Here is a 57,671-nt window from a genome sequence, read left to right on the forward strand (position 1 = left end):
TGACCGGGCTGACCGGGCTGACCGGGCTGACCGGGCTGACCGGGCTGACCGGGCTGACCGGGCTGACCGGGCTGACCGGGCTGACCGGGCTGACCGGGCTGACCGCCCGTGAGCGTGAGGTGCTCGACTGTCTCGCCGAGGGCATGTCCAACAAGCAGATCGCGCGGGCCCTGGACATCTCGGTGCGCACGGTGACGGTGCACGTGTCGAACCTGCTGCGCAAGACGGGGTCGACGTCGCGTACGGAAGCCGCCCTGCTGGCCGTGCAGACCCGCGACGGCTCCGCCCGGCGCGCGCCCGGGGTCCTCGCCGTCGAGCACGTCGCGGCTGGTTGAGCGCCCCACCGGGTGATCATCGGGGCCCGAAACGCGGGGCGCCGCGACAAGTGTCAGACCCCTCGGGAACAATCGGGACCGTGACGACAGCCATCCATCAGCGCATTGCCCAGGAACTCGGGGTCCGCGAGGGCCAGGTGACCGCGGCGGTAGAACTGCTCGACGGTGGCGCCACCGTGCCGTTCATCGCCCGCTACCGCAAAGAGGTCACCGGCACCCTCGACGACCAGCAGCTCCGCGTCCTCGAGGAGCGCCTCGGCTACCTGCGCGAGCTCGAGGACCGCCGCGCCGCCGTGCTCGAGTCGATCCGCACCCAGGGCAAGCTCGACGACGCCCTGGAAGCCCAGATCCTCGCCGCCGATTCCAAGGCCCGCCTCGAGGACATCTACCTCCCCTTCAAGCCCAAGCGCCGCACCCGCGCCCAGATCGCCCGCGAGGCCGGTCTCGAGCCGCTCGCCGATCTGCTGCACGGCGACCCCACCCGGGACCCGCGCGCGGAAGCGGCCGCCTACGCCGACGCCGACAAGGGGGTGGCCGACGCCGCCGCGGCGCTCGAGGGAGCCCGGGCGATCCTGATCGAGCGCTTCGCCGAGGACGCCGACCTCATCGGTGAGCTTCGCGAACGCATGTGGGGCCGGGGCCGGCTGGTCGCGAAGATGCGCGACGGCAAGGAGACCGACGGCGCGAAGTTCTCCGACTACTTCGACTTCGCCGAGCCGTACACCAAACTTCCCTCGCACCGCATCCTGGCGATGTTCCGCGGTGAGAAGGAGGAGGTCCTCGACCTCACGATGGAGCCGACCGCCGACGAGGCCGACCTGCCGTCGTTCGAGGCCGCCATCGCCGGGCGCAACAACATCACCGACCAGGGCCGGCCCGGTGACCGCTGGCTGCTCGACACCGTGCGCTGGGCCTGGCGCACCCGCATCCTCATCCACCTCGGCGCCGACCTGCGGGTCCGGCTCTGGCAGGCGGCCGAGGAGGAGGCCGTGCGGGTCTTCGCGGCCAACCTGCGCGACCTGCTCCTTGCCGCGCCCGCCGGCACGCGCGCCACGATGGGCCTCGACCCCGGCTTCCGTACGGGTGTGAAGGTCGCCGTGGTCGACTCGACCGGCAAGTGCGTCGCGACCTCGACGATCTATCCGCACGTGCCGCAGAACAAGTGGGACGCGTCGATCCACACCATCGCGCAGCTCGCCAAAGAGCACAATGTGGACCTCGTCGCGATCGGCAACGGCACGGCGTCGCGCGAGACCGACAAACTCGCCGCCGACCTCATCAAACGGCACCCCGAGCTCAACCTCACCAAGGTCATGGTCTCCGAGGCGGGCGCGTCGGTCTACTCGGCTTCCGCGTACGCGTCGCAGGAGCTCCCGGGCATGGACGTCTCCCTGCGCGGCGCGGTCTCCATCGCCCGCCGCCTGCAGGACCCGCTCGCCGAGCTGGTCAAGATCGACCCCCGGTCCATCGGCGTCGGTCAGTACCAGCACGACCTGTCCGAGATCAAGCTGTCCAAGTCGCTCGACGCGGTCGTCGAGGACTGTGTGAACGCGGTCGGCGTCGACGTCAACACCGCCTCGGCCCCGCTGCTGACCCGGGTCTCCGGCATCGGCGCCGGCCTCGCGGAGAACATCGTGCTGCACCGCGACGCCAACGGCCCGTTCAAGAACCGCTCCGAGATCAAGAAGGTCGCCCGCCTCGGCCCCAAGGCGTTCGAGCAGTGCGCGGGCTTCCTGCGCATCCCCGACGGCGACGACCCGCTGGACGCCTCCAGCGTGCACCCGGAGTCGTACCCGGTGGTCCGCACGATCCTCGCCGACGCGGGCACCGACCTGCGCTCGGCGATGGGCAACAGCCCCATCCTGCGGGCCCTGCGCCCGGAGAAGTTCGTCACCGACACCGTCGGCCTGCCCACGATCACCGACATCCTCAAGGAACTCGAGAAGCCGGGCCGCGACCCCCGCCCGGCGTTCACCACGGCCACGTTCGCCGAGGGCGTCGAGAAGATCGCCGACCTCACCCCCGGCATGATCCTCGAGGGCGTCGTCACCAACGTCGCGGCGTTCGGGGCCTTCGTCGACATCGGCGTCCACCAGGACGGCCTGGTCCACGTCTCGGCGCTGTCCACCACGTTCGTCAAGGACCCCCGCGAGGTCGTGAAATCCGGCGACGTGGTCAAGGTCCGCGTGGTCGAGGTCGACCCGGTCCGCAAACGCATCTCGCTCACCATGCGCCTCACCGACGAACCCCGCCAGGGCGGCGACCGCCGAGGAGGCCCGTCGGAGGGCGGCACCCGAGGAGCGGCCGGCCGTGAAGGCCAGAACGGCAGCGGCCAGGGCGGCAGCCGCGGTGCGGGCCAGCGCGGCGGTCCCGGTCAGGGCGGCGGCGCAGGTTCCCGTGACGGCCAGCGCAGCTCCGGCCAGCCCCGCCAGGGCGGTGGCGGTGGCGGTGGCGGTCGTGACGGCGGTGGTCACCAGGGCGGTCAGCCCCGCCAGGGCGGTGGCCAGCAGCGCCGCGGCGGCGGCGGTCAGAGCTCCCAGAGCTTCAACGGAGGCGCGATGGCCGACGCTCTCCGCCGTGCCGGCCTGACCAAGGACAACTGACCCCCTCCACCCGAGCGGACGGCAACCCGGGCGCACCGCACTCCAGCGGTGCGCCCGGCGCCGTTCCCAGCATCCGCCCGCGACCCCGGATCAGGGCGCGCAGCAGGCCTGCCCGCTCAGCCCGGCGATCACGGACCGGCTTGGGGCGCCGCCCGGTGCCGGCCCGGACCGGCACCGGGAGGAACCCGCTGATCTCGTCGTAGCGGACGTCAGCGGCGGTCGCGCATCGCCGCTTCGATGCGCAGGCCGATGCCGGTGAGCACGAGGAGCCCGGCGAAGACGAGCCGGGCGGTCGAGGGCGGCTCGCTCGAGTCCGCGACCAGCGCGAATCCCGCGATCCCCAGGCCCAGGACCAGCGCCGTGCTGCCCAGGAACCACGCCGTCGTCCCGCCCTGCTGCTCTCCCATGATCGGCAGGATAGGGCGCCGGAACCGTGAGGGCGGGTCTCAGTGGCGAGGATCGCAGTTCGGCAACCACCGGGCGGCCAGCGTGTCGGCCTCGGTGCGGGTCAGGGGCCGGCCGAGGTCGCCCGCGTCCGGGGACGGGCGCAGGCCGTCGATGAGCAGCTGCAGGTAGCGGCCGTAGGCGTCCGGGCGGATCCCGCGGCTGTGGTGGGCGACCTCGCTGACCATCAGCATGACCATCAGCAGGTCCTCGATGGTGGCGTCCGGCCGCAGCTCGCCCTCGGCGTGGGCGCGGTCGAGCAGGTGCTGCACGACCGGGATGATGCGGGTGTCCTCCTTGCCGGGGCCGCGAGGGCTGAGCCCGGCGTTGAGCGCGACGTCGCGCAGGCCCCGGTCGGCGGCGTGCATCTCGGCCGAGCGGCAGAGCAGCATCGTCAGCCCGGCCCAGCCCGTCGGGGCGCGCATCGCCTCGTCGGCGAGCTCGGTGAACTCGGCCAGCCGGCTCGCGAGGGCGACCTCGACCAGGGCTTCCTTGGTCGGGAACCGGCGGTAGACCGTGCCGACGCCGACGCCGGCGTGGTGGGCGACGTCGTCGAGGGTCGCGGCGAGGCCGCGCTGGGCGAAGACCTCGCGGGCGGCGTCGATGACGCGCTGCCGGTTGCGTTCGGCGTCGCGCCGCAGCGGACGGCACGCCCCCAGATCACCGATGACGGACATGTTTCCCAGGTTAACAAACGGAGACGGATCCTCAACTTATGTGGGGAAGGCAACAAACGGAACCAGATCCTCAACTTCGCGGCTAGCGTTCCGATCCGGAGTACGAACCTCAACTTAGGGCGACTGAAGGAATCTCAATGACGACGACCATCGACCGACAATCCCCGGCAGCGGATCGGGCGTCGACGGGCAACGGCAAATGGTGGGCACTGGTCGTGCTCGCCATGGCGCAGCTGATGGTGGTGCTCGACGCCACGATCGTGAACATCGCGCTGCCCACCGCCCAGCGGGACATCGGCTTCACCGACTCCGGCCGGCAGTGGGTCGTCACCGGCTACGCCCTCGCGTTCGGCAGCCTCCTGCTGGTCGGCGGACGGCTGGCGGACTCCGTCGGCCGCAAGAAGATGTTCGTCATCGGGCTCATCGGGTTCGCCGCCGCCTCCGCCCTCGGCGGCGCCGCGAACGGCATCGAGATGCTGATCATCGCCCGGGCGCTGCAGGGTGCGTTCGGCGCCGCGCTCGCCCCGGCCGCGCTGTCGCTGCTGTCGACGACGTTCACCGACCCCATCGAGCGCGGCAAGGCGTTCGGCATCTTCGGTGCCATCTCCGGTGCCGGCGGCGCGGTCGGCCTGCTGCTCGGCGGCGTGCTCACCGAGTACGCGTCCTGGCGCTGGTGCCTGTACGTCAACCTGCTCTTCGCCGCCGCGGCCGTGATCGGCGCGTTCCTCAAGCTGCACGACGAGCCGATCCAGAACCGTGACCGCTTCGACTGGCCCGGCATCGTGACCTCCGTCGGCGGTCTCGTCGCCCTGGTCTACGGCCTCGGCAGCGCGGAGAGCGACGGCTGGAGCAACCCGAAGACGTACGGCTTCATCATCGCCGGCCTGGTGATCCTGACCGCGTTCGTCATGATCGAACGCCGGGTCGCGCACCCGCTGCTGCCGCTGCGCGTCGTGCTCGACCGCAACCGCGGTGGCGCGTACGCCGCGGTCGGCATAGCCGGCGCCGGTATGTTCGGTGTCTTCCTGTTCCTGACCTACTACATGACGACCGTGCTCGGCTTCACGCCGGTCCAGACCGGTCTCGGGTTCCTGCCGATGCTGGCCGGCATCATGCTCACCGCCACCACCGCCGGTTCCATGCTCACCCCGAGGATCGGCCCGCGCCCGCTGGTCCCGGTCGGTGCGCTCATCGCCGCCGCGGGCATGGTCTACCTGACCCGGATCGGCGTGGACTCCAGCTACGCCGCCGCCGTGCTGCCCGGCCTGATCGTCACCGGCCTCGGCATGGGCCTGATCTTCGCGCCGACCCAGAACGCCGCGACCTCCGGCGTGCAGCACCACGACGCCGGTGTCGCCTCCGCGATGATCAACACCATGCAGCAGATCGGTGGCTCGATCGGTACGGCACTGCTGAGCTCGTTCGCCGCGACCGCCGCCGCGAACTACCTCGCCGACCACGCGGCCGAGGGCCAGGCCGCCGCGGGACAGGCGATGATCCACAGCTACCACACGGTGTTCTGGTGGTCGGCCGGCTTCTTCCTGCTCTGCGCGGTCATCTCGGCGGTCACGTTCCGCAGCGGCCCGCTCGAGGTCGACCCGGACGCGGCCCCGGTCATGGCCCACTGACCGCAAGCATCGACCGGCAAGAGGCGCGCCGCTACCCAAGCGGCGCGCCTTTTGCTGTCATGACCGGATGACAATCGCATCGAGGTACGCCGATTTCGCTGCCCGGGAAGCCCGGGGCGTCTCCCCCACCTACGAAAACCTGGCCGGGTTCGTCTCCCGCGACACCGGCCTGCTCGGACTGCTCGGCACCGTCACCGAGGCCCAGCAGCAACCGAACCTGCTCTTCGCCGTGGTGCGGCTCCTCGGCGGACCGGTCGCCGACCCCGGCGCCTTCCGGACGTTCGTCCAGCAGAACTGGCCGGCGGTCAAGGCGGAACTGCGGACCCGGATCACCCAGACCAACGAGGCGGGCCGTTGCGCTCTGCTGGTGCCGCTCCTGGCCGCACTGCCGCAACCCCTCGCGCTGCTCGAGGTGGGCGCGTCCGCCGGCCTCTGCCTCTATCCCGACCGTTACACCTATCGGTACGACGACCAGGTCCGTGGCACCGGCGGTCCGGTCCTCGAGTGCGCGACCGGCCGTACGGTCCCCCTGCCCGACGCCCTGCCCGAGGTGGTGTGGCGGGCCGGCCTGGACCGCAATCCCCTCGACGTGACCGACCCCGTCGACGTCGCCTGGCTGGAGGCGCTCATCTGGCCGGAACACGCCCACCGCCGGGCCCGGCTGCACGCCGCCGCCGCGATCGCCGCCGCCGACCCTCCGCTGCTGGTCCGCGGCGACCTGGTGGACGACCTGCCCGCCCTGGCGGCCCGTGCCCCGGCGGACGCGACCCTCGTGATCTTCCATAGTTCGGTGCTGTACCAGGTGACACCGCGGCGCCGGGCCGCGTTCACCACCCTGGTGCGTACCCTGCCCGGGCACTGGATCTCGATCGAGGCGCCCGGGGTGCTCACCCACGACGGCCTTCCCGAACCGCCGGACGCGACGCACCACAACGTGGTCGCGCTGGACGGCGTACCCCGGGCGTGGGCCCGGGGCCACGGGGAGGCCATGACAGGGTTCAGCGGTCGATCGGCCAGATCTTGATGTCGGTGAACGCCACCTCGTACGGGCCGTCCGGCGGCGCGTACTGCTCGTTGAAGACACCGAGGGCGACCCGGCCGCTGTTCATGCCCTTGTTCCGGATGTCGACCGTGCCCAGGAGCTCGTGGTCGCGGAGCACCTCCAGGACCCCGTGGTCGATGCTGATGGTGATGCGGGTCGGCGGGGCACCGACACCGATCGGGGTGTCGTCGAGCGGGAACGTCCGGAGCACCTCGATGTCCGCGTTCTTGTGGGTCGCGACGTAGACATTGCGCTCGCACACGCGTACCTGAAGGCCCTGGGTGGTCCGGAAGCGCATCCAGACCGCGGCGCAGCTGTTCGGGGTCATCAGCCGGATGCCGACCTCGGTCTGCAGGTCGTCGGGTTCGGCGTCGGCCGGGCCGCGGCACTTGAAGACACCGCGGGTCTCGCGGCGCACCACCAGGCCGTCGCCCGGCCGGAAGGAACAGCTGGCCTGCTCCTCCGGGTCGTCGGACGCCTGCCACAGGCGTTCCTCGGTGAGCGCGTCCTCGAGGACCGGCTGCGGCTCGGACGGCTCCTGCAGCGTGTTGACGATCTCGTCGCGCTGGGGCCAGAACACCAGCGCCGCACCGCCGGCCGCGAGGACCGCCAGGACCAGCAACGTCATCGCCAGCGGCAGCACCCACGGCCGGCGCGGATGCGGGTCGTGGCGGAACGGCGTGGGCGGCAGCGACGGGGATGCCGGCAGCGGATGGGTGACGATCGAATCCTCGGTGTAGCCGACGAGCTCGGGGGCCACCGCGATCGCGGTCAGCTGGCGGCCGGTCTGGAACGCGGTGGCGGCCTGGGCCTCGTGGGCCGCGACCCGCAGGCCGGGCTGGTGGGCGAGCGCCGCCGCGGCCGGCGCGGACTGCTGCGGGCCGGTGATCAGCAGGTCCAGGAGCTCGCGGGCGGTGGGACGGTTGGCCGGATCCTTGTCCAGGGCATGCTCGACCAGGTCACGCAGCGCACCCGTGAGCGCACCGAGCTGCGGCGGCTGGGTCAGGATGCGGGCCGCGGTCGCCGGCGGGGAAGCCGCGCTGAACGGGGTCCGCCCGGTGCCCGCATAGGTCACGACCCCGCCCCACGCGAACACGTCGGCGGCCGGGGTGAGCAGCGCCGAGCTGTCGTCGCCGAAACGTTCCGGGGCCATGTAGGCCACGGTGCCGACCATCTGGTCCGTACCCGTGTGGCCGCTGTCGTGCTCCATGGCGCGGGCGATGCCGAAGTCGATGACCTTGGGGCTGCCGGGCGCGAGCAGCACGTTGCGGGGCTTGAGATCGCGGTGGATGATCCCGGCGCCGTGGATCGCGGTCAGCGCGGTGGCCACCCCGATCGCCACGCTGTGCAGGTTGGCCGCGGTGAGCGGGCCGCGCTCCTCGACGACCTCGGCGAGACTGGGCGCGTCGACGTACTCGACCACGAGGTAGGGCTGGTCGTGGTCGGGGTCGGCGTCGAGCACCTCGGCCGTGCAGAACGGCGGGACCTGGCGCACCCGCTCGACCTCGCTGCGGAACCGGCGCCGGAACCCGTCGTCGTGGGCCAGGTCGGCGCGCACCATCTTGACCGCGACCAGCGTCCCGCTCTCGGCACGGGCCAGATAGACCGTGCCCATGCCACCCTCGCCGAGACGCCCGAGGATCTCGTACGGACCCAGCCGACGCGGGTCACGCGGACGCAGCGACGTGGTCCGCTCGTCCGCCATGCATCTGCTCCTACGGCCCCGCAATACCCCGACAGAGTGGCACCCTATCGGGGTCTGTCATCCCCGCGAAGCCCCGAGTCCGGTCTGGCGCCGAACCGACATCCCCGATGTGACACAGAGCACGTCATTCGTGCACATCGGACGGTCCCGGTCAGAGGGAGCGGATGTCCACGTCGGCGAACGTGACCGCGTACGGCGGGTCGGTGTCGAGCGTCTCGACATTGATCCCGAGCCGCACCTGACCCTCGTCCGGGCCGCCGTCCGGCAGCTCGATGGCACCGGCGAACGTGCCGCCACGGAAGATCTGCGCCTCGCCCTCGCGCACCACGAGGTGCACCCGGACCGCCTTGCGCAGGCCGATGCGGTTCTTGAGCGCGATGCTGCCGTACACCCGCTTGTCGTCCGGCATGTCCGCGGCGAGGGAGATCTCGTCCTGGCAGACGCGCAACGCCTGCCCGCCCCTGTCGTCGCTCCAGTGGAACCAGATCGCGGCGCAGCTGCCGGCCGTCACCAGGGTGGTGGTCACCTCGACACCGAAGTCGTCCTCGATCTCCTCGTCCGGGCCGACGCACTGGTAACTGCCGCGGTCGACCCGGCCGGCGCGCATGACGTCCTTGGTGAAGCAGTTGGCGTTCTGCTCGCGGATCTCGCTGTCGAGCCATTGCCCGGGCTGCCCGAGCGGGTCCTGGATGATCGGCTCGCCGTCTTCCGGCTCCCGCGGCGTGGGGGTCTGGGCCGGCTGCGCGGGGTCCGGGTAATCAGCGGTGTCGGTGGGCGGCTCGGTCGCCGGAGTGGCTTGTGCGGGGCCGTCTGCCGGGCCGCCGGTGGGGCCACCCGCGCCGGGTTCCGGCTGACCGGCCGCCTCCCCGCCGCCGGCCTGGGACGGGGCGAACGAGAGCGGGAGGCGTCCGCCGTTGCCGCCGGCCAGGACCACCCCGACAGTGGTCACGCCGGCGAGCACGAGCAGCACCGCGAAAGCGGCGACCAGCACCGTACGCCGTGACGTGCGCCGCCGCACCGGTGCGCGCTCGTAGTCGTCGTCGGGCAGTTCCTCGTAGGGAGCGTAGGCGGGCGGGGCGGTGACCGGCGCCGCGGACACCGGGCGGGGCGTCTCCCGGTCGCCGAGGAGCATGTCGAGCAGCTCCCGCGCGGTCGGGCGGTCCCGCGGATCGCGGGACAGCGTCAGGGCCACGAGGTCGCGCAACGGTTGCGGCAGCCCGCTCAGGTGCGGCGGCTGGGTGAGGATCCGGGCGGCGGTCGCCTGCGGGGAGTCACCGTGGAACGGGGTCCGGCCGGTGCCGGCGAACGCGACCACACAACCCCACGCGAAGATGTCGGCGGCGGCGGTCAGCGGGGTGCCCGGCTCCGACGAGAACCGTTCCGGCGCCATGTACGCCACGGTCCCGACCATCTGGTCCGTCCGGGTGTGCTGGCTGGTGGCCTCGAACGCCCGCGCGATGCCGAAGTCGATGACCTTGGGGCTGCCCGGGGCGAGCAGGACGTTGTCCGGTTTCAGGTCGCGGTGGATGACCCCGGCGCCGTGGATGCCGGTCAGTGCGGTGGCCACCCCGACCGCGAGCGAGTGCAGCGCGGCGGCGCGCAACGGGCCGCGCTCCTGCACCACGTCGCCGAGGCTGGGCCCGTCGACGTACTCGACGACCAGGTACGGCGGGTTGTGGTCGAGGTCGGCGTCGAGCACCTCGGCGGTGCAGAACGACGGGACCTGCCGGGCCTTCTCGACCTCGCTGCGGAACCGGTCGCGGAACTCCGGGTCGTAGGCGAGCGTCGCGTGCACGAGCTTGATCGCCACGTAGTCGCCGCCGGGTTCGACGGCGAGGTAGACCACACCCATGCCACCGGAGCCGAGCCGGCCGGTCAGCCGGTAGGGCCCCAGCCGCTCGGGGTCGCCCCGGCGCAGGGGACTCACGCGGTACGCGGTGTCCACGCTCAACCCCTCACAGTCATCCGTCGGCGCGACAGCAGGATTGCCGCCGGCACCAGAACGGCCAGCAGGAGCAGGAGGCCCCCCGCGCCCAGCCGGCCGACAAATCCACTCAACGCGCGCTGCACGGTAGCAGCAAGATCAACGACGGGATCCTGCCCGGAAGACCTCAGATCCTTGACAAGCCGCAGCTCATACCATCCGTAGTAGGCCACGTACGCTCCGGTGGCGAGCAGCACGGCACCGCCGATCCGCGGCACGAACGCGGTCGCCCGGCGTAACCAGGCCAGCGCGGACAGCCGCATCAACGCCACCGCGAGGGCCGTCACACCGATCACCAGGCCCATCCCGGCGGCGTAACTCACGAAGAGCGCGACCCCGGAGCCGATCGACCCGGCGCGCAGACTGGACGCCACCAGTGCCAGGAACGGCCCGATCGCGCACCCCAGCGACGCGATCGCGTACGCCGTCCCGAACAGCACCATGGACGCCGTCGTGCCGGTCAGCCGCGGCGCGCGCATCGCCGCGCCGAGTCCGGGCAGCGACCGGCCGGTGAGCAGCAGCACCCCGACCACGGCCAGGAGCAGTCCGAACACGACGGTCAGCCACGGCAACCGGGGCAGCAGCACGCCCATCAACGGCGTCAGGAACAGCCCGAACGCGCCGAAGACCAGGACATACCCCAGGGTCAGGGCCAGGCTGCACCGCAGGGCCCGCCGGACACTCCCGCCCTGCTCCCCCACGACCAGGATCGACAGGTACGCGGGCAGCACCGCGAAGCCGCACGGATTGACCGCGCCGAGCATCCCGGCGGTGAGCGCGAGCAGCAGTGACGCTTGCACGGATCAGGCCACCAGGGCCTTGACCTGCTTGGTCAGTTGCTGGTCGTCGAGATAGCTGGTGATCAGGACCTTGCCGGTGGCGTCGAGGACCACGTACACGCTCTGCTCGGTGATCCCGAACTTCTTCCAGATCCGGCCGGGCTTGTCGTCGAGGTGCGTGACCGCCTCGAGCTCGCCGTCCCTGACGAACTCGTGCATCGCCGCGTTGCCGCCCAGTCCCGCGACGCCGAGGATGTTGAGCCGGCCCGCGTACTCCTTCTGCAGGTCGTGGATCGACATGGCCTCGACGTAACAGGTGGTGCACCAAGGCGCCCAGAACCACAGGATCGTGGGCTTGCCGGCGAGGGTGGCCGCGTCGAACGGCGTACCGTCCACGGTCGTGCCCGTGAAGGTCAGCGCCGCCGGCACGATCGCCGGGCCCGTCCCGGCCGACGCCGTCCCGGCCGACGCCGTCACAGTCGCCGTCGCAGCTGACGCCGGCGCTGCCCCGGCCGGCAAGGCGACCGTCGTGCCGGGAACCGCCGGCGAGCCGCAGCCGGTGAGCCCCAGCAGCAGCGCCGCCGTCCCGAGCAGGACCTTGGACCTCACTTCTTGCCCGCCTCCGTGAGCCGCAGCGCCAGCGCCGGGCAGACGTTGACGGCCTTGCGGGCACCGTTCTCCAGCCACGGCGGCAGCGGCGTCTGCGGGAACGCGGGGAACCCGTTGGCGTCGAGCCGGATGATCTCGGGTGCGACCGCCGAGCAGAGCCCGTGGCCGTCGCAGCGCGACCAGTCCAGCGCGAGCTTCCGCGCACCCTGCTGCTGGTGGTACGGCAGCGGGAGGATGCCGCGGGTCTGCTTGCCGCAGCCCTCACCGTTGGCGTGCAGCTCGACGTCGCGGGCGAAGACCTCCAGCGCCGACAGCGCGAACCGCGACGTGCCGTCCGGGTGGCTGCACGCGCCACGGCCCTTGACCACACCGGCGGCCTGGCGCACGTTCTCCAGCGCGCTGCCGCCGAGCGCGACCAGCGTGACCGCGCGGGCCAGGTCGGGCAGGCCGAGCCGGCACGGGCCGCACTGCCCGGCGGACTCGCCGGCCAGATACTGCACGACCTGGGCGACCTCGCCGAGCGGGCAGGTCTGCGAGCCGATCGGGATGAGCATGCCGGCGCCGAGCGTGCCGCCGACCTTCGCGAAACCCTTGCGGGAGATGGTGACCGTCTTGGCGGCCTCGGCGGTGATCCACTTGCCGTGGTAGCCGCCGACCAGCAGGCCCGGGCCGATGTCGGCGCCGCACATCTCCAGCACCTCCATGAGCGGGGTGCCGGTGGGTGCCTCGACGACGGCCGGCGCGGTCGCCGAGCCACCGATCGTCAGCATGACCGTGCCGGGCTCCTCGGGGATCCCGACCGAGTTGTACTCCCACGGGCCGAGCCGCGCGGCGATGGCGATCTGCGAGTACGTCTCGGCGTTGGACAGCAGCGTGGGCAGCCCCGCGACGCCGTTGTCACTCGACCGGACCTTGCGGCCGGGCGGGATGTGCGCCTCGCCGTTGATGCCGCGCACCAGGGCGCCGCCCTCGCCGGAGATGAACCGGTGCGGCACGGTGACGATCCGGGTCGGGACCGGCATCTTGCGCTCGGACAGCGCCGCCGCCAGGGAGTCCTGGCCGATGCCGTCGTCGGCGACGCCGATCACGATCTCCTCGGCGTCGAGCGCGGCCGCGGCCAGCGCGGCGCCGTCGAGGATCAGGTGCGGGGCCCGGGTCAGGACCGCCTTGTCCTTCCACGACGGCGGTTCGCCCTCGGTGGCGTTGACCACGATGATCGGCGGCAGGTCCTGCCGCTTGCAGGAGTCGACGACCGCGCGGACCTTGCGGGCGAACGGGAAACCCGCCCCGCCCCGGCCGCGCAGCTCGATCCGGTCGGCGAGCCCGATCAGCTCACCGCTGGACAGGGCCGCGAAACCGCCGTGCACTTCCTGGTGAGCGACCAGGTCGAGACGGCCGTACTCCTCCATACCCGCGGTGATCCGCGGCGTACCGATACTTGTTACCGGAGGTACTTTTCCACTCACTGAGCTTCCCCTCGCAACTGCGCCCAGTAGTTGGCGTCGTCGGTGTCGTCAGCCGCACGCCCCCGCGGGGACGGTCCACGGCGAGCCCCCCGGCCCACCCCGGCTCCGCGTACGGAATCCGGCTGTTCTGCCCTGCGGGCGCGACGCTGCGCCATGTCCACCAGTGTCGGTGTCTCGTCCGGCTCCATGAAGTCGGTGTCGTCCGCGGCGAGATCCACGAACTCGCTGCGGCTGTGCCTTCCCGAGTCGGCGCGGTCGACGTCGGCGCCCCGGTCGCGCCGGGCCCGGGGCGCATCCTCCGCCTCCTCGTAGCGGGAGGCGCGGGGTGCTCGTGGTGGCTCGTCGTCGTAGCGGGCCGTCCGGCGCCGCGGCGCCTCGTCGTAGCGCGGGTCCTCGTACCGGTCGTCGGCGTCACGGCGGCGCTGACGCGGGGCCGGCGGCTCCTCGTCGGCGTAACGGCGCGGGCGCGGGTCGTCGTCCTCGTCCGCCCGGCGGCGCGGGGCCGGCATGTCGCCGCCCTCCATCAGCGCCCGGCGGGACCGCGAGCCGGTGTCGTCGTCACCCAGCAGCGCCCGGCGGCTGCGCGAGCCCGTCATGGTGTCCTCGACGTCGTCCATCAGCGCCCGCCGGCTGCGCGAGCCCGTCATCGTGTCCTCGACCTCGCGGCGGCTGCGCGAGCCGGTCATCGTGTCCTCCAGGTCACGCCGGCTGCGCGAGCCCGTCATCGTGTCCTCGACGTCGCCCATGAACGCCCGGCGGCTGCGCGAACCGGTCATCGTGTCCTCGACGTCGTCCATGAACGCCCGGCGGCTGCGCGAGCCGGTCATCGTGTCCTCGACGTCGCGGCGGGCCCGGGGGCGCGGGGCCGGCTCGTCGTCGAACTCGGGCTCGGCGCGGCGCGACCGGGCCGGCGGCGCGTCGTCGTAGCCCTCGTCACGCCGGCGGGTGCGCGGCGCGGGCATCTCGTCCTCGTCCTCGTAGCGGCGCAGCCCCTCGTCAAGGGCCCGGCGCGACAGCGCTCCGGTCGGCTCGTCGAAACGCTCGTCGTCGACCGGCCGGCGCTGACGGGGCCGGCGCACCGGCATGTCGTCCTCGTCCTCGAACTCCCACCGCTGGGTGGAGGAGGGGTCGTCGCGGCGCGGACGGCGATCGTCACGCTCGCCGACCGGCATCGGCGCGGCCTCGGCCGGGGCGGCGGCGGGCATCGGCGCGGGGGCCGGCGCTTCCGCGACCGGCGGGGCGGCGGCGGCCGGGGCGGGGCGGGGCGCGGCGGGCTTCCAGGCCTGCACGGCGTTGCCCCGGTCGGAGACCAGCGCGTCGTCGTCGCGGCGGCCGCGGCCCCGGCCCTTGCCGAGGCCACCGGCGGCGGCGATCGAGCCGACCGGCTTCATGCCACCGGTGCCACCCCCGCCGGCGGTGCCCTGCTGGGAGGCGAAGTCCTTGCGGCGGTTCAGGCTGACGGCGATCCGCACGGCGAGGCCGATCAGCACCACGAGCACGCAGAGCACGTAACCGACGATGACGAACACGGCACCCGGGCGGCCGGTGTTCAGGCCGTGCAGGATGGCGATCGGCCACATCAGGTAGGAGATGCTGTGGATCCCGCGCCACATCCACGGCTTGCCGCGGCCGATGAAGCGGGCCCGGGCGATACCGGTCCACATGACCAGCACCATCACGTACGCGGAGATCGTGCCGAAACCGATGAACAGCGTCTTGCCGGGGTTGAGGAACGGGATGAAGATGTCGATGGCCTGCATCTTGCCCATGGCGAGCTTGGTCCACAGGTGGATGAAGAGCGCGACGACCGCGATCACGCCGGTGGTCCGGTGGGTCGACTGCAGCAGCAGCCGCTGCCGGATGGAGAGCACGAGCCGGTCGGTGGAGACCAGGCCGACCATGATCGTGATCGAGAGCGACACGAGCGTGATCACGCCCATGTAGAACTCGAAGTAGTAGAAGATGTAGACGTAGGCGACGCGCCCCGCCGGCACCATCATCATCACGGCCCAGATGACCGCGAGGATGCTGGTGCCCAGCAGCACGATGGAGAGCTTCGACGGTGGTGTCCGGCCACCGGTAGCACCCATTTCGACGTCCACACGACTGGTGGCTCGCTCTTTCGTCTTCGTCCGGGCCATAGCTCCTCGTTCTCCGCAGCGGTAAGGCGTCCGTCGTGGGCGTTGAAGGACTCCGGCATCCGTGGGGGATGCCCCGCGCTCGTTACTGTCGGGCGGTTCCGGTTGCTCCTGCCTTCCTCACGGTGCGTCGCCTCCGGTCCCTGCCCTCCCCCATCTACGTGCCGGGGCCAGGATCGGATGAACGTTCGGGAAGATCTTTGACACCAATTTTCGGCCCGTCCGGGCAACCTTTCCGGGACATGGGCGCTGACCTGCGAAGATACGATGCCGAAACTCAGGCCTAAGACAAAAATAAAGTGCTATCGCGGGTGTCACCCGGGCGCGTCTGAACCTTTCGTGCCGCAGCGCCGAACTACCTCACATGCGGGGCATAGTAACGACACTGCGTGAGGATCTGATTGCTGTGCGGCATCGCGCTGCCTTGATCGCTGTCGCGCTCGCCGTCCTGGGGTCGATCTTGGCCCTTCCCGGCCGGGCCGCCGCGGTCGAGCCGGGTTTCGACGTGACCATCACCGAACTGCCCGCCACCTTCGGCGCGGGCGCCGAGAGCAGGTCGCTGACCGTCGTCGCGAGCACGGACAAGCGGCGCTGCATAAAAGTACGGTGGTCGCTGCTCATCCGGGTGGACGGCCCGGACCTCGACGAGGTCAAGGTGACCCGGGTCGAGAACGACGGCGAGTTCGCGGCCCGCCGCCAGGACGCGGACAACACCGCCCGGATCACCGACGAACGGGTGGATCCGGGCCAGCTGTGCCGCGGCAGTACGGTCACCGCCAGTTACCGGGTGAGCTTCGACGAGGACGCCGACACCGGCCGCATCCTGTTCCAGGCGCAGGCGTTCACCGCCGGCGGCACCCTGCTGCAGGAGGCGACGGGGCAGAGCCCGGTCGTCGGGCAGGAACCGGCGGCCACCGAGTCCCCGCAGGAGTCGGCGTCACCGTCGCCCAGCCCGTCGCCGGAGGAATCCGACGGCGTGGAGGACGCCGACGACGCCGCGGAGACCCCGGACGACGACGCGCCGACGTCCTCGTCACCGGGCATCATCGACGCCGCCCCGGCCTCGGCGCAGGGCGGTGGTCCGAGCCTGCTCGGGCCCGGCCTGATCGTCGGCGCTCTACTGGTGTTCATCGGTGTCGCGCTGTTGCTGCGCCTGCGGACCCGGCAGCGCACCGCCGCCGCCGAGGCCGCCGAACTACCGACCGGCTTCTACCGCACCCGATAGCAGCCGGACCCGCCCACCCGGCCGGGCCGACGCCGGGCCGAAACGCCGGGCTGACGCCGGGCCGAAACGCCGGACCGGGCCGAAACGCCGCGGTGCGTCCCCGTGCGGGGCGCACCGCACTCACCGTCCGTTGCCGGGCATCGGCGACATGCGATCTTCCTCCACGAATTCCTGCGGCAAACCTGCGGAAACCTTCAGGCGCAGTTAAGAGACCGTCGCGCACCGTAGCCCTAGGGTGGGTCGGGCGCGACCACCACTGTGGAGGATCCATGACCACCAGGACCGTCAAGATCTCAGCCGGCGTCGGTGCGGTGGCGCTCGCGCTGGTCGCCGTCACCACGGGCGCCTCGTTCGCCGGGGAGACCCCCGCACCCCGGGCCGCGCTCGCGCCGGCCGACAGTTTCCTGGGCGGCGCCCCCACGGTGCCGGCCACCCTCGTGCCGCCCGCCGGGAACGTGCTCACCTCGGTCTTCAAGGCCAAGGGGGTGCAGGTCTACGGCTGCGGCACCGGCACGTGGACGCTCACCGAACCGGCCGCGACCCTGGCCGGGCTCAACCTCAAGCCGCTGCGGCCGGCGACCGCGCTGCACTTCCGCGGCCCGAGCTGGGAGTCGGACGAGGACGGCACGCTGGTCGAGGGCACGGCGCCGGTGTCCGCGCCGTCGGCGACCCCGAACAGCATCCCGCAGCTGCTGGTCACCGCGAAGCTCACCCGGGGCACGGGCGTCTTCGGCGGCGTCACGTTCATCCAGCGGCTCGACACGGCCGGCGGCACCGCGCCCACGACGGCGTGCGCGGCCGGCGACACCACCGCGGTCCCGTACAAGGCGGTCTACCGCTTCTTCAAGAAGTCCTGATCTTTACCGAGGGGCCGGATGCCGGTGTCTTCACCCGACGGGTGGCGGCACCGGCATCCATCACTCCAGCGTCAGCACGGTCTCTTCGATCTTCTCGCCGCGGGCGTTCGCGTAGTGCACGCCGGTGCCGGTCACCCGGAAGCCGGCCTTGCGCAGCACCGCCAGCGACCCGGCGTTGTCGCTGGCCGCCCGCGCGATGACCGGCCGCACCGGCACCTCGCGCAGGAGCATCCGCACCGCCTCGGTGGCGATGCCCCGGCCCCACCACCGCCGGGCCAGCCAGTACGTGATCTCGGTGTCACCGTCGATCGCGAAGACGGCCGCCGTGCCGGCGAGCTCCCCGTCCACCGTGATCGCCCGCCGCACCAGCCCCGGCCAGGTGTCCAACCGGTGCTGGTGGGCGTCGAACTCGGCCCGGTCGTCCGGGTCGTCGGCGGTGAACGCCGCCATCCGCACCGCGACCGGGTCGCGCATCTGATCGAAGATCGTGTCCAGGTCGTCTGCGTGGACGGCGCGTAACCCGATCTCCGGCATTCCCGCAGGTTACTGGAAGAGCTTGGCCGCGGTGATGCCCGTCTGGATCACGCCGTAGCCCAGGAGCACCGTGACCAGCGCCCAGGACAGGACCAACCGAACCGTCGTGGTCTTCACGCCACCGCCTCCTTCTGCGTCGCGGGCTGCTCGTGGTATCGCTCCGGCACCGGCTTGACCAGCAGGTTGGCGATGAAGCCGAGGGCCAGCACACCGACCATGGTGAACAGCGCGGGCTGGTACGCCGACGAGGTCAGCGTGCCCGGCTTGCCCTGCGAGTCGAGGAAGCCGTTGACGATCAGCGGCCCGACCACGCCCGCCGCCGACCAGGCGGTGAGCAGGCGGCCGTGGATCGCACCGACCTGGAAGGTGCCGAACATGTCGCGCAAGTACGCCGGGATGGTCGCGAAACCGCCGCCGTAGAAGGACAGGATCACGCCGGCGAGCAGCACGAACAGCGCCACCGCGGAGTGCCCGACGGCGGCCAGCAGCGCGTACAGGATCATGCCGACGCCCAGATAGACCATGTAGATGCGCTTGCGCCCGATGATGTCCGAGGTCGTCGACCAGGCGAACCGGCCGGCCATGTTGAACAGCGACAGCAGCCCGACGAAGCCGGCGGCGGTCGCGACCGCCACGGCGGAGGTGCCGTCGGTGCCCCGGAAGAAGTCCTGGATCATCGGGCTGGCCTGCTCGAGGATGCCGATGCCGGCCGTCACGTTACAGAACAGCACGATCCAGAGCAGCCAGAACGTACGGGTCCGGATCGCGTTCGCGGCGGAGACGCTGGCCGTGGTGATCATCGGCTTGGCCTTGATCGAGGCCGGGTCGAAGCCCTCGGGCTTCCAGTCGTCGGCCGGGACCCGCATGTTGGTCACGCCGAACATCATGATCACGAAGTACGCGATCCCGAGCGTGACGAACAGCGAGACCAGCGCGCCGCCCGAGGCGACCGAGGTGCCGACGTTCGGGTCGTAGCCGGAGTCGTACGCGGAGAGCAGCTGGCGCGACAGCGGGCTGGCGATCAGCGCGCCGCCGCCGAAGCCCATGATCGCCATGCCGGTGGCCAGGCCGGGACGGTCCGGGAACCACTTGATCAGCGTGGAGACCGGTGAGATGTAGCCGATGCCCAGGCCGATGCCGCCGAGGACGCCGTACCCGAAATAGACCAGCCAGAGCTGCTTGGTGCTGATGCCCAGCGCGGCCACCAGGAAGCCGGCCGCCCAGAAGCAGGCGGACACGAACATGGCCTTGCGCGGGCCGTTGCGCTCGACCCAGGTCCCGCCGACGGCCGCGGACAGGCCCAGCATCACGATCGCGATGCTGAAGATGACGCCGACCGCGGTCGCGCTGGAGTCGAAGTGCGAGATGAACGAGTTCTTGTAGACGCTCGTGGCGTAGACCTGGCCGATGCACAGGTGTACGGAGAGTGCGGCCGGAGGTATCAGCCAGCGACTGAACCCGGGCGGCGCCACGGAACGACTGCGATCTAGCGCGGACAGCATGAGGGCGCCTCCCGGACGAGCAACATGATCAATAGAGCCACATCATCGACCCGGCGTAAATTCCGCGCAACAAATGATTCACGTTGTGCCCCTTTTGCCCGGCACTAACCCTGACGATGGGGGTAACAGCAGACTCTCCCTCGCGGCGCCGGAGCCGGCAGATACTGGAAACTCCGCGTCACATATGGACAGGAGATGTTTTGAGCTTCCGTACCAAGGCCTACGCCGCGACGTCCGCCACCGCACCGCTGACCCCGACGACCATCGAGCGCCGCGACGTCGGCCCGCTCGACGTCCGGATCGACATCCGGTACGCCGGGATCTGCCACTCGGACATCCACACCGCGCGCAGCGAGTGGGGGGTGCCGCCGTACCCGATCGTCGTCGGTCACGAGATCGCCGGCGTCGTCGCCGAGGTCGGCCCGGACGTGACGAAGTACGCGGTCGGCGACCGGGTCGGCGTCGGCTGCATGGTCGACTCGTGCGGCGAGTGCGAGTACTGCAAGCGTGGCGACGAGCAGTTCTGCGCCAAGGGCAACATCGGCACGTACAACGGTGTCGGCAAGGACGGGCAGCAGACCCAGGGCGGCTACTCGCAGAGCATCGTGGTCACCGAGGGCTTCGTGGTCCGCATCCCCGACAGCCTGGAGCTCGACGTGGCGGCGCCGCTGCTCTGCGCCGGCATCACGACGTACTCGCCGCTGCGGCACTGGAACGCCGGCCCCGGCAAGAAGGTCGCGATCGTCGGGCTCGGTGGCCTCGGTCACGTGGCCGTCAAGATCGCGCACGCCCTGGGAGCCGACGTCACGGTGCTGTCCCAGTCCCTCAAGAAGCGGGAGGACGGCCTGCGCCTCGGTGCGGACGCCTACTTCGCCACCGGTGACCCCGACACGTTCAAGCAGCTGAACAGCACGTTCGACCTGATCATCAACACGGTCAGCGCCCCGATCGACGTGGACGCGTACCTCTCGCTGCTCGCGGTCGACGGCACGATGGTCAACGTCGGGGCGCCGGAGAAGCCGCTGTCGCTCAACGTGTTCTCGCTGCTGAACAACCGGCGGTCGTACTCGGGCTCCCCCATCGGCGGCATCCGCGAGACCCAGGAGATGCTCGACTTCTGCGCCGGGCACGGCATCGGTGCCGAGATCGAGAAGATCACCGCCGGCCAGATCAACGACGCGTACGACCGTGTCGTAGGCTCGGACGTCCGCTACCGCTTCGTCATCGACACCGCGACGCTCTGAGCCTCCGCCTCCGCGACCCGGGCGATGGTGCCGCCACGCGGGCGGCACCATCGCTTCAGGCGTCAGGACCCTGAGGCGTACAACTGCTGGATCTCGGCGGCGGACAGCGCCCGGTCGTACAGGCGGACCTGGTCGACCGTGCCGTCGAGGTAGTCGACCGGGTTGCCGCCGTACTTGCCCCGGCCGATGACCGTGGTGCCGGTCGGGGCGGCCTGCGGCTGGCAGGCACTGACCGCGCCGGCCTGGACCCCGTCGACGTACAGGCGCAGCTCCCCCTTGACCGAGTCCCGGACGCCGGCGAGGTGGTACCACCGGCCGACCTCGGGTTTGACCGGGCCGAGGGCACGGACGCCAGCGAAGCTCATCGCGAAGCGCTGGTCGGCGCCGGAGTACTGCAGGAAGAAGTCGCTGGTGTTCGCGCCGTCCTGACTGACCACCGTCTGGAACGTGCCGTCGGCCTTGTCGAGCTTCACCCAGGCCGACGCGGTGTAGTCCGACGCCGTGTTCAGGACCGGCGCACCGGTGTCCGCGTACTGGGTGGAGCCGTCGAGGACCAGACCCTCACCGTTGCGGCCCTCGCCGTACACCGGTCCACCCACCAGCGTGGCGTCGTGGTCACCGGCGGCGTCCTCGGTCGTGCCCTCGAACGGGTACGCCGCGACGCCGGTCAGGCCCGGGGTGCCCGGGGGCGGCTGCGGGGTGTTGCCGGCACTGCCGTCGGCCTTGGCGATGATCTCCTTGTTGACGGCCCGGACCTGGGCGAAGTCCATCTTGCGGACCTGCCGGTCGTACGTCCAGAAGCCGTTGAGCTCGCCCTCGACGTCGGTGATCTGGGTGTAGATCGCCGCGCTGATGCCGCACGAGCGCGCGGAGCCGATGACGGCCTTCTGGTTCTCGACGTACTTGCGGGTCAGCGTCGCCGAGTCGGGTTCCATCTCGTACGCCTGCCCGTCGCCGAACCACATGTGGTTGGAGACCTTGAGGCCGAAGCCGCCGTGCTCACCGTCGATCGAGACGCGGGTGGCGTCCGGGGCCGGGGTGGCCGGGCCGAGGTACTGGTGGTGGTCGATCACGTCGCCGCGCCCGGAGTCACCCTTGGAGTTGCAGCAGTTCACGCCGCTGTGCGCGTTGACCAGGCGGCTCGGGTCCTGGGCCTTCACCGCGTCGGCGATGCGGCCGGTGGCGGCGCGGTCCCACTCCCCCCAGCCCTCGTTGAACGGCACCCAGGCGATGATCGAGGTCCAGCTGCGGTGCTCGCGGACGATCTCGTGCAGCTCGGACTCGAACTGCTCACGCCACTCGACCGGGATCGGGCCGGTGTTGGCGGCCGGCATGTCCTGCCAGACGAGCAGGCCCAGCTTGTCGGCCCAGTAGTACCAGCGGTCGGGTTCGACCTTGATGTGCTTGCGAACCGCGTTGAAGCCCATGACCTTGTGCTGCTGCAGGTCGAACTTGAGGCCGGCGTCGGTCGGGGCGGTGTTCAGCCCGTCCGGCCAGAAGCCCTGGTCCAGCGTCGCCATGTTGAACGTGATCGTGCCGTTGAGGGCGATCCGGAGCTTGCCGTCCGCACCCTTCTTCGTGCCGATCTCGCGCATCCCGAAGTACGACGTGACGGTGTCGACGACCTTGGTGCCGTTGAGCAGCGTGACCTCGAGGTCGTACAGGAAGGGGTCGTCAGGGCTCCAGAGACGGGCCTTCGGGACGGGTACGCGGAACTCGGCCCCCGTGGCACCGGTGGCCCGGCCCACCACGCGGCCGTTCTCGCGTGCCACCGCCCGTACCGTCAGGCCCTGCTGTTGATCGGTGTTCGCGGTGAGCCGCAGCGCCTTGCCGGCCAGGTCGGGGGTGAGCCCGAGGTCGGTGATGCCGGCGGCGGCGACGGGTTCCATCCAGACGGTCTGCCAGATGCCGGAGCTGCCCTGGTAGAAGATGCCCCGGTCGCTGACCCGGCGCTGTTTGCCGATCGGCTGGCCGGTGGCGTCGGTGAGGTCCTCGGCCCAGACGATGAGTTCCTGCGGGCCCGTGGCGGCCAGCGCGTCGGTGACATCGATGTCGAAGCCGTCGTATCCGCCGCGGTGGGTGGCGACCTGGGTGCCGTTGACGAACACCTTGGCGTCGTAGTCGACCGCTCCGAAGTGCAGCTTGAGCCGCTGCTTACCGGCGCCGACCTGCCATCCGGCGGGGACGGTGAACGTCCGGCGGTACCACATCCGGTCCTCGTGGCGCTGGATGCCGGAGAGCGCGGACTCGATCGGGTACGGCACGAGCACGCGCTCGCCCAGCGACTGTCCGGTGGGGACGGCCTGGCCGACGTCGGCCTTGGCGAACTCCCACACCCCGTTGAGGTTCTGCCACTTGCCACGGACGAGTTGCGGCCGCGGGTATTCCGGGAGGGCGTTCGACGGTCCCACCTGGGCGGTCCACGGCGTGGCGATCGGCGGAACGCCTTTGTGCCACCCGGGCGCGGCGGCGGCGTCCGACGGGGCCGCCACGCCGACGGCGGCCAGGGTCACCGCGGTTATCGCGGCCAGATATCGGCGGCTGGTCCTGGGTTCTGTCATGCGCGAGGTCCCTTCGGAGCGGAAGTGACGTGGGCAGCGCTGATCGACGCTCCGGAGTGGATCCGGAGCGCTGCTTCAACAACCCGGGGAGCTCACACATTTCAACAAGGTTGCTCAGGTAACGTCAAGATTACGAGCGAAGTTTGTCGATGGCACGACACGTTCCAACATTGATCAGCACATCGACGGGCATCGAGTGGCCCCGCTCACTCAGCCCGATATGCGACGATGCCCGGGTGCCGGAATCGATCTTGGAAATCATCGCCCTGAACGCCACCGACGCGGCCGCCGCCCGGGACGGCGGAGCCGACCGGCTCGAGCTCGTCGCCGACATCCGCTCCGGCGGGACCACCCCCTCGGTCGAGACGTTCGTCGCGGTCCGGCAGGCGGTCGATCTCCCGGTCCGCGTCATGCTGCGAGCCGACGACGGGTACGCCCTGAGCGACGCGCCCGCCCTGACCACAGCGGCCCGGGCGTTGCGCGACGCCGGGGCCACCGAGTTCGTGCTGGGCTTCCTCGACGATGCCGGGGCCGTCGACCGGGCGGCGGTCGAGACGGTGCTCGCCGCGATCGACGGCTGCCGGTGGACGTTCCACCGCGCGATCGACTTCTCGGCCGACCGGTTCGCCGTGTGGGACGCGCTCGACGGCCTGCCCGGGCTCGACGGCGTGCTCACCTCGGGCAGCCCGCGCGGCGTCGAGGCCGGCCTGGGCACGCTGCTCAGCGAGGCCGGCCGCACCCCGCCCGTGCTCGTCGGGGGCGGGCTGCGGCAGCACCACGTCGCGCCGCTGCTCACCGCCGGTGTGCGGGCGTTCCACACCGGCGGCGCGGTCCGCCCCGGCTGGGACTACCCGGTCGACGCGAACCTGGTCCGGCTATGGCGCGGAGTGCTGGATCAGCGCGACCCGGTGACCGACAGGTACCGGTAGCCGAGGCGGGCCAGGCGCTCCGGGTCGAGGCAGTGGCGGCCGTCGAGGATCACCGGTGTGCGCATGGTGCCGGCGAACTTGCCCCAGTCGAGGTCGAGGTACTGCGACCACTCGGTGACCAGCACGACCGCGTCGCTGTCGTCGAACACGTCCTCGACGTCGTCGGCGAGGTACTGCGCGAGGTCGGGCTGCTCCCGGCGGAAGCGCTCGGCGGCGACCGGGTCGTGCAGGCGGATCCGGGCGCCCCGGTCGAGCAGCATCCGGGCGATGTCCAGCGCCGGCGCGTCCCGCATGTCGTCGGTGTCCGGCTTGAACGCGAGCCCGAGCAGGCCGATCCGCCGGCCCTTGAGGATGCGCAGGTCCTCGAGGAGCCGGTCCACCACGAGGCGGCGCTGCAGCTGGTTGACCGTGCGCGCGGCGGTCACGATCGGCATCTCGTGGTGGTAGTCGGCCGCGGTGGCGATCAGCGCGGCGGTGTCCTTGCCGAAGCACGAGCCACCCCAGCCGATGCCGGGCTGCAGGAAGCGCGGGCCGATCCGGGTGTCCAGCCCGATGCCCCGGGTCACCTGGGTGATGTCGGCGCCGACCCGGCCGGCCAGCTGGCCGATCTCGTTCGCGAAGCTGATCTTCAGGGCCAGGAACGCGTTGGCCGCGTACTTGATCAGCTCGGCCGACGCCAGGTCGCTGGAGACCATCGGCACCGCGCCCATCTCGGCCGGGCGCGGCAGGTACGTCGGCGGCGTGAACGTCTGGTTGAGCAGCGTGCGGTACAGCCGGTTGAGCACGTCGAGGCTGCGCGGGTTGTCCGAGCCGACCACGACCCGGTCGGGGTACAGCGTGTCGAGGATCGCCGCGCCCTGCCGCAGGAACTCCGGGTTCGAGGCGACCGAGAACTCCCCGTCGCTGCGGCGCTCGTGGGTGCGCTCGAACGACTCCCGCAGGATCGAGTCGACCCAGTTGCTGCTGCCGATCGGCACGGTCGACTTGTTCACCACGACGGTGAACCCGTCACCGATGTGACGCCCGACACTTTCCGCCGCGGACCGCAGATATGTCAGGTCCGGGTTGCCGTCCGGCAGCGACGGCGTCTGCACCGCGATGAAGACGACCTCGGCCTCCGGGACCGCACTGCCGTAGTCGGTGGTGAAGCGCAGCCGCTCGGACGCGTCACCGAGCAGGGCCTCCATGTGCGGCTCGTAGATCGGCGAACGCCCGCCGCTGAGCAGGTCGACCTTGGCCTGGTCGAGGTCGACGCAGGTGACATCGTGCCCCAGGAACGCCAGGCAGACCCCGGTGGTGAGACCCACGTAACCGGTTCCGACGACACACACCTTCATGGCCGAACTTCCTCTCGTCCTGACCGGGCTGGCGGTTGCCCGTCCGAGGAACGGTAATGCGTCGGGTCACGCGGACCCGCACCGCCCGGATGCTCAAGCCCGCCGTCGCGCTGCCGATGCTTGATCTCGTGACTTTGCGCAGCCATATGCATACGGACGGCGGTACCGCCGTGGCTGCGCCATGGCCCGGGCCGGACAGCCAGCTCCGATTGTTGAACGACCTCGTCGAGGTCACCACCCGGGACATCCCGTCGCTGGAGAACGTCCTCGAACTCATCGAGAGCCGCATCAGCGAACCCTGCGGCCTGCTCGCCATCGCGGTCTTCACGCTCGACCCCGACGACGGCAGCCTGCGACTCGCCGCCGCCCGCGGAGCCGTCGCGGCCAACGACCCCATGTTCGCCGGCCGCGTCTTCCGGGTCGCGGCGGGCGCTCCCCCGGTCCGCGGCGGCGAGCGCACGGCGATCCGGCTGCGGATGGGCGGCCAGACCCACGGCGTCCTCGTGCTCACCGGCACCGGTCTCGACAACCTGCTCCCCCAGGTCAGCTCCGGCATCGCGCTCCAGCTCGCCGCCACCCTGCAGGTCCTCGCCGCCGAGCGCCAGCACCAGGACGCCGCGCACGCCACCAGCACCATCCGCGCCCTGTTCGAGAAGGGCACCACCGCGAAGTCGGTGGAGGACGCGGGGCAGCTGCTGGCCCGCGCCACCGGCGACGCGTTCCGCACCACCCGGGCGGCCGTGCACCTGGTCGGCCCGGACGGGCGGATCAGCTACGTGGGCGGGGTCGGCCTCAGCCCCGAGATGAACGACGAACTGCACCGCCGCATGATCGGCCGGCTCGCCGACGAGTCCCCGGTCTGGCGGACCGCCCGGGAGACCGGCGAACCGCTGCTCATGGACGACACCACCCGCGCCGAGGTCCGTACCGGCGGCTTCGCGCACACCATGGGCCTGCGCTCACTGATCGCGATGCCGCTGATGTCCGGCGGCGAGACCGTCGGCATGGCGATCTGCGGCGACGCCGACGGCCCCCGGCACTGGACCGGCCGAGACCGCACCCTGGCCCGGCAGATGGCCCTGGAAGGCGCGCTGATCATCGACGGTGCCCGGATGCGCCAGGCCGAGGAGCTGCACGTCGCGGAACTGACCCGGCAGGCCTACCACGACGCGCTGACCGGTCTCGCCAACCGCAGCCACCTGCTGGACCGCGCCGAGCACGAGCTCGCCGTCGCCACCGCGGGCGGCCTGCGGATGGCGCTGCTGCTGCTCGACCTCGACGGCTTCAAACGGGTCAACGACACCGTCGGTCACCATGCCGGGGATGCCCTGCTGCAGGCCGTCGGTCACCGCATGCAGGCATCGGTACGCGACCACGACATCGTCGCGCGCCTGGGCGGTGACGAGTTCGCGATCCTGCTGACCCGCAACCCGGACGCGAGCTCCGCGGTCACCATCGCCGAGCGCCTGCACGCCCGGGTCTGCGAGTCCTTCGCCGTCGACGACGTCGAGATCGCCGTCGGCGCCAGCATCGGCATCGCCCTGTTCCCGGACGACGCGGCCGGCATCGCGGCCCTCATCCGTGGCGCGGACAGTGCCATGTACCAGGCAAAACGTGCCGGCGGCGGGATCAAGCTCGCCTAGGGGCCGTTTTGGAGGTGGGGCCGGGGCGAGGCGCGGTCCAGGTGTCGTCTGGGTGTGCGCCGGAATTGCTCGGATACCGGTGTTGTATCTGGGCAATTTGGGCGTGCGGCCAGACGGCGGCTGGGCCTCGCCGCAGCCCGGCTCCACCTCCAAAACAGCCCCTCAAGCCAGGTTGACCGGCACCGGGCGCGCGGGCTCGGGCCGGCCCGCGACCCGGCCGAGGTCGTCGCGCAGCCCGTCGAGCCACGCCCGCAGGTCGGCGAGGTGATACAGGTCCCGGCCCAGATCGGTCGGCCACAGCAGCTCGGGAACCCGGTCCGGCGGCTGCCGCAGCGCCGCACGGTCGTGCTCACGGACCGCGGTGGCGGTGGCCTCGAAGCGCCCGGCGACGTCCCCGGCGGCCCGGTCCAGCACCTCGGCGCACGTCAGCAGCCGGCCCGCCGGGCACACCCGCAGCAACGCCTCCGCCCCGCGCACCGCGTGTTTGCCCGCGATCAGCGTGGCCTGCCAGTCGACGGCGGCCGGGGCGTGCCGCTCGCTCTGGTACAACGCGTACGACGCCTCGGCGAGCTGCTCGTCGTCCCGCGCCCGGGTCAGCGCGGCGCCCGGGGCGGCCGCGTCCGACAGCACCGCGACCGTCTCCCGCACCACGTCCGCGGACCCGGCCAGGAAGTTGGCGGTCGCCCGGTGCAGCTCGCCGGCACCACCACGGGGCCAGGCGAACAACCCGATGAGCACGCCGACCAGGGCCCCCACCCCCACGTCCAGCACCCGGGCCTCGGCCAGGTGCCAGTCGACCGGCGCCACCTGCGCGAAGACCAGCGCGATCACGACGGTCAGCAGGCCCTGCGCCCACCCGAGCCCGAGCAGCGGCCCGGCGGCGAACCCGGCCAGCATCACGAACGGCAGCGCCACCGCGTAGACGGCCGGGTCGGCGCCCACCACGAGCAGGCCGGCCGCGACCACCGACCCGAGCACCGTGCCGGTCAGCGCCGGCCGCAACGCCGACCGGGTCTCGGCCGCCGACGTCCGCAACACGGTCAGGATGGTCAGCAGCACCCAGAAGCCGTGCGACAGGTCCAGCTCCCCGGCGAGCACCCGGGCCACCGCCAGCGCGACAGCCAGCCGCAGGGCACCCTGGAAGTACACGGAACGCGGCGTCAGGTTCTCGCGCAGGCGGTGCCACCACAGCCAGGGGGCCGCGCGGTACGCGTACCAGAAGGGTCCGGTCCGCGCCGGGGGTTCCGGCGGCACCCCGGCCACGATGCGCAGCTCGGTCACGAGCGACGTCGTCCACTCCCCCAGGCCCACCGCGAGCGCGCCCAGCCGCAGCCGGTCCGGGTCGATCCCGTCCGGGTCGACGGCGTCGCGCTCGGCCCGGAACCGGACCAGGGCCGCGGCGATCCGGTCGGTGTCCGGCAGCTCACCACGACCGCGCAACCACTCGGCGGCCGCGGCGGCACAGGACGCGGTCTCCCGCAGCAGCGCCGACGCGGCCGGCCGGCCCACCGCGTCCCGGTCGTCGAGGAAGAACAGGTCCACGGCCCGGCCCAGCACCAGACGCGCGGTCCCGGCGGCGGCACTCAACGCCCGGTCGCGGCGCCCCGCCGACGCCGGCCGGTCGACCGCCGGCAGCCGCGACGGGCGCAACGCGTCACTGGCCTCGGTCGCGCCGGGCAGCAGCGCGGCCAGCCGGTCCCGGCCCTGCGGGTCCCCGGCCCACCGATCGGCGATCGCGTCGAGACACCGGGCGAGGGCGTCGACCGCGTCCCCCAGCCGGCGCCGGTACGACATCGGCTCGGGAACCGGCCAGAGCACGAGCTCCGCCCCGGCCAGCAGCACCGCGGCCAGGGTCACCCCGGCGAGCCGCCAGCCGAGCGACCCCGGATCGTACGGCGGGAAGCAGGGCAGGATGTAGAGCAGTTGCATCCCGGCGGCGAGCCCGGTCAACCGCGGCCCGCCGACCCCGGCGAACGTGACGGCGAACCCGAGCACGAACATCCCCGCGACGGCCGCCCAGGTCGACACCGACAGCAGCGTGCCGAGCGTGACCAGCACCCACGCGACGGGCAGCACGGCCAGCAACGTCCGGGCCCGCTGCCGGGACCCGCCGGGGACCTGCGAGAGCACACCCAGGGCGATGACCGTGAACAACGCGTACGGAGCCATGGCCGCGCTGCCCACTACATAGCGGCAGAAGTAGAAGCACACGCAGGCGACCAGCGTGACCCGCGCCGCCCGCCGGACCGCCGCCAGTCCCGGGTCGCGCCCACGCAGCCACGTCGATGCGGTGCTCATGCCCGGCCCGCTCTCGCCAGCAGGTAGGCGCGGCGGCTCGGGTATTCCTCCGGGTCCAGGGCCTCCCGGTACATCTCGGCGACGACATCGAAACCCGCCGCGCCGAGATCCGCCCGCACCGCGACCGGGTCGAGGAAGTGCACGTCCACCGTGACGTCGGCGCCGAACCACGAGGTCAGGTGCAGCGTCCCGCCGGTCGCCACCTCGCTCGACGCGGTGTGGAACGCGATCAGCAGCGGAGCCTCCGGCCGCAGCACCCGGGCGAGCTCCCGGAAAGCGGCCCGGCGCCGCACCGGGTCCAGGTGGATGATCGAGTACAGCGCGACGGCACCGGACCACGCGTCGTCACCGACCGGCAGCTCCAGCATCGACGCGACCAGGTACGGGATGTCCGGCGAACGGTCCCGGGCCAGCGCGACCATCGCCGGCGAGAGATCCACCCCGACGACGTCCGGATGCAGCGCCGCCAGGAACCGGGTCACCTGCCCCGGCCCGCACCCCACGTCGGCGACCGTGCCCCTGCCGGCCGGCCCTCCGCCGGCCGGTCCCGTGCCGGCCAGTTCCACCGTCGCGGTCAGCAGTGCCCGGTCCAGCGGTTTGTGGTCCAGCTCGTCGCGGAGTCGCTCGTCGTACGCGACCGCCACGGTGTCGTAGACCCGGCGCAGCTCGTCCATGTCAGGATCGTCCCGTCAGCTCAGCGGGTGGGCAACACCGTTGGCATGATCGGTGACGGCGGCCCCGACCACATGGGCCCGCAACGGCAGGATCTCCAGGCACCGCCGGAGCGCCGCGGCCATCATCGGGTTCGGCACCCGCAACGACACCGTGCAGTGCGGCACCCACCGGCCCGGACGATACTGCTCCCACACCGGTACCCCGGCCGCGGCCAGCCGCTCGTGCACGGCTCGATGATGCTCCAGCAGCTCGATCGTGGGCACCACCCCCAGCCACAGCACCCGGCCGACGAACTGCCCGGCGAAGTCGAGATCGAGCGTCAGCCCCCGCCCGGCCACCATGCCGTCGAGAGCCCCGGCGACGTCCTCGGGCGACAGCTTGCGCGAGGCGGCCAGCGAGACGTGCGGCCGGTGCCGCCGGTCCAGGGAACCCATCGTGGGGATCCCGTCGGCCTCCAGCGCACGCCACAGCGTCCGCAGCCGGCGGTTGGCATCCACATCCAGATGAAGTTCGATCGCGGCGACCACGGCTCAATTCTTCAGGCACAGAAAAGGCGCCCGCACACCGGCACTGAACCGCTCGGCCGCGCAGAGCGCCCGCAGCACCCGGATCTTGGGCTTCAGCCCGAGACCGGCGGTGGCGTACAGCGCACCCAGCGCGATCTGGTCCCCACACCCGACCGCGGCGTACGAGTCAGCGGCCTGAGCCACCTGGTAGTCGTCGTACAGGGTGAAAAGCTTTCCCTTGACCCCCACCAGGAACGTGCCGCCCTCCTCACGCTCGTTGTCCTTCGTGGCCCACCCACCGGCCTTCAGACACTCCCGCAGCGCGTCGACGAACGTGGTCGACATGAAAGCATCCAGGTCACCCGCGGGCGCGGGCAGCGCCAGCGAATAGCGCAGCAGCTGCCCCATCCGGAACGACGAGGTGAACCCGAAGAGGTACCTGTCCTTGCGGAAGACCTTGGCATCGGCCCGCACGGTGAGACTCAGCCCGGAAACCCCGGCACTGTCCCCACCGATGTAGACCCGCCCACCATCGACCAGCCCCACGACCGCCGTCATGCCCTAAAGGATCTCAGCACCCGGCCCCGGCCGCCCCCGGATGTCCCATAACCGACACCCGCCCAACCACGCCGGCCGAGCCAGACCGGGCAGGTCGGCGGGGGCGGCGGCGCGCGCCCGCGGGAACGCGCCGCCGCCCCCGGCCGCTACGCCGTCTCCTGCAGTGCGACGACCGGGATGATCCGGGCGGTGCCGGCCTGGTACTCGGCCCATCCCGGGTTGGCGGCCGCCGCCTCGGCGAAGACCTTGTCCCGTTCGTCGCCGGTCAGGACGGTGGCCGTCGCTGCATAGGTACGGGTGCCGTCCTCGACGGTGACCCGGGGGTCGGCGACGAGATTGTGGTACCAGGCGGGATGGGTGTCCGCGCCCGCCGCCGAGGCGATGACGAACGTGCGGCCGTCGCCGGTACGTACCCGGCCGAGCGGGCTGGTGCGCTGCTCGCCGCTGCGGCGACCGGTGGTGGTGAGCAGGATCAACCGGGCGCCTTCGAACGGGCCACCCACCCGGCCCTCGTTCGACCGGAACTCGTCGATGATCTTCTGGTTGTAGTCGTTCGCCATGGGTTCGCTCCCTGCTGGATCCGGATGGGACTCGGGGGACGGGAGCGCCGGGTGGTCCCCGGCTCGAGCAAGGACGGTGCCGGTGCAAGGCTCTGCGGCGCGGGCGTGAGAACCTGCGGCACACGCTCAGATCCCGGCCACTCAGGCTCGAAACCGGGCCACTCAGGCTCAAAGCCGGGCCACTCAGGCTCAAAGCCGGGCCACAGCGGCTCAAAGCCGGGCCGGGCGTCCTGTTCGGTGATGGCCTGAGGCCGACCCGGCAGTCATGCCCCACAGCCTAACCAACAACCCGGCCGCCGGGGACCCCCTCTTATGGAGCGCCGCGGCGAGGAAGTGTCTGCGGGCCGGCGAACGCGGCAGCTCGGTGCCGGAGGCCTACCGCCCGGGACCAGGTCCTAGGTGGAGCGTTCCAGCACCGGGCTCCGCACCGCCGATGAAGCATCACATCGGCGGTGCGGCACAAGATGAGTGGTGACTCAGCTTGCGAGGTAGCTGCGGACCTGGGTCAGGACGGACGTGTCGGTCAGGTAGCCGATGTGGGTCTCACAGGCCACGTACGTGTTGGTCGCCCCGCTCAGGGCGGTGCTGGTGTAGGGGATGATGATTCCGTCGCACGGCGAGTACCAGGTTCGGTACACGGTCGGGCCGGGAGTCTCGTCGCCCACCCCGAGCGTGGTGATGAACGACGAGCCGGGGTACATCTGCTGGCAGGTGACGTAGACGAGGCAGGCACTCGCGTACGTGGTGCCGTGGTTGGCGCCGGCCAGCGACGCCACGTGGTTGACGTACTGCGCGCCGCCGAGCTGCTTGACGTACCAGAGCGTGACCAGGCCGCCCATCGAGTGGTTGACGATGTCGACCTTGGCCGCTCCGGTGCGGCTGCGGACCTGGTTCACGTACGTTGCCAGGCCCTGGGCGTTCTGGATGTTGTTGCCGTAGGAGTTGTACTCGTACGCGAACAGCTCGCTGCTGCTGTAGCCGCCGGCCCGGAACACCGACAGGGCGGTCGTCCAGTTCGAGGCGCTCCCGGTGTAGCCGTGCACGAACACGACGGGGGTGCCGGGGGCCGCGAGGGCGGGCGCGGCGGGGATGGCGACCAGAGCGGTCACGACGGCGATCAGGACTGCGAACATCCGGCGCATGGAACCTCCAGGGATTCGGGGTTGCCGCGGATGACGGGGACCGCCCCGGATGACGGGGGGCCACCGGCGAAGGGGCTGCCTGCAGCTTCACCGCGTAACAGAAATGACACATCGGTGAAATCACCGGCCTTCCGTCCCGCGCCGCTTGCATCGACACTTGTCGACATGGCTAATGCACCCATTGTGCAAAAACGTTCGGTCATCCAGGCCGCCGCACCGGCCGCGCGACGCCGGGCGGCACGGGCCGGCCGCACCACCGGGGACGACCCCCGGGCCCTGCTCCACCGGGCCCGCGCCACCACCGGCCCGGACGAGGACCTCGCCGCTGCCCTGCGCCGGATCGCGGTGCGCACCGCCCCACCGGCCGCCGCGTCGGCCCTGCACCATGCCGCGCGCCTGACCGGCGACCCCGGGCTGCGGGCGGACACGCTGCTCGCCGCGGCCCGGCAGGCCTGGCTCGCCGGGCATCCGGCCGAGGCCGGCGGGCTGCTCGGCGAGATCGCCCACGAGCCCCGGCTCCAGGTCCGGGTGCGCGGCCTCGCCGCCGAGATGGCGGTGCACGCGGACAGTTCCGCGGTGGACGACCTGCTCACCGCCGCCGGCCAGCTCGCGTCGGAGGACCGCGGTGCCGCCCTCGACGCGCTGCTGCTCGCCACCGAGGTCGTGCACCGGGCCGGGGACCACGAGCGTTACATCGAGACGGCTCGCCATGTGCTCGCCGGGCGCCCGCCCGGCTCGGTCACCGCGGACGAGCATCTCGTGGCGGGCTTGACCGCGCTCTACGCCGACGACCCGTGGACCGGCATCGCCCGGCTCCGCGCCGCGATCGCCCGCCCCACACCGACCGGCCCCACACCCTCCGGCCCCGCACCGTCCGACCCCGCACCGTCCAGCCCCACACCCTCCGGCCCCACACCGTCCAGCCCCACACCGTCCAACCCCACACCCTCCGGCCCCGCACCGTCCAACCCCACACCGTCCAGCCCCGCACCGTCCAGCCCCGCACCGTCCAGCCCCGCACCGTCCAGCCCCGCAACCGGCCCAACCACCGGCCGGGCAACAGACCGAGCCGCGGACCGAGCCGCAGACCGAGCCGCAGACCGGGCGGGCGGAGGAGCCACCGAGGCGGGCCGAGGCCCTGGCCACGCCGCCTACCCCGCCACAGAGCAGGCCGTCGGCCGATCCGCCGGGCGGGACCATGACCGGCCCGTCGACCTCATCCGCGCGGCGACCGCCGGCATCCTCGCCGGCGCGGGAGCCGAGGCCCGGCGCCTGGCCGACCGGGCGGTGCGGACGGCCCGGCTACGGGGTGAGGCCGCCGTCCTGCCCCGCGCCCTGGAGGCCGCCGCGTTCGCCGGGCTCGCCACCGGTCAACACGGCGCGGCGGAGCAGGCCGCGACCGAGGGTGTCGCGGCCGCGGCGCGGGCCGGCCAGCCGACGCTGGCCGAGGTCCACTTCGGCATCCTCGCGGTGGTCGCGGCCCTGCACGGGGACCGGCCGACCACCCTGCACCGGGTACGCCGGTCCGGTGCGACCGACAGCGGCACCGGCCCCGGTCAGGCCCGGGCGCTGTGCGAATGGGCACTGTCGCTGCTGGACCTGATCGAGGGCCGCCCCCAGGCCACCGCCGCCCGCCTGACCCGCATGGTGGTCACACCGTCCGGCCGGGGCAACGCGGTTCTCCAGGTCGCCGCGACGCCGCATCTCGTCGAGGCGATCGCGCACCTCCCGCGGGGCGACGACGCGATGCGCGCCATGGACCAGTTCGACCGGTGGGCGTCCGCCACCGGCCAGGCACCGTGGCTGGCTCTGCGGGCCCGGTGCCGGGCGCTGCTCGCGGACGATCCGGGCGACGCCGACGACCTGTTCCGCGAGGCCCTGACCGCCCACGACGACGGCGACGCCGGCTTCGCACGGGCCCGCACCCAGCTGCTGTACGGCCGCCACCTGCGCCACCACCGCCGCCCGGGAGCCGCCCGCGACCACCTGCGCGAGGCCGCCGACACGTTCACCACCCTGGGCGCCGGCCCGTGGGCGGCGCAGGCGCGGGAGGAGTTGCGGGCCGCCGGTGGCCCCGGCCGGGCCGACAGCACCGGCCTGACCGCGCAACAGGAGCGCATCGCCCGGCTCGCCGCCGCCGGGGCCACCAACCGCGAGATCGCCCAGCAGATGTTCCTCAGTCCGAGGACGGTGGACCACCATCTTCGCAACACGTACGCGCGCCTCGGCGTCCGCTCCCGCACCGAACTCGCCCACCGGCTCGGATCGGGGTGACGCCGGGACCGCGTACCGGGAAGTTGTCAGACGTGGGCGAAAGCGACGCTCCGGGCCAGGACCCCGATGTCGGGCTGATCGGTGAACAGGCCGTCCAGGCCGGTCCTGAGGAACGTGACCTGCTCGTCGATCGCCCGGCCGTAGGCCGTCGGGTCGGTGCCGACGCGGTATTCCACCGGGAGGAACTGGTTCTCCGCACGGAACGTGTACGGCATGACCGCGATGCCTGCCGCGTGCGCGTCGGCGACCAGCGTCGTCGGCGTGCCCAGCGTGTTCTCGGCGGTGCGGGGGATGATCTGGTTCTTCTCCGGGCCGATGCCGTCGATGAAGCGGGCGAGCCGGCGCAGACCCGCCGGGGTCAGGTACTCGGCGTACGTCCTCGGGTCGTCGAACGGTGCGCCGGTCCCGCTCGTGAGGAAAATGAGTGGGACTCTCACTTTGTGGTCCTCGCGGAGGCGTTCCAGGTTCGCGGCCTCGAACGACTGCACGAACACCTTGGCCTCGTGCCGGTCCAGGCCGTTGCGGCGCAGCGCCTGCACCAGCGGCGTCTCGAGGTCCAGGCCGAGGCGGCGGAAGTAGGTCGGGTGCTTCGTCTCCGGGAACACGCCGATCTCGCGGTCGAGCTCCTTGGACAGCCGCTTGCGCAGGTCGAGGATCTCCTGGAACGTCGGCACCTGGAACAGCCCGTCGTAGAGCGTGTTGTGCTGGCGGACCTGCGGGATGCGCTCGGTCGCGCGCAGCGTCTTGAGCTCCGCGAGGGTGAAGTCGTGGGTGAACCACCCCGTCACCGAGACGCCGTCCAGCAGCACGGTGCGCCGGCGCGACGCGAACTCCGGCCGCGACGCGACGTCGGTGGTGCCGCCGATCTCCGGCTCGTGCCGGGCGACGAGCACGTGGTCCTTCGTGGAGACGAGGTCGGGCTCCATGAAGTCGGCGCCCATCCGGGCGGCCAGCTCGTACGAGGCCAGGGTGTGCTCGGGCCGGTAGCCCGACGCCCCACGGTGACCGACGACCAGCGAGCCGCCGGGCCGGTGGCGGCCCGGGTCCCCGGCGAGCGCGGGTGCCGCCGTGACCCCGAGGACGGCCGGTGCTCCGGCGGCGAGGGCGCCCAGCCGCAGCACCTGTCGGCGATCTGCCACGATCTTCCTCCACGGGGAACGACCGGCGACCATCGCCGGACCCCCGGCCTGAAGTTCAGGTGATCAGCGCGACACGACGGCGAAGACGCCATGTCCGGAAGGCAAACGACGCCGGAAGGTCAACCGGCGCACACCCGGGCCGGCGGTACGGGATCACCGCGTCCCTTGAGGTGTGCCGTGCGGGCGGCCTACCGTTGAGGCGTGGGAATTCTTGAGGACCGCTCGGACGAGATCCTCGCCGCCCCGGGCCGGGCCCGGCGCCCCAACGCCGGACCGGTGCCGCACCAGCCCCGCCGGGTCGGCCGCACCGAGTTGACCTGGCTGCTCGGCCGGTCCGTACTGGAGGCCCGGGTGCAGCTCGTCTGCCAGGAATACCGCCTGGTCCCCGCGTCGGGCCCGGTCGGCTCGGGCCTCTCGCGCGCCTACCGCTCCCCGGCGGCCGGCGTCGAGCTCGCCGCCGACGCGCACGGCACGGTCACCACGATCGTGCTGCACTTCCACGGCGAGGACGACTTCATCCCGTACGAGGGGACGATCCCCGGCGGTGCGGGCAGCGTCCCCCGGCGCTCGCGGATCTGGGCCATGCTCGGGCGCCCGGACGAGACCGGAGCCCCCTGGCGGGACCGTTTCCTCGACACCTACGGCCCATGGGACAGGTGGCTGCTGGGCGACTTCGCCCTGCACGCCCGCTACGCCCCGGACGCCGAGCGCCTCGACCGGGTGACCCTGACCCTGCCCACCCACCTGCCCCGAGCCGCCTGACCCCAGCCGCCAGAGAAAGGGCCGCCAGAGAAGGGGCCGCCAGAGAAGGGTCGGCCGGAGAAGAGGCCGCGCTCAGCGTGCGAGGCGGAATCCGAGGTCGTCGTTGCGGACGAAGCAGTGCCCCCGGCCGCGGTAGGCGCTCCGGGCCCGGATCCCGTGGTGCCGCCAGGACCCGCCCCGGCAGATACGCAGCGCCCCGGGCAGGTCGGAGGCAGGTCGGTCCGGGGCATTCGGGTACGGGTACGGCTGGTATTCGGTCGCCGTCCACTCGAACACGTTGCCGGCCATGTCGTGACAGCCATGAGCGCTGACCCCGCCGGGGAAGACGCCCACCGGTGTCGTGGTCCTGATGTGCAGCTCGAAGGTGTTCGCCGACCGGGGCTCGGACGGGAGGGCCGGGCCGGCCGCCGCTTCCCACTCGTGTTCGGTGGGCAGCCGGACGGCGGTGCCCGTCGTGGCGGCCAGCCAGGAACAGTAGGCCTCGGCCTCGTACACGCTGACGCCGACGACCGGGCACGACGGGTGGTTGAGCCGGTCGTCGTGCCAGTAGCCGGGCCGGCGCGGGGCACCGCGGCCGTAGACGTCGGCGAGCGCCTGGTGGAGCTGCTCATCCGTCATGCTGGTCAGCTTGACCATGCCGACCGCTTGCGCGAGCGTCGCCGCGCCCCGGGCGAGCATGTCCACCGGCAGGCGGGGCCGGCGCCGGAGGTTGTCCCGCTTCTTGATCCACTCCTCGGCGATCCGGTCGAGGAGACCGTCGCCCGCGAGCCAGCTCCGGGCGGACGCGGTGCGCCACCAGCGGTCGTCCTGGTATCCGCCGGCGGCGACGAACAGTGCGTACTCGGCGTTGGTCACCGGCGTGACGGCGATCTCGAAGGCCGGCAGCTCGACCTCGTGGGCGGGTCGCTCCAGCTGGTACGGCGTGTCGTCGGCGCCGATGCGGTGCCGTCCCGCCGCGACCGTGACGAAACGTGGCAGCGCGGCCGCGCCGTACCGTCCCTCGGCCCGGTCGAAGCGGGCATCGGGAAGCCCGCCCAGCACCCGGCCGTACGCGATCCGGGCCCGGAGGTCCTCGCCCCGATCGTCGAGCCCGGCCAGCAGCCGCCCGGCGACCGCCCGGCGCACCTCGTCGGAGCACCGCACGTCACCGGCGGCGGCGCAGCGACCGGCGAGCGCCGGGTTGACCTCGAGGATCTGCAGCACGAAGGCGTCCGGATCCGCGGCCACGGCGGCGGCCATGACGGCGGTCTCCTCCCACCCGGTCGTCGCCAGCGGCGGGAGCGGTTCACCGGCGGCGAGGTGGCCCAGCTGGGTCTCGAGCGGGGGTACGACGTTCCCGGCTCGGGTGTCGACCGCGAGGTGCCGCAGGTCGGGGTCGGCGCTGAGCTGACGGGCGGCGAAGAACTCCTGCAGGAGCTGGTGGAAGAAGCGGATCGTCTCCTCGTGCTCGTCGAGGATGCCGGTGTCGAAACCGACGAGCAGGGTGGCCTCCGCGAGCCGGGCCAGACCGTTGAGCAGGGCGACCGCGGTGCGGTAGTCCACCGCGACCGTGCCCTTGTCCTGCCCGGGCCTGGTCGTCTGCATCTGATACGCGAGCCGGGTGAGGGCGGGGATGAACTGGCCCCCGTCGGGCAGCCACAGGGGGTCCTTCACCCCGTCGCGCAACCGCCGCTGTTCACGTTCGGTCAGCAGTTCGGGGTCGGCCAGGCGCTGGTTCCCGGCGAGGATCTCCCGGCGCAGCAGCTCGCGGATCATGGTGGTGAACGCGTCGGCCCGGCCGACCGGGACGGTACCGATCGCCCGCACCTGGCTCACCAGCAGGCGCATCATGTACGGGGTCCGGTAGAGAGACATCGTGTGCGCGTCGCGGAGCAGCGTGCTCCGGGCGAGTTCACCGTGCTCGGGAAGATGCAGATCGAGGTACGAGATCACCTGCTCCCGGGACATGGGCGCGAGGCGGATGTGCGGGACGCCGACGTCCTTAGTGCTCAGCATCGCGCCGTAGTCCAGGGTGCGGCAGGTGAAGACGGCGCGGTTGCCGGCGATGTCGCGGATCTGCTCGTACAGGAACGCCCGCCAGGCGTCGATCCGCCGGCGCAGGTCGGCGGCGTCGAAGTGCGCGATCTCGTTCAGCCCGTCGACGAGCAGCAGCACCCGGCCTTCGGCCAGGAACCGCTGCAACGGCGGCAGCAGGGGGTTGCGTGCCGCCCATCGCTGCGTCAGCCATTGCAGCGGGTCCGGGATCTGGCCGGCCTGACCGAGCCCGAACTCGGCCAGCGAGACGCTGAACGGGACCACCGGCTCCGGGCTGCCGCCGGTGACAGCCCGGCTCGCGACGTCCATCTCCAGCCGCCGCAACAGTGTCGTCTTACCCGATCCCGGTGCGCCGAGCAGGACGTACGCGAACGAGCTGGAATGGTCGAGGATGTCGTCGAGGTCGTCGCTCTCGCGGGTGCTGGGCATCGTGACCCACCGGTCCGGGGAGGCGGTGCCCTCGTCGTACACCAGCGTCAGGCGCACGAACCGGCGATCCAGCTGGTATTGCGGTCCGCACCAGCGCGCGTAGCAGGCGACGTAGTAGTCCAGCAGGTCGCGCGCTTTGTGGACCTGGATCTCGCGGAGCTGTTCGGGCCGCAGTGCCACCGGCTCGCCGGGATTGCGCAGCGCGTGCAGGACCGCGTACAGCGAGCCGTTCACGTTTCTCGCCGGGGCGAGGGGCGTCGTGACGACGGCGTCCGGCGGCGACGGTGGCCGCCGGTCGGGGGCGAGCCGGAGCCGGGTCAGCAGTTCCGCCACCAGTGCCGGCCAGGCGCCGTCGAGCCGGCCGGACCATTCGAGTCGCTGGAAGGGCAGGAGCTGGTAATGCATGGGGGCGCCGTCGAGCCGGATGATGTGCAGCGGTTTGCGGTTCTTGTAGAAGTAGAACCATTCGTTGAACACCTCGACGGATTCGCCGGCCGCCGCGGTGAGCAGCAGCACCATGCAGTCGGCTTCGCGCAGCGCCTGGTCGACGGCGACCGCCCACCGATCGGTGTGCTGGATGCGCGCGGTGTCGAGCCAGGTGACGTACCCGGCCCCGGTGAGGTCGTCGTGCAGGCGCAGCGCGATGTCGGCGGAATCCCGCTGGTACGAGATGAAGACTTTTCTGGTCACATCAGCCCCGGCCGAGAGTGAATCCCGCGTCGGCGTTGATGATCGTGCCGGTCAGGAACGGCGTCTCGGCGAGGAAGACGAACACCCCGGCGATCTCCTCAGCGGTGATGAAGCGCCGCAGCGGGATGACGTCCAGCCATTGCCGCTTCTGCTCCTCGCTCACCCGGTCCATGTACGAGGTCGCGACGAACCCCGGCGCCACCGCGTTGACCCGGACCTGCGGGGCGAGTTCCTTCGCCAGCGTCCGGGTGAAATTGTTCAGCGCGGCCTTGGCGGCCGAATAGCCCATGATCCCCTCCCGCCCGTTCGCGTCGAAGCCGCGGATCGAGGACGTGTTGATGATGGTCCCGCCACGGCCGGCCATCGCGGCCGCCGCCCGCCGGGAACACAGCACCGTCGACAGGAAATTCACGTTCATCGAACGCTGCCAGTAGTCGGCGGTCGTCTCCGCGAACGGCATGCTCTCGGTGACGCCGGCGTTGTTGACCAGGATGCCGACCGGCCCGAAGAGGGTCTCGGCCCGGTCGAACAGCGTCTCCACCTGATCCTCGACGGCGACGTCGGCCCGCACGTACGCGGCGTCGCCCCCGGCCCGGATGATCTCCTGGACCACGGCCTCGCCCTCGGCCGGGTCGGTACGCGAGTTGACCACCACCCGCGCACCCCTGGCGGCCAGGGCGGCGGCGACGGCGCGGCCGATCCCCCGCGAGGACCCGGTGACGAGCGCTACCTGCCCGGACAGTGTCATGTGGAACCCCTTTGTCGCGGCGGATGCGGTGCCCGGGAGGCGTCCGCCCGGGTTGTCCCGACGGTGACCAGTGTGCCCGCGGCGAGTACCGTCAGCGCGCCCACGACGGTCAACGGATGCGGCCGTTCACCGAAAAGAGCCCATCCGGTGCCGAAGCCCGCCACCGGTTCGAGGCAGAGCAGGATCGCGGAGGACGTCGCGGAGATCCCCCGCAGCGACACCAGATAGACCACCATCGCTACGGCACTGTAGACGACACCGAGCAGCAGCAGGGCCCCGGCGGCGGCGACGGAGAGCGGCTCGACGTCGATGAGCAGCAGCGGGGCGAGGACGATCGCGGTGACCCCGAGCTGACCGGACGCCACGACCAGGGGTGCGGACGTCCGGAGCGCCTTCTTGCCGGCGAGGATCGAACCCGCGTAGGTCAGCGCGGAGACGAGGATCGTCGCCACTCCCGTCCATCCACCGGTCTCCCCGGGGCGCAGCACGAGGGCGCTGCCCGCGACGGCGGCGACGGTGGTCAGCAGCGTCGTCCCGCTGACCCGCTCGCCCAGGGTGCGCCGGGCGAGCGCGGCCACCACGATCGGAGCCAGGTAGATGCCGGTCAGGACGGTCCCGATCGGGGCACGTTGCAGGGCCATGACGAACGTCAGCCAGTGGACCGCGAGCAGGACGCCGGAGATCAGCAGCGCGCGGAGGCCGGCCCGGGGCAGGGACATGCGGAAGGACCGGTTCCGGAGAACGAGCCAGGCGCTCACCGCGACGGCCCCGAGCGCGGCACGCAAGCAGGCGATCTCCGCGGCGGGGAGGTCCAGGAACCGTACGAAAGCCCCGCTCGTGCCCCACAGCAGGGCCACCGCGGCGGTGCCGAGCGCGGACGGCACCGCACCGGCCGTCCACGACTCAGGTCGCCGCATCGACCGGGCTGTCGATCTCGTCGAGCCGGCGCGGAGGCCGGCCGTCGTGGACCACCGCCGAGAGCGACCGGACGAACCTCGCGGGGTCGGTCCGGTTGTAGGAGTTACGTCCGAAGCAGACACCCGCGGCCCCGGCCCGGATCGCTCCATGAGCATTGTCCAGGGCGTCCTCGACGGACACCTTGGGACCACCCGCGATGATCACCGGCACGCCCATGGCCGCGTCGACGACCGACGCGAAGCCCTCCAGGTCACCGGTGTACTGCGTCTTCACCAGATCGGCCCCGAGTTCGACCCCTACCCGGACGCAATGCCGGACAAGTCTCACGTACGCCGGGTTGTCCTGCTTCCTGAGCTCGAGGTAATTGTCGTCGCGGCCGTTCTCCTCGCGCCGGGGATACATGATGGCCACCAGCGGCATCCCCGAGCGGTCGCACTCCTCACCGATGACGCCGAGCGCACCGAGCATCGACGACTCGAACGCCGACGAGATGTTGACGTGCACCGCCACCGCGTCGCAGCCGTCGCGCAGGGCCGCCTCCACGGTGCCGACCAGCACCTTGCGCGTGTGGTCACGGTGCACGGTGCTGCCGCTGAGGTTGCGCACGAACGGGACCGTGACACCCTCGCGCGCGCAGAGCTCGGACAGCCGGCGGTAACCGAGGATCGCGTCGGCGTGACCGGCGGTCTCCCGGATCCGCCCCAGGGGATCGATCAGGCCCTCGAACGGGCCGTTGATCAGGTCGTCGTCGAAGGGGATCATGACGAGCCGCCCGCGCCGGAACATCCGGGCCAGCCGCACCCGCTTGCCGGTAGCGCTCATGCGCCCTCCCTGATGCCAACCAGGACTGTTCGGGTGCGGTTTAGACTAGGGCGCGCCGGAAAGATGGGCTACACAAATAGAGGTGAGCTGATGCCCGAGCCGTTCGGCACGCCGGATTGGCTGCTCCGGCTGCGGGCCGGCACCCTGCCGGCCGACGAGGATCCGCTCGTCCACCTCCAGCGGCTCGCCGAGGAACTCGATCCCGCGGACAGCCTCGCCGTCTTCACCAATGTGGACGTTCCCGAGATCGACGCGGACTGAGACCGGCCGGGGCGTCAGGGGCGAAGGACGGTCGCGGGGACGTAGACGCGGCGCCCGAAACGTGGTTCGTCGAGAACGGTGAGCTCCGCGACGTCGATCCGGTAGAACGTCGCCGGCAATTCCCCCGCCAGGAAACCCTCCCGCACGTGAGGGGCCTCGGCGAACGCCGGGAACCGGTCCCGCAGGACGGCCAGCGCCGCCGGACGCTCCTCCGGCCCGGCTTCGCGCGCCGGTCCCCGCAGCTGCACTCCACGCAGACCCTCGCCGTACACCGGCGGGTCGAGAAAGACCGATGCGGCCGTACGGGGGTCGGCGCTGATGTTGCGGCTGTGCCGGGTCGTCCGTTCGCTGACGAACCACAGGGTCAGGTCGGCGTCGACGGCGAAGAACGCCTGATTGGCGTGCGGCCCCAGCTCCGGCGAAAGCGTGGCGATCGACAGGATGTCCCGGCCGGCCAGGATCTCCCGGGCGGAGGCGAGCACCGCCGCGGGATCGGGGGAATTCCCGGGGACCTGCAGTCGTGCTGCCATGTCGGTGCCGCCCTCCGCCGGTGCTGATCGGGACCCCAATCTACCGAAAGCTCTCAGGCGAACAGGGCCATGTGGTCGGGGGTCAGGAGTTCGCGGAGCTTGGCCAGGGCGCGCCGGGTCTGGGTCTTGACCACGCTGTCGGGCAGGTTCAGGACCTCCGCGGTCTGGCCCACGGTGTAGTCCTCGAAGTAGCGCAGGATGACGATCGCCCGGTCGCGGGGGGACAGCTGCGCCAGTGCCTCCAGCATGGTCAGGCGCAGGTCCGGGCTGGCGCTGCGGGCGATCTCCTCGAACTCCGCGGTGACCGTCTCGGTGGAGCTGCGCAGGCGGCGGTGGTCGAGGTAGGCACGGAACAGGATCTTCTGCGCGTACGCCACCGGGTTGTCTGCCTGGGAGACCTTGCGCCAGCTCACGTACACCTTGGTCAGGGTGGTCTGGGTGAGGTCCTGGGCGAGGTGCCAGTCGCGGCACAGCATGAACGCGGTGGTCCGCAGCCGTTCGGCGGAGGCGCGGGCGAACGTCTCGAAGTCGTCGGTCATCGCGGGCTCACCTCGCGGTCCGCGGGACGTCGGCGAAGTGTTTGGCCCCCACCGTGACCAGCTCGGCGTCCATCGCCAGGCCCCAGCGGGCGTCGGACACGACCGCCACCGCGTCGTCGCGGGTGAGCGCCGGCGGCGTCCGTCTGGTCCCGTCGGCCAGGCAGGTGGCGACGTCCATCCGCAGGCGCCCACCGTCCGGGTACCAGGCGGTCACGGTCATGCTGCGGGTGCAGTCGCCGGAGCCCTCGGACGTCTCGATGTCCACGGTGCCCGGTCTGATCTTGCGCTCGGCGACCGCGTCGAGCCGGACCCGGATCAGCCCGGGCCCGTTCCCGGTGTCCAGGTGGACCTGCGCGAACAGACCGTCGTCGGCGTTGGCGGCCGGTGCGGAGGTCCGGCCCTTCGGCAGCAGCTGGGTGAGCAGTTCGAGCACCGCCTGCGGGGTGGCCTTGAGCAGCTTGCCGGGGACGCGCTTACCGACGACCGGCGCCGACCACGTGGAGGCCACCGGCGCCGGTGCGGTGGAGACGGTCACCGACCTGGTGGGCGCGGCCGTGGGCGGCGTGGCCGGGGCGGGCGTGACCGTGGGGCGCGTGACCGGGGCCGACGCGGCCGGGGCGACCGGTTCCGGGCCGGGCGTGGTGGACGGCCACGCGAGCGCCCCGCCACCGGCGACCACGCCCAGCACCGCGACGGCCGCGCCGGTCATGGCGAGGCGGCGGTTGCGGGTGATCCGCCGGCCGTCCCGCATCGCCGTCGCCACCAGGTCGCCCAGCGGTGGTGGACGTTCGTCGTTCAGTTCCGACCGCATCAGCGCCCTCAGGTCCTCGGTCACGGCCGTCCTTCCGTGTCGGTGGCCACTGCTGTTGCTGACGTGCCGGGCCGGCCGTTCGGTGACACCGACACGGAAGGATCTCTCAGCCGGCCACCGAGCGCAGCAGTTCCTCCAGGTGGCGTTCGCCGTCGCGGGTCTGCGCGCCGGCCGCGAGGGCACCGCGGAGCAGCCGCACCGCGGCCGGCCGGGCGAACTGGCCGGCCCAGGCCTCGTGCTCGCGGAGCATCCCGGCGGCCAGGTCCGCGGGTGGCAGCGCGTGCTTGGCGGCGGCGATCGTGCCGTCCGGCAGGCCGGCGATGTGGTGGGCGATCCGGTCGACGAACGCGTCGAGCTCCTCGGCCGGCAGCGCGCGATTGACCCAGCCGTAGCGTTCCGCGGTCCCGGCGTCGAACAGGTCCGCGCCGAGGACGATCTCCAGGGCGCGGTTGCGGCCGGTGCGGTGCAGTAGGTACTGCGTGCCGCCGCCACCGGGCACGATGCCGCCGAGCGCCTCCATCTGGCCGAGCCCGGCCCGGCCGATCGCCGCGAAGCTCAGATCGGCCGCCGTGACGAACTCGGCACCGCCGCCGCGGGCCAGCCCGGCCAGCTTGACGACGGTCACCTGCGGCAGGGTACGGACGGCCTCGCCGAGCGCCTGGAAGACGTTGAGCCCGTCCGGGGCCCCGGCGGTCGGGTCGGCGACGGCGTCCGCGTCGTCGACGAGGGTCATGTCGACGTGGGCGATGAAGAATTCCGGGTCGGCGCTCTCGAACACGACGACCCGGGCGGTGTCGTCGTCACGCAGCGCGGCCAGCAGCGTCATCAGCTCGGCCATCATCGGCAGGCTGAGCACGTTGACGGGCGGGTTGTCGAGCACGACGGTGACGACACCGCGGTCGCGCGTGACGCGCAGGGTGGCGAAGGCGGGCTGAACCACGACGATCACTCCAGGGAGCTAGGTATCTGATGTATACCTATCGTTGAGTGATCGCCGGAGGCCGTCAATAACGCACTTCCGGCATATCAAGGATCCTGGAGGATACTGAGCGTGATCGACCCCGGCGACCCGGAGTGGGTTTTCAGCGCGGACTGCCCCAGCCGCCCGATCCTCGACCAGATCGCCGACAAGTGGTCGCTGATGATCATGACGGTGCTGGTGGAGCCACGTCGGTTCAACGAGATCAAGCGGCGGCTGCAGGGCGTGACACAGCGCGTGCTCACCCAGACCCTGCGCCGGCTGGAGCGCAACGGCATGATCGAGCGCCGGGTGCTGCCGACCTCGCCGGTCGGGGTGGAATATTCGCTGACACCGCTCGGGGAGTCGCTGCGCGAGCCGTTCTCCCACCTGTACGCCTGGACGCTCGAGCACGCCGACGAGATCGGCGCCCGGCAGCGCGACTACGACGCCGCGCGCGGGCAGCCCGCCGTGGGGCCACCCGCGCGGGATCCACGCGTCAGCGCGCGGTGACCAGGTCCGGCTCGGGGACAGCGGGGACGGGCCGGCCGGAGCGGCGGGTCTCGACCATCGTGTAGAGGACCGGGATCAGGACCAGGGTCAGCGCGGTCGAGCTGACCAGGCCGCCGATCACCACCACGGCGAGCGGCTGGGAGATGAAACCGCCGGCCCCGGTGATGCCGAGCCCCATCGGGAGCAGCGCGAAGATGGTCGCGAGCGCGGTCATCAGGATCGGCCGGAGCCGCCGCAGGCCGCCCTCGACGACCGCCTCGGCCACCGGCAGGCCGCGCTCACGGTACTGGTTGATCAGGTCCATCAGCACGATCGCGTTGGTGACCACGATGCCGATCAGCATCAGGATGCCGATGAGCGCCGCGAGACCGAGCGGGGTGCCGGTGACCAGCAGCAGCGCGACGGCGCCGACCAGCGCGAACGGCACCGACACCAGCAGGATCAGGGTCTGCCGGATGCTGCGGAACACCGCCACCAGCACGAGGAACACCAGCGCGATCGCGGCGGCCATGGCCAGGATCAGGCCGTTGAACGCCTCGTCCTGGTCGGCCGTGACACCACCGATCGTGTACGTGGCGCCGGCCGGCAGCCGCAGCGCCGAGACCGCGCCGGTGACGGCCGTGCTCGCGGCACCGGTGTCGTCGCCCGCCGGGGTGGCGGTGACGGTCGTGACCCGGTGGCCGTCGACGCGGGTGCGCTCGGCCGGGGACGCGCTCAGGGTGACCGTGGCGACCTGGTCGAGCCGGACGTCGCCGCCGGTCACCGGCACCGGGAGGGCCCGGACCGCGGCGAGGCTGTCCGGGGCGGTGCCGCCGGTCCGGACCACGATGTCGTGCGGGGTCCCGTCGACGGTCACCGACCGGACCGTGGTCCCGGCGACGGCCTGGCGCAACACGGCGAGGATCGCCTCGTCGGTGAGCCCACGGCGGGCGGCCTGCTCGCCCCTGGTGACGACGCTGATCCGCGGCGAGCTCTCGCCCAGGTCGCTGCGCACGTCGGTGACCTCGGGCACCCCGGCGACGGCCTGGCGCACCTGGTCGGTCGCCGCCCGCAGCGTCGCGTCGTCGGGAGCCTGGACCGACACCTGGATGTTGCTGCCCGCGACACCCGCGGCGGCCACGACGATGTCACCGGGAACCGCCTCCAGCCGCTCCCGCAGGGTCTCCTGGGAGAAATCAGGATCCAGGGTCAGCGTGTACGACGCGACGGCCCCGCTGATCCGCACCTGATAGGACGTGACGCCGTCGACCCCGTCGATCACCTGCTCGGCGCGGGCCACCGCGGCGTCGGTGGTGTCCAGGCCGGTGCCCGCCGGCAGCGTCTGGGTGATGCCGAGGCTCGTCTGCTCCGCGTCGCCCAAAAAGCTGGTCTTGAGCCCGGTGAACATCAGCGCGGTGAGCGCGAGCAGCACGGCCGCCGACCCGAGCACGGTCTTGCGGTGGTGCACCGACCAGGTGATCACCGGGAGGTACCGGCGCTGCAGGAAGCCGTCGCGTTCGTCGTCCGGTGACACCGCCTCGGTGGCGGCCGGGCCGCGCAGGAACCAGTAGGCCAGGGCCGGCACCACGGTGAGCGAGACCAGCAGCGAGGCCAGCATCGCGACGGTGACGGTGATGGCGAACGGGCTGAACAACTCGCCGATCAACCCGCCGACGAGGCCGATGGGCAGGAAGACGGCGACCGTGGTGAGGGTGGAGGCGATCACCGCGGTGGACACCTCGCGCACGGCGGTGAGGATGGCCCGGTCGCGCGGTTCGCCGTACCCGAGATGGCGTTTGATGTTCTCCAGGACCACGATGGAGTCGTCGACGACGCGGCCCACCGCCAGGGTCAGCGCGCCGAGGGTGAGCAGGTTGAGCGAGTAGTCGCGCTGCCAGACCGCGATGAGTGCGATCAGCAGCGACAGCGGGATCGACACGGCGGTGACGATCGTCGAGCGGATCGAGCGCAGGAACAGCACGATCACCAGGACCGCCATGGCGAGGCCGAGCAGGCCTTCCTCCAGCAGCCCGTGGACGGCCTGCTGGACCGCGGGGCCGTTGTCGGAGACCACGGTCAGCGCGGCGCCGTCACCCAGCGGGGCGGTCAGTTCCGGGAGCAGGTCGCGGACCTCGTCGGAGATCGACGAGGCGCTGCCGTCGTGCGTCATGGTGATCGTGATGCCGAGGCTGGGCCGGCCGTTCGTGCGGGTGATGGAGGTGGCGGGCGCGTCGGTCAGCCGCACCGACGCGACGTCCCCCAGCCGGACCGGACCGGGTGTGACCCACAGGTCCTCGATCTGGGCGAGCGAGGTGACCTCCCGGCCGACCGCCAGGCTCACGTCCTTGCCGTCGGAGCTGATGGAACCGGCCGAGGACGTGCCGCCCAGGGACGCGAGCGCGGCGGTGACCGCGGCGGCCGGGATCCCGTCCCGCGGGGTGACCGTGATCAGCTGGTCGCGGGTGCCGGAGAGGGTGACCTCGTTGACGCCGTCCACGGCCCGCAGCGCGGGCACGACACCGGTGGCGAGCCGCACCCCGAGCTGCCGCTGGTCGCCGTCGCCGGTCGCGGCCAGCGTCATGGTCGGCAGGTCGGCGAGCGATCCGGTCGCCACCTGCGGGTCGACGCCGCCGGGCAGCCGCGGCGCGAGCTGGGCGAGGGCCTGCCGGACCGCGCCGGCGGCGGCGTCGAGGTCGACCGCGTAGTCGAACGTCAGTGACACCGTCGCCGAGCCCTGCGCCGACGTCGAACGGTAGTCCTCGACGCCGTCGAGGCCCTTGAGCGCGTCCTCGATCGGCAGGACCACCTGTTGCTCGACCACCTCGGGCGCGGCGCCGGGATAGGGCACCACCACGGTGACGGCGGGGAAGGACAGGTCCGGCAGCAACTGCTGCTTGACCGCCAGGGTGGCGTAGACCCCCAGGGCGACCACGAGCACGGAAAGGAACGCCACCAACTTCCGGTTGATGACACTGATGCGCGACAAGAACAACATGGCAGCGAGTCTTCGCAAGGGCGCGGTCGCCGGCGTCATCCCGGAGCAGCGATGCGGACTACTTCAGCGGCGGTAGCACGTCGCCGGGCCGGACCAGGCCGTTCTGGTACGCGAGGACGACGAGCTGGGCGCGGTCGCGGGCCCCGAGCTTGGCCATCGCGTGGTTGACGTGGGTCTTCGCGGTCAGCGGCGAGACGAACAGCCGCTCGGCGATGGCATCGTTGGACAGTCCGTGCGCGGCCAGCACGGCGACCTCGCGCTCGCGGTCGGTGAGCAGCCCGAACGCGGCCGCCGGGGTCGGTACGTCCTCGTGCTGGCGGTCGCGGACGTGACTGATGAGCTCCCGGGTCGCCTGCGCTGACAGCAGCGCGTCACCGGCGGCGACGGTCCGCACCGCGTCGATCAGCTCCTGCGGGGCGAAGTTCTTGCCGAGGAACCCGCTCGCGCCGGCCCGCAGCGCGAGCAGCACGTTGTCGTCGTTCTCGAACGTGGTCAGCACCAGGATCCGGACCCCGGCGAGGTCCTCGTCCGCGGCGATCCGGCGGGTCGCCTCGATGCCGTCGGTCCCGGGCATCCGCACGTCCATGAGCACGACGTCGGCGCGGGTACGCCGGGCCAGGTCCACCGCCTCCCGGCCGTCGACCGCCTCGCCCACCACCTCGATGTCGTCCTCGACCTCCAGGATCTGCCGGTAACCGGCCCGGATGAGCGCCTGGTCGTCGGCGAGCAGGACACGGATCGTCATGCGGGGTCCTCCGGGCGGGAGACGGTCGGGACGGGCAGTTCGGCGTGCACACAGAACCGGCCGTCGGGGGTGGCCCGGGTGGTCAGCGTGCCGTGGGTGGCGGCGACCCGCTCGGTCATGCCGAGGATGCCGAACCCGGAGCGGGTCGGTGCCCGGGTGTCCGCGACCGCGTTGACCACGTCGATGCTCAGCGTGTCCGGGCCGTACCCGATGACGAGCTCGGCGCTGCCGGTGCCGTACTTGTGCGCGTTGGTCAGGGCTTCCTGCACGATCCGGTACGCCGCGAGGTCCACCACCGCGGGCAGGTCCCGGGCGTCGCCGTCCTGCCGGTGCCGCACCTCGAGCCCCGCCGCGGTCAGCGACGTGACCAGCGCCGGGAGGCGGTCCAGGCCGGAGATCGGTTCGGTGCCGAAATCGGGGTCGTCGTCCTGGCGCAGCACCCCGACGATCGAGGCGAGCTCGCCGAGCACGGTGTCGCAGGCGTCGTGGATGTGTCCCAGCGCCGGCCGCACCCCCTCGGGACGGCGGTCGAGCAGGTGGTTCGCCACGCCGGTCTGCACGTTGATGACGGCGATGTGGTGGGCGACCACGTCGTGCAGCTCCCGGGCGATCCGCAGCCGTTCCTGGATCACCCGGCGCTGGGCCTCCTCGTCACGGTCCTGCTCGGCGCGGCGGGCCCGTTCCTCGACCGCGGCGATGTACGCGCGGCGGCTGCGGGTGGCGTCCCCGATCGCGGTCACCATGCCGAGGAACGCGATGACACCGAAGCTCTCCGAGCTCAGCAGCCTCGCGTGGGCGCCCAGTGCGTCCGCGAGATACATCAGCAGCGTGGAGCCGCCGGCGACCAGCCAGGTGGTCCGCCGGCCGGCCAGCGTCGCCAGCCGGTAGGCGACCACCGCGACGGCCAGCAGCAGCAACGGCTGCTGCTCGGCGGTGACCTGGACGACCACCGCGGACACCACCGCCGTGACGACGGTCACCACGACCGGCCACAGGCTGCGCAGGGTGACCGCGACGAACGCGATGGCCGAGACGAGCGCGGTGGTCCAGGTCGGTTCCCACGCCGTGCCGACCCCCGGCACGACCATGACGCCGGCCAGGATCGCGTCGGCCCGCACGGGATGCCGGCGCGTCACTCCCCGCCACCACATGATCATCACGGTAGTCCCCGGCGCCGGTGGGCACCTCGTCCAGGCGTGGTAGCCGCGGCTACCACGCCTGGAGCGGACGCGTCAGAGACGCAGCTGCGGCCAGTCGAGCAGGCCGTCGCCGAGATCACGGACGGTGGCCAGCAGACCGAGACGGGCCGCCCGGACGGTACGGTCCTCGTCCATCACGAAGACGTCGTCGAAGAAGCGGTGCACCGGCGCGGTGACCGGGGCCGCCAGCGCCGTGAACAGCCCCAGGTCGGGGGCGCCCTCGAGCTTGGCCCGCACCGCCACGACGGCCTCGTGCAGGGCCAGCTCGGCCGGCTCCTTCAGCGCCGTGGCGTCGTACGTGGCCGGGGTGCCCTCCGGGACGATCCGCCGGGCCCGCTGGATGGCCTCGGCGAGGTCGCGGAAGTCCTTGTCCGTGACGAGCCGGCCGAGCCTGGCCAGCAGCTTGTCGGCGACCGACGGGCGGGCCGCGTGCGGCAGGACCGCGCGGACCCGGTCGACCGGATGACCCTCCTCGGTGAAGGCCTGCTCGAGACGGCGGGTCAGGAACTCGCGGATGTCGGCCAGGACGGCCTGCGTGACCTCGACCGGCTGCAACGACGCGGCCCAGGTCAGACCGTCGAACAGGCTGAGTGCGGCCAGGTCCGGGTGGTGCCGGTGGACCGCGAGCAGGCCCAGGACGGCCCGGCGGACCGCGAACGGGTCGCTGCTGCCGGTCGGCAGGCCCACCGTCGCCGCGAGGCCCGCGACCAGGTCCAGGCGGTCGGCCATGGACAGCAGCGCGCCGGGTACGGACCCGGGCAGCTCACCGCCGGCACCGCGGGGCAGCTCGGTCTCGTAGACGGCGCGGGCGACCGCCTCGGACTCGCCCGCGTTGAGGGCGTAGTCGCGGGCCATGACCCCGGCCAGGCTGGTCATCTCGGTGACGAGCTGGGAGCCCAGGTCGAACTTGACCAGGTCACCGGCGCGGTCGGCGACCCGGGCGTCGGCCCCTTCCACCCCGGCGGCCGGGGCCAGCTGGGCGGTCAGTGAGTCGATGCGGTCCGCGCGGTCGGCCATCGAGCCGAGCTTGTCGGTGAACGTGAGGCGCTGCAGCTTGTCGCGCATGTCGGCGACCGGGGTGCCCCGGTCGGCCCGGTAGAAGAACGCCGCGTCCTCGTAACGGGCCCGCAGCACCGCCTCGTTGCCGGAGCGCACCAGGTCGACGTCGACCGGGCCGTTCGCCACGGTGATGAACATGGGGAGCAGTGCGCCGTGCTCACCGCGTACCGGAAGGTATCTCTGGTGTTTGCGCATGACCGTGGTCAGGACCTCGGCCGGCAGCTCCAGATAGCGTTCGTCGAAGCGGCCCAGCAGCGGGGTCGGCTGTTCCACCAGGTAGCTGATCTGGTCGATCAGAGCGCTCTCGCCGGAGACGTCGACGCTGCCCTCACCGTAGGCGAGTTCCTGGGCGCCGGAGACGATCAGCTCGCGCCGGTCGTCGGGGTCGGCCACGATGCCGTTGATCGCGATGGTCTCCATGAACGTCTCCGCCGACGCGACGCTGAGCACCGGCTCGGCGGCGGTGCGCAGCACCCGGGTCTCCCGGCCGGAGGTGAGCGCGCCCACCGCGACCGGCACGACGTCGTCGCCCCACAGCGCGACCAGCCAGCGGATCGGCCGGGTGAACGACAGCTTGGGGTCGTTCCAGCGCATGTTCTTGGCCGCGCGCAGGCCGCCGACGGTCTTCGCGAGCAGCGGTCCGAGCACGGCCGCCGCGGTGCCGCCGGCGACATGCTTGCTGACCACCAGATGGGGTACGCCGTTGACGTCGGCGGTCTCCAGCGACTCCAGGGCCACGCCCTGGGAGCGCGCGAAGCCCTCTTTCGCCTTGTCCGGGGCGGTGGTCTTCGGTCCCTTGACGGTCTGGGTGTAGTCCTGCTCGCGGGCGGCCACGTCGGTGACCACCGCGATCAGGCGCCGCGGTGTGGCGTGCACCCGCAGGTCGCCGTGCGCCAGGCGGGTCTGCGCGAGCTGGGCGGTCAGCTCCTTCAGCAGATGGGTACGGGCGGAGCGCGCCTCGGACGGCGGCAGCTCCTCGGTACCGATCTCGACCACGAGCGTGCGGGGCGTGTCGCCGTGCGCGTCCGTGGGTGCGGCGGCGATCGCCTCGGGCAGCGGCTCGGACAGGCCCAGCGGGTGGCCCTCCTCGTCGCGGCGGGCCACCCAGAGCTTGGCGACCTCCCCGGCGAGCCGGCGCATCCGGGCGAACTCGGCGGCCCGGTCGGCGGTGGAGACGGCACCCCGGGAGTCGAGCACGTTGAACGCGTGGGAGCACTTGAGCACGTACGTGTGGGCGGGCACCGGCAGTCCGGCGTCGATCAGGCGCTGGGCCTCGGCGGCGTACAGCTCGAGCAGCTCCCGGTTGACCGCGACGTCGGCGTCGTCGAGGTAGTAACGGGACATCTCGTACTCGCCCTGGCCGAACACCTCGCCGTAGCTGACACCCTTGGCGTACTCGATGTCCTTGAAGTGGGTGACGCCCTGCAACGCCATGATGATGCGCTCGATGCCGTACGTGATCTCCACGCTGACCGGGTCGAGGTTGATGCCGCCGGCCTGCTGGAAGTACGTGAACTGGGTGATCTCCAGCCCGTCGAGCCAGACCTCCCAGCCCAGCCCCCACGCGCCCATCGCCGGCGCGGCCCAGTTGTCCTCGACGAAGCGCACGTCGTGCGCGGCCACGTCGATGCCGAGCGCGGCGAGACTGCCCAGGTAGAGCTCCTGCGAGTTGCCCGGGTCGGGCTTGAGGATCACCTGCAGCTGGGTGTGGGTCTGGAGCCGGTTCGGGTTCTCGCCGTAACGGGAGTCGTCGGGCCGCACGGACGGCTCCGGATAGACCACGCGCCACGGCTCCGGGCCCAGCACCCGCAGGAAGGTGGCGGGGTTGAGGGTGCCGGCACCGACCTCGGTGTTCATCGGCTGGACGACCAGACAACCCTGGTCGGTCCAGTACGCGGTGAGCCGGGCGAGCGCGTCCTGCATGGTGAGCATGGAATCGAAGTCTAGTAAGAGGGTAAGACGCTCCCATGCTCATGGGTGACCTCTACCGATTCCAGGACCTGCTCTCCCCCGACGAGGCCGGTGTCGTCGCACGCGTCAGGGACTTCCTGACCACGCAGGTGACGCCGCTCGCGAACGACTACTGGGCCCGCGCCGAGTTCCCGTTCGAGCTGGTCAAAGGCTTCGCCGACCTGGGGATCGCGGGCGCGCCGCAGTCGAATCTGCTGTCCGGCTGGCTCGCGCTGGAGATGGCCCGCGCCGACGCTTCGATGGCCACGTTCTACGGCGTGCACGCCGGCCTGGCCATGGGCAGCATCACCACCTGCGGCTCCCCCGAGCAGCAGGAACGGTGGCTGCCGGCGATGCGCACGTTCGAGCAGATCGGCGCGTTCGCGCTGACCGAACCGACCGGCGGCTCCGACGTCGCGGCCGGCCTGCGCACCACGGCCCGCCAGGACGGCGACACCTGGGTGCTCAACGGCGCGAAGCGCTGGATCGGCAACGCGACGTTCGCCGACCTCACCGTGGTCTGGGCCCGCGACCTCGCCGACGACCAGGTCAAGGGCTTCGTCGTGGAGAAGGACACCCCCGGTTTCACCGCCACGAAGATCGAGAACAAGATCGCGCTGCGGATCGTCCAGAACGCCGACATCACGCTCACGGACTGCGTCGTCCCGGCCGCGAACCGGCTCGGGAACGCGCGCACGTTCAAGGACACGTCGAAGGTGCTGCGGGCCACCCGCAGCGGGGTGGCCTGGGAGGCGGTCGGGGTGATGCTCGCCGCGTACGAGATCGCCCTCGACTACGCCAAGGAACGCGAGCAGTTCGGTCGCCCGATCGGCAAGTTCCAGCTGGTCCAGGACCTTCTGGTACGGATGCTGGGCAACGTGACCGGCGCGCTGGGCATGTGTGTGCGCCTGGCCCAGCTCCAGGACGCCGGCGAGTTCAAGGACGAGCACTCGGCGCTGGCCAAGGCGTACACGACAACCCGGATGCGCGAGGTGGTCGGCTGGGCCCGCGAGATCCTGGCCGGCAACGGCATCGTCCTCGACTACGACATCGGCCGCTACGTCGCCGACGCCGAGGCGCTCTACTCGTACGAGGGCACCCGCGAGATCAACACCATGATCGTCGGCCGCGCGGTGACCGGGCTGAGCGCGTTCATCTGACCGTTACCGGTCTCCGCTACCGGTCTCCGCTACCGGTCTCCGCTACTTGTTGTAGCGGCGTCGCTCCGCCCGGATGATGCTCCTGACGCCGGACGCGAGCAGGGTCACCCCCACCACACCAGGGGTGTAGTCCGGGACGACCCAGGCCGCGGCGAAGCCCAGCACACCGGCCGGGGCGCAGAACAGCGCGGCCCGGCCCAGCCCCCGGCCGCTCGCCCGCAGACCGCGCTCGATCGGGCCGTACCGGATCGGCGGTCTGTGCTCCGGCGGCACCGCGACACGGTCCTCCTGCGGGAGGTCGGCGACGGCGTTGCCCAGGGTGCGGTGGGTACGGGCGCCGAACGCCTGCCGCACCCGGCCGTCGTACTCGTCGAGGCCCAGATGCCCGTCGTGGACCGCCTGCTGCAGCACCCGGGCCGCGCCCTCCCGGTCGGTGTCCGACGCCGGCACCCCCGGGGCACCCGGGGTGACCAGCAGCCCCTGCACGAGCTGCGCCGCGGACGGACGGTCGGCCGGCTCCTTGCTCAGCGCCCGGGCCACCAGGTCGCGCAGCGGGCCGGACAGCGACCCGAGATCCGGCTCCCCGGTGAGGATCCGCGCCGCGGTCGCCGTCGGCGAACCGGACCCGAACGGCGAGCGCCCGGTCGCCGCGTACGCGATGACCGCACCCCACGCGAACACGTCCGCCGGAGCCCCCGCGTCCCGGGCCCGCCCGTCGAACCGCTCGGGCGCCATGTACTCGACCGTGCCGATCATCTGCCCGGTGTGAGTGTGCCGGGTCCCCTCCTCGAACGCGCGGGCGATGCCGAAATCGATGACCTTCGGACTGCCCAGCGCCAGCAGCACGTTGCCGGGCTTCAGGTCCCGGTGCACCACCCCGGCACCGTGGATCGCGGTCAGCGCCCCGGCCACCCCGAGCGCCAGCGCGTGCAGGTTCCCCGGCCGCATCGGCCCGTCGGCCCGCACGACCCGGCTCAGCGCCGGCCCGTCCACGAACTCGGTGACCAGGTAGGGCAGCTCACCGCGGACATCGGCGTCGAGCACCTCGGCCGTGCAGAACGCCGGCACCTGCCGGGCCCGCTCGATCTCCCGCTGGAACCGGCCCCGGAACTCCGGCTCCGCGGCGAACTCGGGCCGCACACACTTGACCGCGACCCGCCCGCCGCCCGGGGCCTCGGCCAGGTACACGGTGCCCATCCCGCCGGCGCCGAGGCGGCCGAGCAGCCGGTACGCACCGAGGACGGAGGGATCGACGGATCTCAGTGATTCCAGCACGGTGACAGATGCTAGTCCTCGCCCTCCGGCTCTCAGGCGGAGCACAACGCCGTCCACATCCCCAGATCGGGCATGCCACCCATGCTCTGCGACTCGCCGTCCCCGTCGACCACACCGACGTTGAGCTGCGGAAGATCGCTCGACTCGCAGCCCACCGTCGTGGAGAACTCGGTGACGGTCCGGCCCGGGACCGCACCGGTGGCGTCGGGGACGTCCTTCCCGGACACCCGCACCTCGGCCAGCCGGGCGTCACGGTGGCTGAAGTTCACGATCAGCCAGCGCAACCGCATCTGCTCACCGTCCGGGCGCACCTCGACCCCGGTCAGCGCCACCGCCCCACCCGCCGCGGCCTTCTCCCCGGCCCGGAACCCCACCGTCCAGCCACCCAGCGCGCCGGCCACCACCGCGGCAATGAGCAACACGGCGAGCCGGCCCCGGCGCCGGGCGGGTGCCGGCACGTCCTGCGCCGCATCGAGATCGATCTCCATGTCCGGAGGTTAGAGCGGCCCGGGCCGCGCCGGGCGGACTTCCACGAGCGTTCACACCCCGCCCGTCAGCCCGCGTTCGGATTGCTGGTCACCAGCAGGCGACCCACCGACTCGCTGACGACCAGCTGAGGTCGCGATCGCAGCCTGCGAGTGATCAGACCCGGATCGAACCGGTCCATCAGGAACACGAAGCGCAGCGGGTACGACTCCCGGCCGTTCGGCTCGTCGTCCGCGTCGAGCTGCAGGTTGGCCTGCCACGCCCCGTCGCACAGCACGTCGACGAGCAGCGCGAAGTGGTCGGTCACGACCACGACATCCGCGCTCTCGATCAGCACCAGGGAGGGCCAGGCCCCGTCGAAATGCGGGTGCAGATCACCGAGACAGTCGACCAGGGCGTCCCAGTTGTGCCCGA

Annotated in this window: 48 protein-coding genes (1 of these 48 cut by a window edge); 14 read left to right on the forward strand and 34 right to left on the reverse strand. The window is 72.0% G+C overall.

The genetic code is table 11. The features are described 5' to 3' along the window. The coding region (locus ACIA6A_RS39575; protein ID WP_396103275.1) for a response regulator transcription factor at positions 1–335 on the forward strand (335 nt) is incomplete at its 5' end. An 80-nt stretch (positions 336–415) separates the two neighbouring features. Continuing rightward, on the forward strand, positions 416–2,938 hold the full coding sequence (locus ACIA6A_RS39580; RefSeq protein WP_396103276.1) for a Tex family protein: 2,523 nt from the start codon (positions 416–418) through the stop codon (positions 2,936–2,938). 209 nt (positions 2,939–3,147) lie between these two features. Here the strand turns inward: ACIA6A_RS39580 and ACIA6A_RS39585 are convergent, their stop codons facing one another. Further along, positions 3,148–3,345 carry a hypothetical protein gene (locus ACIA6A_RS39585; RefSeq protein ID WP_396103278.1) on the reverse strand — a complete coding sequence of 66 codons (198 nt, stop codon included), beginning with the start codon at positions 3,343–3,345 and terminating at the stop codon, positions 3,148–3,150. A 39-nt stretch (positions 3,346–3,384) separates the two neighbouring features. Then, a complete protein-coding gene (locus tag ACIA6A_RS39590; protein ID WP_396103279.1) occupies positions 3,385–4,059 on the reverse strand; it encodes a TetR/AcrR family transcriptional regulator in 675 nt (224 codons plus the stop codon). 137 nt (positions 4,060–4,196) lie between these two features. Between ACIA6A_RS39590 and ACIA6A_RS39595 the strand changes: the two genes are divergently transcribed. After that, positions 4,197–5,687, forward strand: a complete 1,491-nt coding sequence (locus ACIA6A_RS39595) for an MFS transporter (RefSeq protein WP_396103280.1) — start codon at positions 4,197–4,199, stop codon at positions 5,685–5,687. A 67-nt stretch (positions 5,688–5,754) separates the two neighbouring features. After that, positions 5,755–6,711 (forward strand): DUF2332 family protein, encoded by a 957-nt coding sequence (locus ACIA6A_RS39600; RefSeq protein WP_396103281.1) that lies wholly within the window; start codon positions 5,755–5,757, stop codon positions 6,709–6,711. Here ACIA6A_RS39600 and ACIA6A_RS39605 read toward each other — a convergent pair. From ACIA6A_RS39605 to ACIA6A_RS39630, 6 genes are all read right to left on the reverse strand, one after another. Then, positions 6,686–8,434, reverse strand: coding sequence for a serine/threonine protein kinase (locus ACIA6A_RS39605; protein ID WP_396103283.1), 1,749 nt, complete (start codon positions 8,432–8,434; stop codon positions 6,686–6,688). The two genes, ACIA6A_RS39600 and ACIA6A_RS39605, sit on opposite strands and share 26 nt — an antisense overlap. Before the next feature lie 151 nt (positions 8,435–8,585). After that, complete coding sequence (locus ACIA6A_RS39610; RefSeq protein WP_396103284.1) at positions 8,586–10,379, reverse strand: serine/threonine protein kinase; 1,794 nt, start codon at positions 10,377–10,379, stop codon at positions 8,586–8,588. A gap of 2 nt (positions 10,380–10,381) precedes the next feature. Next, on the reverse strand, positions 10,382–11,182 hold the full coding sequence (locus tag ACIA6A_RS39615; protein WP_396103345.1) for a cytochrome c biogenesis CcdA family protein: 801 nt from the start codon (positions 11,180–11,182) through the stop codon (positions 10,382–10,384). A 39-nt stretch (positions 11,183–11,221) separates the two neighbouring features. Continuing rightward, positions 11,222–11,806, reverse strand: coding sequence for a TlpA family protein disulfide reductase (locus ACIA6A_RS39620; RefSeq protein WP_396103285.1), 585 nt, complete (start codon positions 11,804–11,806; stop codon positions 11,222–11,224). Further along, positions 11,803–13,215: an NADH-ubiquinone oxidoreductase-F iron-sulfur binding region domain-containing protein gene (locus tag ACIA6A_RS39625; protein ID WP_396103286.1), complete on the reverse strand. Its 1,413-nt coding sequence runs from the start codon at positions 13,213–13,215 to the stop codon at positions 11,803–11,805. Before ACIA6A_RS39625 ends, ACIA6A_RS39620 begins: the two co-directional genes overlap by 4 nt. A gap of 53 nt (positions 13,216–13,268) precedes the next feature. After that, positions 13,269–15,362, reverse strand: coding sequence for a translation initiation factor III (locus ACIA6A_RS39630; protein WP_396103287.1), 2,094 nt, complete (start codon positions 15,360–15,362; stop codon positions 13,269–13,271). A gap of 472 nt (positions 15,363–15,834) precedes the next feature. Here ACIA6A_RS39630 and ACIA6A_RS39635 point away from each other — a divergent pair, with 472 nt between their 5' ends. Both ACIA6A_RS39635 and ACIA6A_RS39640 read left to right on the forward strand, forming a co-directional pair. Then, the gene (locus ACIA6A_RS39635; protein WP_396103288.1) at positions 15,835–16,635 is read left to right on the forward strand and encodes a hypothetical protein; all 801 of its coding nucleotides are present in this window, start codon (positions 15,835–15,837) and stop codon (positions 16,633–16,635) included. Positions 16,636–16,904: 269 nt separating this feature from the next. Next, positions 16,905–17,492 carry a DUF3455 domain-containing protein gene (locus tag ACIA6A_RS39640; protein WP_396103289.1) on the forward strand — a complete coding sequence of 196 codons (588 nt, stop codon included), beginning with the start codon at positions 16,905–16,907 and terminating at the stop codon, positions 17,490–17,492. Positions 17,493–17,552: 60 nt separating this feature from the next. Here the strand turns inward: ACIA6A_RS39640 and ACIA6A_RS39645 are convergent, their stop codons facing one another. Continuing rightward, on the reverse strand, positions 17,553–18,026 hold the full coding sequence (locus tag ACIA6A_RS39645) for a GNAT family N-acetyltransferase (RefSeq protein ID WP_396103290.1): 474 nt from the start codon (positions 18,024–18,026) through the stop codon (positions 17,553–17,555). A gap of 113 nt (positions 18,027–18,139) precedes the next feature. Further along, positions 18,140–19,528 carry an OFA family MFS transporter gene (locus ACIA6A_RS39650; protein ID WP_396103291.1) on the reverse strand — a complete coding sequence of 463 codons (1,389 nt, stop codon included), beginning with the start codon at positions 19,526–19,528 and terminating at the stop codon, positions 18,140–18,142. A 200-nt stretch (positions 19,529–19,728) separates the two neighbouring features. On the opposite strand from ACIA6A_RS39650, the gene ACIA6A_RS39655 reads away from it, so the two are divergent. Beyond that, positions 19,729–20,772, forward strand: coding sequence for an NAD(P)-dependent alcohol dehydrogenase (locus ACIA6A_RS39655; RefSeq protein ID WP_396103292.1), 1,044 nt, complete (start codon positions 19,729–19,731; stop codon positions 20,770–20,772). A 62-nt stretch (positions 20,773–20,834) separates the two neighbouring features. Here ACIA6A_RS39655 and ACIA6A_RS39660 read toward each other — a convergent pair whose 3' ends face one another. Further along, positions 20,835–23,333 (reverse strand): LamG-like jellyroll fold domain-containing protein, encoded by a 2,499-nt coding sequence (locus ACIA6A_RS39660; RefSeq protein ID WP_396103293.1) that lies wholly within the window; start codon positions 23,331–23,333, stop codon positions 20,835–20,837. A gap of 236 nt (positions 23,334–23,569) precedes the next feature. Between ACIA6A_RS39660 and ACIA6A_RS39665 the strand changes: the two genes are divergently transcribed. Beyond that, the gene (locus ACIA6A_RS39665) at positions 23,570–24,262 is read left to right on the forward strand and encodes a copper homeostasis protein CutC (RefSeq protein WP_396103294.1); all 693 of its coding nucleotides are present in this window, start codon (positions 23,570–23,572) and stop codon (positions 24,260–24,262) included. Here the strand turns inward: ACIA6A_RS39665 and ACIA6A_RS39670 are convergent. Next, complete coding sequence (locus tag ACIA6A_RS39670) at positions 24,229–25,599, reverse strand: UDP-glucose dehydrogenase family protein (RefSeq protein ID WP_396103295.1); 1,371 nt, start codon at positions 25,597–25,599, stop codon at positions 24,229–24,231. The two genes, ACIA6A_RS39665 and ACIA6A_RS39670, sit on opposite strands and share 34 nt — an antisense overlap. Positions 25,600–25,769: 170 nt before the next feature. Here ACIA6A_RS39670 and ACIA6A_RS39675 point away from each other — a divergent pair, with 170 nt between their 5' ends. Then, a complete protein-coding gene (locus ACIA6A_RS39675; RefSeq protein WP_396103297.1) occupies positions 25,770–27,242 on the forward strand; it encodes a diguanylate cyclase domain-containing protein in 1,473 nt (490 codons plus the stop codon). 162 nt (positions 27,243–27,404) lie between these two features. Here ACIA6A_RS39675 and ACIA6A_RS39680 read toward each other — a convergent pair whose 3' ends face one another. From ACIA6A_RS39680 to ACIA6A_RS39705, 6 genes are all read right to left on the reverse strand, one after another. Then, complete coding sequence (locus ACIA6A_RS39680; RefSeq protein WP_396103299.1) at positions 27,405–29,540, reverse strand: FUSC family protein; 2,136 nt, start codon at positions 29,538–29,540, stop codon at positions 27,405–27,407. Next, on the reverse strand, positions 29,537–30,214 hold the full coding sequence (locus ACIA6A_RS39685) for a class I SAM-dependent methyltransferase (protein ID WP_396103300.1): 678 nt from the start codon (positions 30,212–30,214) through the stop codon (positions 29,537–29,539). The genes ACIA6A_RS39680 and ACIA6A_RS39685 overlap by 4 nt, the downstream gene beginning before the upstream one ends. A 15-nt stretch (positions 30,215–30,229) precedes the next feature. Further along, positions 30,230–30,742, reverse strand: a complete 513-nt coding sequence (locus ACIA6A_RS39690) for a 2'-5' RNA ligase family protein (protein ID WP_396103302.1) — start codon at positions 30,740–30,742, stop codon at positions 30,230–30,232. Between the two features lie 3 nt (positions 30,743–30,745). Next, complete coding sequence (locus ACIA6A_RS39695; RefSeq protein ID WP_396103304.1) at positions 30,746–31,279, reverse strand: hypothetical protein; 534 nt, start codon at positions 31,277–31,279, stop codon at positions 30,746–30,748. A gap of 146 nt (positions 31,280–31,425) precedes the next feature. Then, a complete protein-coding gene (locus ACIA6A_RS39700) occupies positions 31,426–31,839 on the reverse strand; it encodes a nitroreductase family deazaflavin-dependent oxidoreductase (protein ID WP_396103305.1) in 414 nt (137 codons plus the stop codon). Between the two features lie 476 nt (positions 31,840–32,315). After that, a complete protein-coding gene (locus tag ACIA6A_RS39705) occupies positions 32,316–32,972 on the reverse strand; it encodes an esterase/lipase family protein (RefSeq protein ID WP_396103306.1) in 657 nt (218 codons plus the stop codon). Positions 32,973–33,164: 192 nt separating this feature from the next. On the opposite strand from ACIA6A_RS39705, the gene ACIA6A_RS39710 reads away from it, so the two are divergent. After that, on the forward strand, positions 33,165–35,255 hold the full coding sequence (locus ACIA6A_RS39710) for a LuxR C-terminal-related transcriptional regulator (protein ID WP_396103307.1): 2,091 nt from the start codon (positions 33,165–33,167) through the stop codon (positions 35,253–35,255). A 26-nt stretch (positions 35,256–35,281) separates the two neighbouring features. Here the strand turns inward: ACIA6A_RS39710 and ACIA6A_RS39715 are convergent, their stop codons facing one another. Next, positions 35,282–36,394, reverse strand: coding sequence for a glycerophosphodiester phosphodiesterase (locus tag ACIA6A_RS39715; RefSeq protein ID WP_396103308.1), 1,113 nt, complete (start codon positions 36,392–36,394; stop codon positions 35,282–35,284). Positions 36,395–36,595: 201 nt separating this feature from the next. Here ACIA6A_RS39715 and ACIA6A_RS39720 point away from each other — a divergent pair, with 201 nt between their 5' ends. After that, positions 36,596–37,156, forward strand: a complete 561-nt coding sequence (locus ACIA6A_RS39720; RefSeq protein ID WP_396103309.1) for a hypothetical protein — start codon at positions 36,596–36,598, stop codon at positions 37,154–37,156. A 72-nt stretch (positions 37,157–37,228) separates the two neighbouring features. On the opposite strand, the gene ACIA6A_RS39725 is transcribed toward ACIA6A_RS39720, so the two are convergent. Genes ACIA6A_RS39725 through ACIA6A_RS39740 form a run of 4 tightly spaced genes read right to left on the reverse strand, consistent with a single transcriptional unit; the run spans position 37,229 to position 42,797 of the window. Next, positions 37,229–40,309: an SUMF1/EgtB/PvdO family nonheme iron enzyme gene (locus ACIA6A_RS39725; protein ID WP_396103311.1), complete on the reverse strand. Its 3,081-nt coding sequence runs from the start codon at positions 40,307–40,309 to the stop codon at positions 37,229–37,231. Position 40,310: 1 nt separating this feature from the next. After that, entirely contained in the window at positions 40,311–41,057 is a 747-nt protein-coding gene (locus ACIA6A_RS39730) for an SDR family NAD(P)-dependent oxidoreductase (RefSeq protein ID WP_396103312.1), read from the reverse strand. Further along, positions 41,054–41,974: a DMT family transporter gene (locus ACIA6A_RS39735; protein WP_396103313.1), complete on the reverse strand. Its 921-nt coding sequence runs from the start codon at positions 41,972–41,974 to the stop codon at positions 41,054–41,056. Before ACIA6A_RS39735 ends, ACIA6A_RS39730 begins: the two co-directional genes overlap by 4 nt. Further along, positions 41,961–42,797, reverse strand: a complete 837-nt coding sequence (locus ACIA6A_RS39740) for a fructose-bisphosphate aldolase (RefSeq protein WP_396103315.1) — start codon at positions 42,795–42,797, stop codon at positions 41,961–41,963. Before ACIA6A_RS39740 ends, ACIA6A_RS39735 begins: the two co-directional genes overlap by 14 nt. Positions 42,798–42,887: 90 nt before the next feature. On the opposite strand from ACIA6A_RS39740, the gene ACIA6A_RS39745 reads away from it, so the two are divergent. After that, positions 42,888–43,058 (forward strand): hypothetical protein, encoded by a 171-nt coding sequence (locus ACIA6A_RS39745; protein WP_396103316.1) that lies wholly within the window; start codon positions 42,888–42,890, stop codon positions 43,056–43,058. Positions 43,059–43,072: 14 nt separating this feature from the next. Here the strand turns inward: ACIA6A_RS39745 and ACIA6A_RS39750 are convergent, their stop codons facing one another. The 4 genes from ACIA6A_RS39750 to ACIA6A_RS39765 all read right to left on the reverse strand — a co-directional run bounded on the left by ACIA6A_RS39750 (position 43,073) and on the right by ACIA6A_RS39765 (position 45,878). Further along, entirely contained in the window at positions 43,073–43,588 is a 516-nt protein-coding gene (locus tag ACIA6A_RS39750) for a pyridoxamine 5'-phosphate oxidase family protein (protein WP_396103317.1), read from the reverse strand. 53 nt (positions 43,589–43,641) lie between these two features. Beyond that, complete coding sequence (locus ACIA6A_RS39755; RefSeq protein WP_396103319.1) at positions 43,642–44,127, reverse strand: SigE family RNA polymerase sigma factor; 486 nt, start codon at positions 44,125–44,127, stop codon at positions 43,642–43,644. A gap of 7 nt (positions 44,128–44,134) precedes the next feature. Beyond that, positions 44,135–44,962, reverse strand: coding sequence for a hypothetical protein (locus ACIA6A_RS39760; RefSeq protein ID WP_396103321.1), 828 nt, complete (start codon positions 44,960–44,962; stop codon positions 44,135–44,137). Positions 44,963–45,044: 82 nt separating this feature from the next. Further along, entirely contained in the window at positions 45,045–45,878 is an 834-nt protein-coding gene (locus ACIA6A_RS39765) for an enoyl-CoA hydratase/isomerase family protein (protein WP_396103322.1), read from the reverse strand. Between the two features lie 111 nt (positions 45,879–45,989). On the opposite strand from ACIA6A_RS39765, the gene ACIA6A_RS39770 reads away from it, so the two are divergent. Then, positions 45,990–46,409: a winged helix-turn-helix transcriptional regulator gene (locus tag ACIA6A_RS39770; protein ID WP_396103324.1), complete on the forward strand. Its 420-nt coding sequence runs from the start codon at positions 45,990–45,992 to the stop codon at positions 46,407–46,409. Here the strand turns inward: ACIA6A_RS39770 and ACIA6A_RS39775 are convergent. From ACIA6A_RS39775 to ACIA6A_RS39790, 4 genes are all read right to left on the reverse strand, one after another. Further along, entirely contained in the window at positions 46,396–49,383 is a 2,988-nt protein-coding gene (locus tag ACIA6A_RS39775) for an efflux RND transporter permease subunit (RefSeq protein ID WP_396103325.1), read from the reverse strand. The two genes, ACIA6A_RS39770 and ACIA6A_RS39775, sit on opposite strands and share 14 nt — an antisense overlap. A gap of 58 nt (positions 49,384–49,441) precedes the next feature. Then, a complete protein-coding gene (locus ACIA6A_RS39780; RefSeq protein ID WP_396103326.1) occupies positions 49,442–50,128 on the reverse strand; it encodes a response regulator in 687 nt (228 codons plus the stop codon). Further along, on the reverse strand, positions 50,125–51,279 hold the full coding sequence (locus tag ACIA6A_RS39785) for a sensor histidine kinase (protein WP_396103328.1): 1,155 nt from the start codon (positions 51,277–51,279) through the stop codon (positions 50,125–50,127). The genes ACIA6A_RS39780 and ACIA6A_RS39785 overlap by 4 nt, the downstream gene beginning before the upstream one ends. Before the next feature lie 81 nt (positions 51,280–51,360). Next, positions 51,361–54,318 (reverse strand): glycine--tRNA ligase, encoded by a 2,958-nt coding sequence (locus ACIA6A_RS39790; RefSeq protein ID WP_396103329.1) that lies wholly within the window; start codon positions 54,316–54,318, stop codon positions 51,361–51,363. A 35-nt stretch (positions 54,319–54,353) separates the two neighbouring features. Between ACIA6A_RS39790 and ACIA6A_RS39795 the strand changes: the two genes are divergently transcribed. Then, positions 54,354–55,496 carry an acyl-CoA dehydrogenase family protein gene (locus ACIA6A_RS39795; RefSeq protein ID WP_396103330.1) on the forward strand — a complete coding sequence of 381 codons (1,143 nt, stop codon included), beginning with the start codon at positions 54,354–54,356 and terminating at the stop codon, positions 55,494–55,496. A gap of 42 nt (positions 55,497–55,538) precedes the next feature. Here the strand turns inward: ACIA6A_RS39795 and ACIA6A_RS39800 are convergent, their stop codons facing one another. The 3 genes from ACIA6A_RS39800 to ACIA6A_RS39810 all read right to left on the reverse strand — a co-directional run. After that, positions 55,539–56,771 carry a protein kinase gene (locus ACIA6A_RS39800; protein WP_396103331.1) on the reverse strand — a complete coding sequence of 411 codons (1,233 nt, stop codon included), beginning with the start codon at positions 56,769–56,771 and terminating at the stop codon, positions 55,539–55,541. Between the two features lie 32 nt (positions 56,772–56,803). Further along, entirely contained in the window at positions 56,804–57,259 is a 456-nt protein-coding gene (locus tag ACIA6A_RS39805; protein WP_396103332.1) for a hypothetical protein, read from the reverse strand. Between the two features lie 65 nt (positions 57,260–57,324). After that, positions 57,325–57,671: the 3' portion of a barstar family protein gene (locus ACIA6A_RS39810; protein WP_396103333.1), read on the reverse strand. 226 nt of this gene lie beyond the right edge of the window; 347 of the gene's 573 nt are visible here — the last part of the coding sequence; its start codon lies off the right edge, out of view; its stop codon occupies positions 57,325–57,327.

The organism is Actinoplanes sp. NPDC051494, from assembly GCF_044454705.1.
In the GTDB taxonomy this organism is placed as follows: Bacteria; Actinomycetota; Actinomycetes; order Mycobacteriales; family Micromonosporaceae; genus Actinoplanes.

What these genes read in the sequence shown, in the direction of transcription:
- ACIA6A_RS39585 (WP_396103278.1), bottom strand. Translation starts at nt 3,345, where the DNA reads ATGGGAGAGCAGCAGGGCGGGACGACGGCGTGGTTCCTGGGCAGCACG.
- ACIA6A_RS39590 (WP_396103279.1), bottom strand. Translation starts at nt 4,059, where the DNA reads ATGTCCGTCATCGGTGATCTGGGGGCGTGCCGTCCGCTGCGGCGCGAC.
- ACIA6A_RS39595 (WP_396103280.1), top strand. Translation starts at nt 4,197, where the DNA reads ATGACGACGACCATCGACCGACAATCCCCGGCAGCGGATCGGGCGTCG.
- ACIA6A_RS39600 (WP_396103281.1), top strand. Translation starts at nt 5,755, where the DNA reads ATGACAATCGCATCGAGGTACGCCGATTTCGCTGCCCGGGAAGCCCGG.
- ACIA6A_RS39605 (WP_396103283.1), bottom strand. Translation starts at nt 8,434, where the DNA reads ATGGCGGACGAGCGGACCACGTCGCTGCGTCCGCGTGACCCGCGTCGG.
- ACIA6A_RS39615 (WP_396103345.1), bottom strand. Translation starts at nt 11,182, where the DNA reads ATGCTCGGCGCGGTCAATCCGTGCGGCTTCGCGGTGCTGCCCGCGTAC.
- ACIA6A_RS39625 (WP_396103286.1), bottom strand. Translation starts at nt 13,215, where the DNA reads ATGGAGGAGTACGGCCGTCTCGACCTGGTCGCTCACCAGGAAGTGCAC.
- ACIA6A_RS39630 (WP_396103287.1), bottom strand. Translation starts at nt 15,362, where the DNA reads ATGGGTGCTACCGGTGGCCGGACACCACCGTCGAAGCTCTCCATCGTG.
- ACIA6A_RS39640 (WP_396103289.1), top strand. Translation starts at nt 16,905, where the DNA reads ATGACCACCAGGACCGTCAAGATCTCAGCCGGCGTCGGTGCGGTGGCG.
- ACIA6A_RS39645 (WP_396103290.1), bottom strand. Translation starts at nt 18,026, where the DNA reads ATGCCGGAGATCGGGTTACGCGCCGTCCACGCAGACGACCTGGACACG.
- ACIA6A_RS39650 (WP_396103291.1), bottom strand. Translation starts at nt 19,528, where the DNA reads ATGCTGTCCGCGCTAGATCGCAGTCGTTCCGTGGCGCCGCCCGGGTTC.
- ACIA6A_RS39660 (WP_396103293.1), bottom strand. Translation starts at nt 23,333, where the DNA reads ATGACAGAACCCAGGACCAGCCGCCGATATCTGGCCGCGATAACCGCG.
- ACIA6A_RS39670 (WP_396103295.1), bottom strand. Translation starts at nt 25,599, where the DNA reads ATGAAGGTGTGTGTCGTCGGAACCGGTTACGTGGGTCTCACCACCGGG.
- ACIA6A_RS39680 (WP_396103299.1), bottom strand. Translation starts at nt 29,540, where the DNA reads ATGAGCACCGCATCGACGTGGCTGCGTGGGCGCGACCCGGGACTGGCG.
- ACIA6A_RS39685 (WP_396103300.1), bottom strand. Translation starts at nt 30,214, where the DNA reads ATGGACGAGCTGCGCCGGGTCTACGACACCGTGGCGGTCGCGTACGAC.
- ACIA6A_RS39695 (WP_396103304.1), bottom strand. Translation starts at nt 31,279, where the DNA reads ATGACGGCGGTCGTGGGGCTGGTCGATGGTGGGCGGGTCTACATCGGT.
- ACIA6A_RS39700 (WP_396103305.1), bottom strand. Translation starts at nt 31,839, where the DNA reads ATGGCGAACGACTACAACCAGAAGATCATCGACGAGTTCCGGTCGAAC.
- ACIA6A_RS39705 (WP_396103306.1), bottom strand. Translation starts at nt 32,972, where the DNA reads ATGTTCGCAGTCCTGATCGCCGTCGTGACCGCTCTGGTCGCCATCCCC.
- ACIA6A_RS39730 (WP_396103312.1), bottom strand. Translation starts at nt 41,057, where the DNA reads ATGACACTGTCCGGGCAGGTAGCGCTCGTCACCGGGTCCTCGCGGGGG.
- ACIA6A_RS39735 (WP_396103313.1), bottom strand. Translation starts at nt 41,974, where the DNA reads ATGCGGCGACCTGAGTCGTGGACGGCCGGTGCGGTGCCGTCCGCGCTC.
- ACIA6A_RS39740 (WP_396103315.1), bottom strand. Translation starts at nt 42,797, where the DNA reads ATGAGCGCTACCGGCAAGCGGGTGCGGCTGGCCCGGATGTTCCGGCGC.
- ACIA6A_RS39745 (WP_396103316.1), top strand. Translation starts at nt 42,888, where the DNA reads ATGCCCGAGCCGTTCGGCACGCCGGATTGGCTGCTCCGGCTGCGGGCC.
- ACIA6A_RS39750 (WP_396103317.1), bottom strand. Translation starts at nt 43,588, where the DNA reads ATGGCAGCACGACTGCAGGTCCCCGGGAATTCCCCCGATCCCGCGGCG.
- ACIA6A_RS39755 (WP_396103319.1), bottom strand. Translation starts at nt 44,127, where the DNA reads ATGACCGACGACTTCGAGACGTTCGCCCGCGCCTCCGCCGAACGGCTG.
- ACIA6A_RS39775 (WP_396103325.1), bottom strand. Translation starts at nt 49,383, where the DNA reads ATGTTGTTCTTGTCGCGCATCAGTGTCATCAACCGGAAGTTGGTGGCG.
- ACIA6A_RS39780 (WP_396103326.1), bottom strand. Translation starts at nt 50,128, where the DNA reads ATGACGATCCGTGTCCTGCTCGCCGACGACCAGGCGCTCATCCGGGCC.
- ACIA6A_RS39785 (WP_396103328.1), bottom strand. Translation starts at nt 51,279, where the DNA reads ATGTGGTGGCGGGGAGTGACGCGCCGGCATCCCGTGCGGGCCGACGCG.
- ACIA6A_RS39790 (WP_396103329.1), bottom strand. Translation starts at nt 54,318, where the DNA reads ATGCTCACCATGCAGGACGCGCTCGCCCGGCTCACCGCGTACTGGACC.
- ACIA6A_RS39795 (WP_396103330.1), top strand. Translation starts at nt 54,354, where the DNA reads ATGCTCATGGGTGACCTCTACCGATTCCAGGACCTGCTCTCCCCCGAC.
- ACIA6A_RS39805 (WP_396103332.1), bottom strand. Translation starts at nt 57,259, where the DNA reads ATGGAGATCGATCTCGATGCGGCGCAGGACGTGCCGGCACCCGCCCGG.